We start from the raw sequence: 55397 nt of genomic DNA, 5'->3' as shown, positions 1-55397 counted from the left end.
GAACACAACACCACCTCTTCGCACCGGGCGTGGGAAGGGCTCTGGGGCGACGACCTCCTCATCCTCACCGGCGAGGAAGTCACCACCCGCAACGGCCACGTGGTGGCGATGGGCACCGATCCCGGCGTCTTCATCGACTGGCGCTACCGGGCCCGCGACGACGCCTTCCCCCGTTTCGCCCGCCGCATCCGCCGCGCGGGCGGCCTGGTCATCCCGGCCCATCCGCACGCCACCTGCATCGGCTGCAACTGGAAGTTCGCCTACGAGGAGGCCGACGCGGTCGAGGTCTGGAACGGCCCCTTCACCCTGGACGACGAGGTGGCCATCGCCGAATGGGACAACGCGCTGGTGGCGTACACGCAGGGCCGGGGCCGCTTCCTCCCGGCCGTGGGCCACAGCGACGCCCACCGCGACCCGGACGTCATCGGCCTCCCCCAGACCGTCGTCCTCGCCGACACCCTCTCCCGCGAAGCGATCCTCACGGGCATCCGCGCAGGCCGCACCTACCTGGCCGAATCCTCCGCCCTGACCCTCGCCCTCACCGCCACCGGCCCCAAGGCCGAACACGCCACGATCGGCGACCGCCTCCCCGTACACGACTCCGCCGAGGCCACCATCAACCTCACCGTCACCGGCGCCCCCTCCGGCTGCACAGCCCGCATCCTCACCGACCAAGGCCAACTCTTCGCCACCCCCCTCCCCACATCCGGCCCGGTCACCTGGCACACGACCCCGGCGAACGCCACGTACGTACGCGCGGAGGTCCGCCATCCGCCCACGACACCGGGCGTGCCGGGTCCGATGGCGGCCATGACCAATCCGATCTTTTTGGGGCACATCTGACACAAAACGGCCCGCCACGCGGCGTGCGCGGCGGGCCGTAGAAGCCACCTACCCAAGGCCACCGAACCGGCCCGTGGCCACGGCGGCAACGAACGCGGACAACGGCCCGCGACTGAACAACAACGCCGCTCCGTTCGGGTCCTTACTGTCCCGCACGGCCACCGTCCCGGTGTCGACTATGGCGCACTCGACGCACTGCGCTCCGCTGTCGCTGTACGTGGACTTCCACCACGTCACGGGAAGTGCGGAGGCGTCCTCAGCGTGGTTCATGTGTTCTTCCTTATCTCTGTGATCAAGTCCGCTGACGATCCGACCGGGAGCGCGGCAGAAGTAAGCCGTTGCCAGGCTTCTCGGTGAGCAGCGACCTTGTCGGGTTCCTCGACGTACAGGGCCGAGGTCAGCCCCTCGGCATGTACGACATCGAGATCAACGTGTGGGCCGAATCCCAGCACCGAAAAGCTGCCCATCTGTCCGACATGCAACATCGCGTCGGCGGGCAACACCTGAACGTTCACATTCGGCCGCTTACCCATAGCGAGCAGTCGGCCCAGTTGCTCGTACATCATGCCTTCGACCTCGGAGGTCGACCGCAGGGCTTGCTCGGAGATGATGGCCCAGAGAGCGAGCGGTTCTTCGCGAGTGAGCACCACCTGACGGGCGAGGCGTACCTCGACCAGAGCATCGACACGTGCCTCGACGGCCTCGGACATTGCCGTCGCGCGGATGATCTCGCGGGCGTACTCACCGGTCTGGAGCAAGCCAGGAATCACACCCAACTGCCACGACGACACCGTGTCGGCCTCGGCCTCAAGGCTGATCAAGTCTTCGTACACCGGCGTCAGAACACCCCGATACGAGTGCCACCAGCCACGCTGACCCCCCTCCTTCGTGAGCGTCAACAATGCGGCTCGAAGCTCCTCGCTCACTTCACGGCCAATCTCGGCGTACAGATCCAACAGCGCCTCGACATCTTTGGCCTTGGCCGCCGTCTTGGCCGTTTCGATCCGGGAGACCTTCGAGGAGACGAACCGGCCGTTGGACTTCTCGGCGAGTTGGTCGAGAGTGAGGTCACCCCTCAGGGCGCGTAGCTTCGCACCGAGGCGCCGACGGCGCACAGTGGGTGCGCTCACATCTTCCCCCTCCTGTCCGGTGTCTGCCCGACAGTCTGCCGTGCTCCGTCATCGGCTGTCACCAACGCACTTCGCACGGGACGCCCGCCTCCCACGTACGAGTGCAATTTTGCATCTACCTTCGCGCAGCCTTGCTGAGCGTAGCGAACCAGGAGCACTCTGTGTGGCGCAATGCGATCGCGTCATCAGCGCGCGGCCAACCAGCTTGGCCGCCATAGCGCTTTCCCGTAAGGGGACTTGCATGATCGAACGACGGTGGGCGATTCAACCCGCCAGCAAAACACCAGTCATTGGCCCTCCGCCCATTGTGGTGCTGGCCGCTGAGCCACAATCGGCCGCAGCTGCACGTCAGTTCGTACGTGCGTACGTCGGCTACCACGTAGCGGTCGCAACCGCGGACCACATTCACCGGGTCACCCTCGTGACGTCGGAGCTGGTCACCAATTCCATCCGCTACGGCACCGAGCCGGGTGACTCCCTGCGCCTCGTGCTCGACGCGGACGACGGCCGTACGCGCGTCGAGGTACACGATCCTGTGCGCCGACGCCCACGCATGAGGCCCGACTCCGAAGAACGCGGCCGGGGGCGGGGTCTGCTCGTCCTCGACGCCCTGTGCCCCGGCAGGTGGGGTGTAGACGACATCCCGCTCGGCAAATCCGTATGGGCGGAGGTGGACGCGTGATCAGGCCCGACACCACAACGCCACCCGGCCCCGGATTCGTCGCCGGCGTCCGCCTCGCGACCGGTCTGCACCACGCCCCGACGCACAGCGTCGCCCAACTGCTCGTCTCCCATGTGCCGCCCCGGCTCACGCACGAGAGCGACGAGCACATCCGATCCGGCATGGAATCGCTCGCCGTCTCGCTCCGGCTGGGGCCGGTCACCGAGCATCCGCCCATGATCGGCCACCGCGTCCGGGTACGGCGCGGTCTGCCGTGGCTCGACTACGGGGACGACTCGTACCGCCTGTGCGTGCCCGCCGCCCCGTCCTGGGTTCGCATGGTGGCCACTGGTACGCCCGTCCGCATCCTGGTCATGTTCGAGCCCTTGTCGGCCGGGGCAGACCAGAACGACATGGACGCGCACGTACGAAGCGGCTACCTCCGCGGGTCGATGCGTTGGGGCTCGACGTACCACGTCTGACCTGCACACACGCCGAGAAGCACCCCACAGCCAGGAGCCCTGTATGAGCACGCCCGGAGCCACCCCCGACCCCGCCCCAGGACGGCGGACCCTCCACCCCGCCTCCTACATCGCCCCCGCCGCCCCCGGCCACCCCTACCGCTGGCTCACCGAGGTGCCGCGGCCCGGGGAGCGGGCGCGCAGTCGGCTGCTGGAGGTGGGCGAAGTGGTGCCGCCCGTCAATGTGGCCGAAGGGTTGGGGCTGGCGGAAGACGGGATGGCGGTGCTGCGGCGACAGGTGCTGAGCATCGATGACGAGCCCGTGGAGCTCGTCGCGTCGTACTACCCAGTGGAGATCGCCCGTGGCACGGCGATCACGGAGTTCCGCAGGATCAGGGGTGGTACGCCCACGCTGCTCGCCGGGCTGGGCCACCCGCCCGTACGCAGCGTGGACCGGGTGTCCGCACGCGTTCCCACCCAGGAGGAGAACGCGGCGCTCCGGCTGCCGGGCGATCTGCCCGTGCTGCACACGCTGCGCGTGGTGTACGGCGAGGGAGACCGGCCCATCGAGGTCAGCGTCATGGCGAAGGCCGGGCACCTTTACGAGTTGCAGTATGAGTTCGGAGCCGGGCAACAGCCTTAGGCTTGCCATACCGGCAATGAAGCTTGCCGAAGCGTACAGCCCGGGCGCACTGTCGGCCTCCCATGAAGGAGGTAGTGCGCATGAGCGTGGAAGAGAAGCAGAGCGCCAAGAACGCCCGCTCCTACGACGTCGTCGTGATCGGCGGTGGTGCGGCAGGGCTGTCCGGGGCCTTGATGCTGGGGCGGGCGCGGCGGTCCGTGTTGGTGGTGGATGCCGGGCGGCCGCGTAATGCGCCGGCGGCTGCATCGCACAACTACCTGACGCGGGACGGGGTGTCGCCCGGCGAGCTGCTGGCCGAGGGGCGCGCCGAAGTGCAGCGGTACGGCGGCGAGGTCGTCGCGGACGAGGTGGTGGCGGCCGAGGCGGTGGGTGAGGGCCTGTTCCGTGTGACGCTCGGCAGTGGGGCGAGTGTGGAGGCGCGGCGGCTGCTCCTCGCGTCGGGGATGGTTGACGAGCTGCCCGACGTTCCCGGCCTCGCCGAGCGGTGGGGGCGGGACGTTCTGCACTGCCCGTACTGCCACGGCTACGAGGTCCGCGACCAGGCGATCGGCGTGCTGTCCACCGGGCCGGTGGCCATGCGGCAGGCGCTGCTGTGGCGGCAGTGGAGCGAGGACGTTCGGCTCTTCCTGCATACGGGGCCGGAGCCGTCCGATGAGGAGTATGAGCAGCTCACCGCGCGTGGCATTGCTGTGGTGGATGGCGAGGTGACCGGATTGGAGGTCGCCGGTCGGGCAGAGGGTGGCGACGACCGGATTTCGGGGGTCGAGCTGGCCGGTGGGGCGGTGGTGCCCTGCCGGGCCCTCGTCATCGCGCCGCGGTTCGACGTACGGGCCAAGGTGGTCGAGAGCCTGGGGCTGGAGGTGGCGGAGATGGTCGTGGGGGACGGGGCTGTGCTGGGGAGCTACGTGGCGGCCCGGCCCGGTGGCGCGACGAGCGTGCCCGGCGTGTGGGCGGCGGGCAACGCTGCCGACCCGATGGCCACGGTCAGCGCCGCAGCGGCCATGGGCGTACGAGCGGCTGGGGAGATCAACTTCGATCTGGTCGAGGAGGAGACCCGGCGGGCGGTGCGGGAGCGGCGGGCGGCTTGACGGGGCTGCCGGGCTCCCGGGCTGCCGGGCTTCAGCCCCGTATGACGGCGCCCGGCCCCAGCACCACCCCGCCCCGCCCGGGGAAGCGCTCAACGACTGAGGAGGAAGCAATGGTGGACGGCAACGAACCGCACGGCACCGTCTCCGACGGATTCCAGTCGGTACGGGACGAATTCGCCGCGGTAGCGGCCGCGGAAGGCGGCGGATTCGCCGCGCAGTTGGTCGCGTACCGGCACGGCGAACGGGTCGTGGACCTGTGGACCGGCCCGGAGATCACCGGCGATTCACTGCTCGGCGTGTACTCCGCGAGCAAAGGCGCCGCGCACCTGGTCGTCGCCCTGCTCGTCCAGGAGGGCGTGCTGGAGTTGGACCAGAAGGTCAGCCACTACTGGCCGGCGTTCGGCGTGGCGGGCAAGCGGGACGTCACCCTGCGGGAACTGCTGTCGCACCGCGCCGGACTGGTCGGTGCGGACGGCGGATTCACGCTCGACGAGCTGGCCGATGACCGGATCGTCGCCGAACGCCTCGCCGGGCAGCGCCCGTACTGGCGGCCGGGCAGCGCGTTCGGCTACCACGCGCTGGTCATCGCCGCACTGACTGGCGAGGTGGTACGCCGCGCCACCGGCCGTACCCTCCGGACGCACTTCGCCGAACGCATCCGTGACCCGTACGCCGTGGACTTCCACCTCGGGCTGCCGGACGGCCAGGAGCCCCGCTACCTGAGCGCGCAGCCGATGCTGCCGACCCCGGAGCGGCCGGCCGAGCCGGCCGCGCGCGCGACCGGCCCGAACTCCCTGCCCGGCATCGCGTTCAACCGCCACCACCCGGGCAACCCGGAGCTGTGGCAGCTGCCGAACTTCCGCACCGTCCGGGCCGCCGGGCCCGCCTCGTTCGGCGGCGTGGCATCGGCGCGCGGGATGGCCCGGATGTACGCGGTGGCGATCGGTTCGGCGGGCGGCGCCGCGCCGCTGCTGAAGCCGGACACCGCCGCCGAGTTCGCGCAGGTCCACTCCCTCGGCCATGACCTGGTCACCCGTGAGCACAAGGCGGTCGGGCTCGGCTTCCACGCCACGTCCGAGGTGTATCCCGTGCTGGGGCAGGGCGCGTTCGGGCACAGCGGCGCGGGCGGCCAGCAGGCGTTCGCCGACCCGCGCAACGGCCTGGCGTACGGCTACAGCCGACGCCGGTTCCCGTTCCCCAACGGCCCCGGCCCGGAGAACGACCGCCTGATCCGCGCGCTGTACGCGGCGGCCGACGCGCACCGATAGGCCGGGGCAGGTCAGGTCACGGGTCGCGCGTCCTTGAGGCCCCGCTCAGCGGGCGAGGACGCCGGTCAGTGATGGCTCTGCCACCACAGCACCAACGACGTCACGCCCGTGCTGCCCACCGCATAAGCGGCGCCTCGTGCGGCCTGGGACAGAAACGGGCGCAGCCCCCGGCACCACACAGGTAACCGGCCGCTTCGCGTTCCCGGTCCGGGCTTGCCCCGGCCCTCCACGGGCCCCGTAGACTCGCTCATGGGTGCGGCTTCCTTCCGTTGGACGGCACCTCTGAGAGAGCCCCACCAGGCCGACGGTTGCGAGCCACTGGGCCCGGTGCGGGCTCTCTTTCCTGTGCAAAAGCCTGGCACATGGCGCCGGGGGACCGTCATGAGCCGTATCTGTACAAAAGGCCTTGTCCAACCAGTACTTGCTGTACTTGGCCGCATGGTGTTCAGGGCGTGGGAACGGCTTCCGCGGAGCTTCCCACCTATCGGTCTGACGCACTGCAATGCAGTGGCCAATGCTCCCGGTGCGGTGCTGGCGGGCTCTCTCCGGCCTGCCGCGACGGTCGGCGGGAGTCGCCACGTACTCCTTGCAGACCAGGTTCATGACGGGGGCTGCGCGAGCCACCGTCGTGGAGCACCGTGCCGTTCCAGTCCCGGACGGCGTGCGTGCCGACGGCACACTCAGCGCAAGCGCCCCTGTTCCTCACTCCTCCACCACCAACACCGGCGTCCCCCTCCCCAGCACCTCCCCCCGGAAGAACGCCGGGCTCCGCCGCCGCATCACCAGCATCAGTACGAAGCCGAGCAGCAGCAGGCCGACGCCGATGACGAAGACCGAGCCGATGCCGAGGACGGAGCTGCCGGAGCCGTAGGCCGGGTTCCACATGTCGAGGAGGGTCTTGGTGAAGACGGCGGTGAGGAGCACGCCGCCGAGGAGCGGGAAGACGCCCTTGAAGAGCAGGTCGCGGGCGGAGCGGCGGAGTTCGCGGCGGAAGTACCAGGCGCAGGCGAAGGCCGTGATCGCGTAGTAGAAGCAGATCATGAGGCCGAGGGCGTAGATGGTGTCGACGAGGACGTTCTGCGAGAGGAACGACATGCCCGCGTAGAAGACGCCGGTGGCGATGCCCGCCGCGACGGTGGCGCGGGCCGGTGAGCGAAAGCGCGGGTGGACGCGGGCGAAGGACGGGGGCAGGGCCTCGTAGGCGCTCATCGCCAGGACCGTGCGGGCCACCGGGATGAAGGTGGTCTGGAGGCTGGCGGCGGCGGAGGCGAGGACCGCGACGAAGAGGAGTACGCCGAGGACCGGGCCCATCACCGGGTGGGCGAGGGCGGCGAAGACGTTGTCGGCGGTGTCGGGGTTGCCGAGTCCGGGGCCCTTCGTGCCGACGCCGGAGAACATCTGGGCGGCCACGGCGGTCAGCAGGTACGAGCCGATGAGGACGACCATGGCGAGGAGGGCCGCGCGGCCGGGGGTCCTGGCGCTGCCCGCGGTCTCCTCGTTGACGGTCAGGCAGGCGTCCCAGCCCCAGAACATGAAGATCGAGAGGGACAGGCCCGCGGTGAAGGCGGAGAAGGACTGGACGGCGAAGGGGTTCAGCCAGGTGAGGGAGAAGTGGAGGGAGCCGGGGAGGTCGCCGGAGCCCGCTTTGGTGAAGGCCAGGGCCACGAAGACGGCGAGTACGGCGAGTTGGAGACCGACCAGAGCGTACTGGACGCCCTTGGTGGCGGTCATGCCGCGGTAGCTGACGGCCGTGGCGAGGGCGATGAAGGCCAGGCACGTCAGGACGTGGACGGTCTTGTCGCCGTCCAGCGCGGCGATGGCGTCGCTGCCGGTGAGTTCGCCGAGCAGCAGCCAGAAGAAGGAGGTGGCGACGCCGGCGAGGTTGGAGAGGACGATGATCGTGGCGATCACCAGACCCCAGCCGCACATCCAGCCGATGCGGGGCCCGAACGCCTTCACCGACCAGGTGAAGGAGGTGCCGCAGTCGGGGACGGCCTTGTTCAGCTCGCGGTAGGCGAAGGCGACCAGCAGCATCGGCAGGAAGCCCGCGAGGAAGACGGCCGGCATCTGGAGGCCGACCTCGCCGACGGTGGGCCCGAGCGTCGAGGTCAGGCAGTAGACGGGCGCGACGGTCGAGACGCCGATGACGGCGCTGCCGAGCAGGCCGACGGAGTTGCCGCTCAGGCCCTTGCCGCGGGTCGCACCGGCGCCGTCACCGGCCGCGCCGCCGGCCCTCGTTACCGTGTCTCCGGCCGGGAGCCGGGGGTCTACCTGAACCATGAACAGGACGTTAAGGGCTGCTGTTTCCGCATCCTGGGGCCGAAGATCCACCCCTGAGCGGCACCGAATTCCTCGCTTCGGGAGGCGCGAAACGTTTACCTGTCGGGGTTTGCAAGGCGAGCGGCGCGTTACGAGCGGTAACTTGAAGGCCATACCGTCGAGTTCCGGACTGCGAGAACCGCAGCCCCGCCCGTTTCGTCCCGTTTCAAAATTTTCCCGCCCGTTCTCACCCGGGTCTCCGCTGCCTCACCCCGGCCACACCACCGCCTGTGTCTCGCTGTACGCGTGCAGCGCGTACGAGCCGACATCGCGCCCCACCCCGCTCCGCTTGAAGCCGCCGAACGGCGCCTCCATGTTGCGGCCGACCGTGTTGACGCCGACGCCCCCCGTGCGCAGCCGCCCCGCCACCCGGAACGCGCGCGCCACGTCGCCGGACCACACGTAATCCAGCAGGCCGTAATCGGTGTCGTTGGCGAGCGCGACGGCCCCCTCCTCGTCGTCGAAGGGGAGGACGACGACCACCGGGCCGAAGATCTCCTCCCGTACGACCCGCATGGCGGGGGTGCAGTCGGTGAAGAGGGCGGGGGCCACGTAGAAGCCGCGCGGGAGGGACGGGCGGTCGCCGCCGGTGATCAGGTGGGCACCTTCCTTGCGGCCCAGCTCGACGTATGACTCGACCCGGTCGCGGTGGGCGGCGGAGATCAGCGGGCCGACGACCGTGTCCCGCTCCCCCGGGTCGCCGATCTTCAGGCGCGCCGCGTACCCGGCCAGCCGCTCCACCAGCCGGTCGTGGATGCCGCGCTGGGCGAGGACGCGCGTCGGAGCCGTACAGATCTGTCCGCTGTAGAAGGAGTACGTGGTGCCGATGCCGGCCACCGCCGCGTCCAGGTCGGCGTCGTCGAAGACCAGCGCGGCGCCCTTGCCGCCCAGCTCCATGAGCTGGCGTTTCATGCCCCGGCCGCAGACCTCGGCGATGCGCTGTCCGACGGCCGTGGAACCGGTGAAGCTGACCATGTCCACGTCCGGGGCATCCACCGCGGCCTCGCCCACCGACGGGTCCCGGCCGGTGACGAGGTTGACGACGCCTGGTGGTGCCCCGGCCTCGTCCAGCGCCTCCTGGAGCGCCTCGGCCAGGCGGTGGACGGAGAGCGGGTCCTGTGGGGCGGGCTTGATCACGACCGTGTTGCCCATGGCCAGGGCGGGCGCGATCTTGCCCGCCGGGTTGGCCCACGGGTTGTTGTACGAGGTGATGCAGGTGACGACGCCCACGGGGCGGCGGGCCGCGAGCGCCCCCAGTACGGCGGCCTTTCCGAACGGGCCCGCTTCGTTGATCTGCGGCGGCAGCGGGGTCTCCACGGGCTCCAGCGCTCCGCGCGCGTACCGCTTGAGGCGGGCGATGGCGACGCCGACCTGCATCACGCGCGCTGTGCCGGCCGTCGCGCCGGTCTCCGCGCGCGCGAGCCGGGCGTACGGGTCCAGGTTGCGCGCCAGGATCGCGGCAGCGCGGTCCAAAACCCGCGCCCGGGTTTCGGGCGCCGTGCGCGACCACGGTCCGAACGCTTCGCGCGCCGCGCGGGCCGCCGCGTACACCTGCTCGCGGCTCGCCTCCGCCGCCAGTCCGACGACCTCTTCGGTCGCCGGGTCGATCACCTCGTAGTGCCCGCGGTCGGGGGCCGTCCACTCGCCACCGATCAACAGCCGCTCGGGGGACGCATCGGGGGACGCGCTCACCGCGTACGCACCGTCTCGGTGTCCCGCCCCGACCGCAGCACCTTCCCCGGCACCGCCCCGGTCACCGCTCCGTCCCGTACCGTCTCGACGCCGTTGACCCGTACGCTCACAACGCCGGCCGCCCGCGAGTCCAGCCGCGGGCTGTCCCCCGGCAGGTCGTGGACCAGCGTGGCCGGGCCCGCCTCGATCCGCTCCGGGTCGAAGAGCACCAGGTCGGCGTGGCAGCCGACGGCGATCCGGCCGCGGTCGCGCAGTCCGAACAGCCGGGCCGGGTCGTTGGTCAGCATCCGGACGGCCGTTTCCAGGTCCACCAGCTTGCGGCCGCGCAGGCAGTCGCCGAGAAAGCGGGTCGTATACGGGGCGCCGCACATGCGGTCCAGGTGGGCGCCCGCGTCGGAGCCGCCCAGCATGACGTCCTCGTGCTGCCAGGTGCGCTGCCGCAGCGCCCAGCTTTCCGGGTCGTTGTCGGTGGGCATCGGCCACAGGACGGTGCGCAGGTCGTCCGCGGCGCAGATCTCGACCAGGCAGGGGAAGGGGTCCTGGCCGCGCTCGGCGGCGATGTCGCCGACCACGCGGCCCGAGAGGCCCGCGTTCGCGGTGGAGTACGTGTCGCCGATGACGTACCGGGCGAAGTCCGTCAGCCGCCGGAAGACGCCCGCCTCCTCGCTCGCCGCGCGCCGCAGCATCTCCTCCCGTACGGCGGGCTCGCGGAGCCGGGCGATGCGCTCCGGTACGGGCAGGGCGAGGATGTCGCCCCAGCCGGGGATGAGGTTGAGGGCGCAGAAGGTGCGCAGGGACATGTTCATCGGGGTGAGGATCGGCATGGTGAGGGCGACGATCCGGCCGCCCGCCTTACGGGCCCGTTCGCTCGCCTCCAGCTGGCGGGGCACGCGGTCCGGTACGGCGCTGTCGATGGTCAGCACGTTCCAGTTGAGCGGGCGTCCGGCGGCGGCCGTCATCTCCACGAGGAGGTCGATCTCCTCGTCCGCGAACCGGTCGAGGCAGCCGGCGACGATCGCTTCGAGCTGGGTGCCCTCGTGGTCGGCGACCGCGCGGGACAGGGCGAGGAGTTCGGCGGGGCGGGCGTGCCGGGAGGCGACCGGTTGGCCGTCGCCGTCGGTGTGGGTGGACGACTGGGTGGTGGACAGGCCCCAGGCACCCGCGTCCATGGCGTCGTGGAAGAGCCGGAGCATGGCGTCCAACTGGGCGTCCGTGGGCTGCCCGCCGATCGCGTCGGGGCCCATGACGTGGCGGCGCAGCGCGCAGTGGCCGACCATGAAGCCCGCGTTGACGGCGGTCCGGCCCTCCAGGGCGTCCAGGTACTCGCCGAAGGTGGACCAGTTCCAGGGCGCGCCCTGTTCCAGCGCCGCCAGCGACATGCCCTCCACGCGGCTCATCATGCGGCGGGTGTAGTCGGCGTCGCCGGGGCGGTCGGGGTTGAGCGGGGCGAGGGTGAAGCCGCAGTTGCCGCCCGCGACGGTGGTGACGCCGTGGTGCATGGAGGGGGTCGCGCAGGGGTCCCAGAAGAGCTGGGCGTCGTAGTGGGTGTGCGGGTCGACGAAGCCGGGCGCGAGGACGAGGCCGTGGGCGTCCTCGGTGGTACGGGCGGGGTCGGTGATCCGGCCGAGGGCGGCGATGCGGCCCTGGTGTACGGCGAGGTCGGCCTCGTACGCGGGGGCGCCGGTGCCGTCGACGATGGTGGCGCCCTTGATCAGGTGGTCCAGCATCCGGGTCCCTTTCGCTCGGAACGGCCTGGCCGGGCGGCGGTCTGCGCAGGCTTCGGCCTGGTCAGGCGGCGGCCCGGTCAGGCGACGTCCTGGTCAGGCGGCGCCCTGCCGGAAGCGGGCGGTCCGGTGCACCGGGTCGGTGTCGATCTTCGGGATGACGTGCTCGCCGATCAGCCGGATGGTGGTGAGGGTGTCCTCGCGCGAAACGCCGATGGGCAGGCCGAAGGAGAGCTGGTCGGCGCCGGCCTGCTCCCAGCGCTTGCACTGCCGGAAGACCTCGTCGGGGTCGCCGCAGATCATCAGCTCCTCGGCGATCAGCAGCTCGATGATCTCCTCGGTGTACTCGGGCAGCAGCTCGGGCCACTCCGGGATGCCCTCGGGGCGCGGGAACGTGTCGTGGTAGCGGAACAGCAGCGACTGGAGGTAGTTGAGCCCGCCGCCGACGGCGATCTCGACGGCCTTCTGGTGCGTCTCGGCGCAGATCGCGGTGGAGGTCACCATGACGTTGTCGTTGACGTACGCGCCGACCGGCTCGGCCTCCTTCACGGCCGTCTTGTACGACTCGACGACCCACTCCATGTCGGCGACCTTCTGCACGCTGAAGCCCAGCACGCCCAGGCCCTTCTTGCCGGCCATGGCGTACGAGGACGGCGAGCCGGCCGCGTACCACATGGGCGGGTGGGCGGGCCCGTACGGCTTGGGCAGGACCTTGCGGGGCGGCAGCTGCCAGTGCTTGCCCTTAAAGCCCTGGTACTCGTCCTGGAGCCACATCTTGGGGAACTCGGCGATGGTCTCTTCCCACAGCTCCTTGGTGTGGTTCATGTCGGTGACGCCCGGCATGAACCCGAGGATCTCGTGGCTGCCCGCGCCCCGCCCGGTGCCGAACTCGAAGCGGCCGCCGGAGAGGTGGTCGAGCATGGCGGCCTTCTCGGCGACCTTGACCGGGTGGTTGACCGGGGCGAGCGGGTTGAAGATGCCGGAGCCGAGGTGGATGCGTTCGGTGGCGTGCGCGAGGTAGCCCAGGTACACGTCGTTGGCCGACAGGTGCGAGTACTCCTCCAGGAAGTGGTGTTCGGAGGCCCAGGCGTACTTGAACCCGGACCGGTCGGCCTGGATGACGTACTCGGTCTCCTCCAGCAGTGCGTGGTGCTCCGCCTCGGGGTCCACCTTCGCCCGCGCGGCAGGTACGTAGCCCTGTACGAACAGCCCGAATTCCACGGAGGTTCACCGTCCCTCGTCCGCCCTGACGCGACCAACTGACGACTCGTCAGTTACGGGCCGACTGTGGCACCGGGCGGGCGGAGCGTCAATACCTGACGGGTCGTCAGAGGCGCGCGGCGCGTCGGGTATCAGCTGTCGACGTGCGGTGCCACGTCCATGGCGAACGCCGTCATCTGGTCGGTGAGTTCGGTACGGCTCCGGCTGCGGAACCGCACCTGGATCTGCTGTACGCCCATGGCCTTGTACTCCCGCAGCGAGTCCGCCAGCCGCTCGGGCGCCCCGGTGAGCGTGCGCCGCCCCACGTCCCACGCGGGCGCGCCCACGTACAGCGGTTCGGTGATGGCACCGGCCTCGGCGGGTGTACGGATGCCGGCCGCCTCGCGCAGCCGCCGAAGCTTCGCCAGCTGCCCCGGCAACTGGTCCCGGCGGTCGCCCTGCGGCAGCCAGCCGTCGCCCCGGACCGCCGCCCTGCGCACGGCGGCGGGCGACGAGCCGCCCACCCAGACGGGCGGGCGCGGCGCCTGCGCGGGGCGCGGCGACTGGCCCAGCCCCGCGAAGGCGAATCGTTTCCCCTGAAAGGCCGGGAACTCCTCGGGGCCCAGGGCCGCCTTCAGCGCGTCGATCGCCTCGTCCAGCAGGGCGCCGCGCCGCGCGAAGTCCACCCCGAGGGCGTCGAACTCCTCCCGTACGTGCCCGGCGCCGACGCCCAGGATCAGCCGCCCGCCCGAGAGGTGGTCCAGCGTCGCGTACTGCTTCGCGGTGATCAGCGGGTGTCTGAGGCCGACCAGGGCGATGTGGCTGAGCAGGCGGACGCGGGTGGTGGCCGCCGCCAGGTACGCGAGGGTGGCGACCGGGTCGTACCAGACCGTGCTCATGGCCGCGGCCAGCCGGTGCGGCACGCCGATGTGCTCGCAGCAGGCGATGTAGGCGAAGCCGTGGCGGTCGGCGGCGCGGGCGATCTCCACGAGGTCGGCGGGCCCGGCCCCGGCCTCCCAGGGCTCCGCGTACAGGGTGCTCTGCGACTGCACCGGGAGCTGCATGCCGTACGACAGCCGCCCTTCGGGCAGCACCCGCACGCCGTCAGCGGCCCGGTCGTCCCGTGTGCCGTGCTCCGTATCCCTGTCCACGTCCACCCCCGCACGCCCGGCCGACAGCCCGTCCTCGACGGCTGGGGGCCATCGTGTGGGCTGATGGGACGTCGGGCAAGGGGGCGGGCGGGGATGCGGAGGTCAGGGCCTGAGGTGGGAGGGCAGCGAGCAGGCGGCGGTGCCGCCGGGCATCCGGTGCCGGTTGTCGGCCACCAGCCGGTAGACGACGTGCGCGAGCTGGCGGAACGGGGGCAGGGTGAGCAGCGCCCCGGGCACGGCCCAGACGCCCCGCGCGCTCATCAGCAGCTTGGCGACCGCCTGCGCCCCGCCGTACACCGTCCCGTGCGGGGTGATCCACAGGACCTCGTGCTCGGCCCGCTCCTGGGTGACGCCGAGCGCTTCGAGGTCGGTGAACTGCCAGGCGGTGACGGTGCAGCGGGGGCGGATACGGCGCTCGGCGAACCGCACGGAGGTGGTGCAGAAGCCGCAGTCCCCGTCGTAGACGAGTACGGGTCGGTTGCTCATGCCCCCATCATGCCGGGGCTTGATCGGAGGGGCCGAGCCGCTCCCCCTCGTCCGCGGCGGCCCGCAGCAGCAGGTCGGCCAGCTCGCCGGGGCAGGACAGCATGGGCCAGTGGCCGGTGTCGAGGTCGAAGAAGCCGTACCGGGGGTCGGCGAGCGCCGCGAAGCGCGGGTCGCCGGACGCCACCAGGTCACGGAGGGCCGCGGTGCTGGTGACGTTCTTCGTGCAGAAGATGCCGGTGACGGGCAGCGCGGCCGTGGCGCCGCTCAGCCGGACCGGCTGGGTGAGGGTGGGCAGCGGCTGCGGTGCGACGAAGCGGGCCAGCCGGTCCCGGCCCTCCTCCGAGATGCCGTCCAGGCTGCCCCAGATGTCGGTCTCCTCGAAGGACGGTGGCGGCAGGCGCCAGCCGTCGCCGTGCTCCTGGGCGCGGCGGTGCAGTCGTTCCCGTACGGCCGGGTCGGGCAGCGCGTCCAGGACGGACACGCCGTCGGCGGGCAGGCCCGCGTCCACGCATACGAGGCGGGCCAGCCGGTCCGGGGCGCGGTCCGCGGCGCCCAGCGCCGGGTAGGCGCCGTAGCAGTGGGCGACGAGCACCGTCTCCCCCGCCTCGTCCTCCTCACCCGCGCCGACGTGGTCCAGGACCTGCGCCACGTCCTCGATGTGGGTGTTCAGGTCGGTGCCGGGCCCGGAGAGATGACGTCGGTCCCCCATGCCGGTCAGCGTCACCGGTTCCGCCCGGTGCCCCATCGCCCGCAGGTGGTCCGCCACCTCCCGCCAGATCCACCCTCCGGTGTAGCCGCCCGACACCAGCACGAACGTCGTCATCCACGCCACCTCCAGGCCCGCAGGACGCGGACGGTGCCCCGCGGGCGCGGTCCGCGCGGGCGGCCCGGTCCCGGCCGCCCGTCCCATGGTGGCTCACGCCGCGTGCGCCCACAGCCCTTCCGGCGTCAGCCCCAGCAGCTCGATGGCGTTGCCGCGGACGATCCGCTCGACCACGTCGGGCGCCAGGTGGCCCATCTGGGCCTCGCCGACCTCCCGCGACCGCGGCCAGGTGGAGTCCGAGTGCGGGTAGTCGGTCTCGTACAGGACGTTGCCGACGCCGATCCCGTCCAGGTTGCGCAGCCCGAAGGCGTCGTCGAAGAAGCAGCCGTACACATGGCCGGCGAAGAGTTCGGACGGCGGGCGCAGCACCTTGTCCGCGACGCCGCCCCAGCCGCGGTTCTCCTCCCAGACCACGTCGGCGCGCTCCAGGATGTACGGAATCCACCCGATCTGCCCCTCCGCGTACATGACCTTCAGGCCGGGGAAGCGGTCGAAGGCGCCGCTCATCAGCCAGTCGACCATCGAGAAGCAGCAGTTGGCGAAGGTGATCGTGGAGCCGACGGCGGGCGGCGCGTCGGCGGAGGTGGACGGCATCCGGCTGGAGGAGCCGATGTGCATGGCGATGACCGTCCCGGTCTCGGCACAGGCCCGCAGGAAGGGGTCCCAGTGCCCGGTGTGAATGCTGGGCAGTCCCAGATGTGGCGGGATTTCGCTGAAACAGACCGCCCGTACGCCACGTTCCGCGTTCCGGCGCACCTCGCCGGCGGCCAGCTCCGGGTCCCACAACGGGACGAGCGTGAGCGGTACGAGGCGTCCGCGCGCGGCCGGGCCGCACCACTCCTCGACCATCCAGTCGTTGTACGCGCGCACCCCCAGCAGCGCCAGTTCGCGGTCCTTGGCCTCGGTGAAGGTCTGCCCGCAAAAGCGCGGGAACGTGGGGAAACACAGGGCGGACTGCACATGGTTGGCGTCCATGTCGGCCAGCCGCTCCGGCACGCTGAAGGAGCCGGGGCGCATCTGCTCGTAGGTGATGCCTTCCAGTTTGATGTCGTCCCTGGCGTATCCGACGGCCGTGTCGAGGCGGGTCAGCGGGCGGTGGAGGTCCTCGTAGACCCACCAGTCGGCGAGCGGGCCCGGATCGCCGGGGCGGCCCATTTTCGGCGCGAATCTTCCGCCGACGAAGGTCATCTCCGCCACCGGCGCGCGGACGATTCGGGGGCCGATGTCGTGATATTTCGAGGGCAGGCGGTCCCGCCAGACATCGGGGGGCTCCACCGTGTGGTCGTCCACCGAGATTATCTTCGGAAAACTCTCCATGTTTTTACCGTAGCGCCGAACTGACGGCCCGTCAGTAATGCTGTGACCGGAGGGAATGGATGCACAGGACACGGGACTGCGCCGGGCGCGTACGCCGGGCGGCCGTACAGGCGGTTGAGCAGCGACGCAATCCATCGCGCCCGCACACGGGCCGCGCACGGGCAGCTGCACGCGCATCCGCACGGGATTCCGCACCCGCCCACAGCCCGCCGTCCCACCCGCCGCACAGCCGAACACCAGCCCGAACACCGGGCGTGGAGAGAGCGTGCTGAGACTGGACCCCTACTGACGTAAGGGGCTACGACAAGGCAGACTGGCCGATGCGAACGAAGTGCACAGGGCAGGGGGACACCATGGACGACGGTCCGGGGCAGGGCCAGGAGCGGCTCCGCTTCACCGTGCTCGGTCCCGTACGGGCCTGGCGCGGCGCGACCCCACTGGCGGCCGGCTCCCCGCAGCAGCGCGCGCTCCTGGCCGCCCTGCTGCTACGGGGCGGACGCACCGCCACCGCATCCGAACTCGTCGACGCCCTGTGGGGCGACGAACCGCCGCACGCCGCCCTCGCGGCGCTGCGCACGTACGCCTCACGCATCCGCAAGGCGCTCGGCGCCGACGCGGACACCCTGGTCAGCGAGTCCGGCGGCTATGCCATCCGGCCGGTCGACCACCAGCCGCTCGACCTGGACATGGACCACGCCGAGCAGTATGCGGCCGACGCCGAGAAGGCCAGGGCGGCCGGCGACCGCTGCCGGGCCCGCGACCTCCTGGACTCCGCGCTGGCGCTGTGGGACGGCGAGCCGCTGGCCAACCTCGCCGGGCCGTACGCCGAGAACCAGCGCACCCGCCTGGTGGAGTGGCGCCTGTCCCTGATGGAGACGCGCCTGGAGCTGGATCTGGAGCTGGGCTGCCACGCCGAGGCCGTCTCGGAGCTGACCGCGCTGACCGCCTCGCACCCGCTGCGCGAGCGGCTGCGAGAACTCCTCATGCTGGCGCTGTACCGCAGCGGCCGCCAGGCCGAGGCACTCGCCGTATACGCCGACACGCGCCGTCTGCTCGCCGATGAGCTCGGAGTGGACCCCTGCGCGTCACTGTCCGACCTCCAGCAGCGCATCCTGCGCGCGGACACGGAGCTGGACGCGCCCATCATGCCGCCCGAGGCACGCGACCCGGCGGAGCCGGTGTTCGTGCGACCACAGCAACTTCCGGCCACCGTCGCCGACTTCACCGGACGCGCCGCCTTCGTCAGGGAGCTGAGCGAGCAGCTGGCCACCGCCGAGGGCAGCGTGATGGCCGTCTCGGCGCTCACCGGCATCGGCGGCGTCGGCAAGACCACCCTCGCCGTGCACGTCGCGCACGCCGCCCACACGCACTTCCCGGACGGCCAGCTGTACGTGGACCTCCAGGGCGCCGGGCACTCCCCGTCCGACCCGGAAGCGGTGCTGGGCGCGTTCCTGCGCGCGCTCGGGACACCGGACGCCTCCATTCCGAACGGCGTCGAGGAGCGGGCCGCCCTCTACCGCTCGGCCCTGGCCGGCCGCCGGGTGCTCGCCCTCCTGGACAACGCCCGCGACGCCGCCCAGGTCCGCCCCCTGCTGCCCGGTACGGACGGCTGCGCGGCGCTGATCACCAGCCGGGTCCGGATGATAGACCTGGCCGGCGCCCACCTGGTCGACCTGGACGTGATGAGCCCTGACGAAGCGTTCACTCTCTTCACGCTCATCGTGGGCGAGGAGCGGGTGAACGCCGAGCGCGAGGCGTCCATGGACGTGGTCGGCGCCTGCGGCTTCCTGCCGCTGGCCATCCGCATCGCCGCGTCCCGGCTGGCCGCCCGTCGTACGTGGACCGTCTCCGTACTGGCCCGCAAGCTCGCCGACGAACGCCGCAGGCTGGACGAGCTGCGCGCCGGCGACCTCGCCGTGAACTCCAGCTTCGAGCTGGGCTACAAACAGCTGGAGCCGCGCCAGGCGCGGGCCTTCCGGCTGCTCGGGCTGGCCGACGGACCGGACATCTCGCTCGCCGCCGCTGCCGCCCTGCTCGACATGGACACCGACTCCGCCGAGGCCCTCCTCGAATCGCTCGTGGACACCTCCCTCCTGGAGTCCGCGGCCCCCGGCCGCTACCGCTTCCACGACCTGGTGCGCCTGTACGCGCGCTCCTGCGCGGAGCGCGACGAGCAGCCTCCGGAGGAGCGCGAGGCGGCACTGTCCCGGCTGCTGGACTTCTACCTGGCCACCGCCACCCACATGTACGCGCTGGAGCGCCCCGGCGACCGGCTGGCCGACCACACCGAGACGCCGCGCTACCCCGGCCTGGTCTTCACCGACCGCCACGAGGCGCTGAGCTGGCTGTTCAGCGAGACCCGCTGCCTGATCGCCTGCGCGCTGCAGAACACCGGCCCGAAGGCGCTGCGGCGCGCCGTCGACCTGCTGCTCCTGACCCGGGACATGGCCGAGTCCGGCGCCAACAACCGGCAGTACGAGCAGGCCAACCTCACCCTGCTGGCCGCCGCGCGCCGGTCCGGCGACCAGCACGCGGAGGCCCGCGTCCACTGGGCCCTCACCCCCACCTACACCCAGTCCGGACGGCTCACCGAGGCCGATGAGCACGCGAAGCTGGCCACGCTGCTGGGGCTGGCGACCGGTGACTCCTTCACGTCCGCCAACGGCCCCAACGACCGCGGCATCATCGCCAGCATCCTGCACCGCTACGAGGAGGCGGAGGGCTACCTGAACCAGGCCCTGCTCGCCTTCCGCGAGAACAACAACAAGCAGTCCGAGGCCAGCGCGCTGAACAACCTCTCGCGCCTGCACTTGGACACCGGGCGCGTCGAGAGCGCCATCCGGCTCGCCGAGCAGGGCACCGCCTGCTACCGGGAGGCGGGTGCCTCCCGCCGGCTCGGCAACGGCATGTACGCGCTCGGTATGGCCCTGACGCGCGCCGGCAGACTGGACGAGGCCACCGCGCAGCTGACCGAGGCGCTCGCCATCTTCCGGGACAGCCGGCAGCGGTTCTGGGAGGGCATGACCTACCTGCGGCTCGCCGAGGTGGACCTCGCGGCCCGCCGTCCGGCCAGCGCGGCCAACTACGCCGAGCAGGCCCTGTCCGCCCTGCGGGGGATCGGCGGCGGGCGCTGGCGGGCCGACGCGCTCACCACCCTGGGGCACGCCCTGAACCAGATCGGCCACACCGGCCGGGCGAAGGTCTGCTGGCAGGAGGTCATGTCCATCCACGAACAGATGGGCCTGCCCGTGGACGGTGAGGTACACAATCTCATCGCCCCTGTCGCGGTGGCATAAAACCGCCCCGGACCTCGGGCTTCAGGCGTTTATCGATCGTTCATCGCGAGGGGCCACTCTCTAATTACCGATCCGCCGCCTCGGGGGGCAAGCGGCTCGGTGACCAGGCCCCACCGTAAGGTGCCGGCCCTGGTCCGCCCGTCCGGCGACCCACGGGGGAGTTGCCGGGCGGGTGGACCGATTGCGCCCACACAACGGAGTTGATCACCGTGAGCTCTCAGAATCAGGCCCGAAAGGACGACGACAAGGACATCGTCAAGCCGCTGGACAGCAATCGTCCCATCCAGCCGATGGACAGCAACCGTCCCATCCAGCCCATGGACAGCAACCGTCCCATCCAGCCCATGGACAGCAACCGGCCGATTCAGCCGATGGACAGCAACCGGCCGATCCAGCCCATGGACAGCAACCGTCCCATCGCGCCTCAGGACAGCAACCGTCCGATCACCGACGGCCAGCTGATCACCGAGGACACCGCCCGGCCCGCGCCGGGCAAGGACGGCAACGTGGTCGTGATGGGTGACAGCAACCGCCCCATCGCCGACCCGAAGTAATGAGCGGCCCGTAGGGCGGGCCACGGGGGAAGCACCGGCCCGCCCTATGGGACAACACAAGACCCACTGCGGGTCGGGCAGTCCGGGGGATCGGGGGATCCAGGGGGGACTGCCGGGCCCGGGGATCGGGGGATCCGGGGGGATCCGGGGGATCGCGGGGGCCGGTTTCGATGGCATTGAGGGGGGAGCCATCGAAGCCGGTCCCCGCGGCATACCCGAGGACAGACGAAATCTCCCCATTTCTATGGCTATTTTCCGCCGGGGGGATCGAACATACGCATCACCTGCCACTAGCGTCACATGTAAGCGATGTCCCCACGAAGGAGTCGGAATGAGCCGTACCCAGCGCACCGTCGTCACCCTCGCCTTCACCGCCGCCCTCGCCGGTGCAGCGGCGGCGCCCGCCCTGGCCGACCACCACGCCCCGAGCGGTGCCTCCGCCGTCGTCGCCGGGGACGGCAACCGCCCGGTGGCCGGCAACAACGCGGTGGCCATGGACGGCAACCGTCCGGTGCCCGGCGACCAGGTGGCACCCCTGGACGCCAACCGCCCGTAACGGCGTCGGCAGTTCACCTGCGCAGGGGGCCGGGCCGTACGACCCGGCCCCCTGCGGTGCCGTACGGCCGGTTACTCGCCCGGCCCCATGTCCGCCGACAGCCAGCGGCGCGGCCGCATCCGGATGGTCACCTCCGGCCCGAACGTCGGTGCCACGTCCCTGAGATACGCGGCCGCCGCCTCCGGCGCGAGATAGCGCCCGACCATCGCGTGCAGCTCCTCGTCCGTCGTCGGCCCGGTCGAGACCACCTCACCCTCCACCGACACATAGCGGACCCTCGGGGTGACCTGGTCCGCCATCAGCGAGAACCGCCCCGCCGCCGCGATCAGCCGCGCCTTGCGCGAGTCCCGCTCGGTGATGATCCACAGCTCCCCGCCCGGCTCGTACGCGTACCAGATGGGCACGGTCAGCGGGGCGCGGCCCGCCTCGCCCGAGTCCACCGACAGCGCTCCGATGTGCGGCCCGGCCAGGAACTTCTCGCGTTCTTCCGTGGTCAACGGCATGACGTCCGCTCGCTTTCCCGTAGGGATGTGTACACCCGTACCCAACTCCTCGGCCGGTACGAATGTTCCGTACCCTTACGCCACCTGACGGGCCGTCACCTCTTCTGCTAGCCTCGCGCCCCCGCATCCTTGGAGGCGCGACGTGTTCGAACCCGATCGTGTGCGCTCGCTCTGGGAACTGATGGAATACCGGGCCGAGGCGCCCCGGCGGGCGCCGATGTTCTTCGACGAGAGCACCCGGGGCTCCGGCCGGGCCCTGACCTTCGGCCGGGTACGCGACCGGGCCCTGCGGCTGGCGGCCGGATTCCGCGGGCTGGGGATCGGCGCCGGTACGCGCGTGATGTGGCAGTTGCCCACCTGGCCCCTGACCGTCGCGGTGTCGCTCGCGCTGGCCCGGCTCGGCGCCGTACAGATACCGGTGCTGCATCTGCACCGGGAGCGCGAAGTGGGTTTCGCGCTGCGGCAGTCGGCGGCGGAGTACGCGATCGTGCCGGGTCAGTGGCGCGGCCACGACTACGCAGGCACGGTGCGGAAGGTGGCGGACGGCGGCGTACGCGTACTCTCCGTCGCGGACGGGCTTCCGGAGGCCGAACCGGTCGGCGTGCTCCCGGAGTTCGTACGGCCGGACCGCGCCACCCCGACGTGGACCTACTTCACCTCGGGCACCACGGCCGAGCCCAAGGGCGTCGAGCACACCGACGCCTCGCTCATCGCGGGCGGTGTCGGACTGGCCAACGCGCTGGGCATGACGGAAACGGACATCGGCTCGATGGCGTTCCCGTACGCACACATCGCGGGGCCGGACTATGTGATCGCAATGCTGCTCGGCGGCTTCCCCGCGGTGGTGCTGGACACCTTCGACCCGGCGGCGGCGACCGAGGCGTACCGGCGGCACGGGGTGACGATGGCCGGCGGGAGCACGGCCTTCTACCAGGCGTTCCTCGACGAGGCACGGCGGCGCGACGGGCCCGGCGGGCCTGGGCCTGCGGGCCGGCTGATCCCCTCCCTGCGGCTGCTCTCCGGGGGCGGGGCGCCGCTGCCGCCCGACCTGTACCACGCGGCGGTGCGGGAGCTGGGGTGCGCGGTGGTGCACGGGTACGGGATGACGGAGTGCCCGATGATCGCGATGGGTACGCCGTACGACACCGGCGAACAGCTCGCCCACACCGTGGGGAAGCCGGTGACCGGTGCCCGGATACGGATCGCCCGCGCGGACGGCTCGGAGGCGGCGACCGGTGAGGCGGGCGAGGTCACCGTACGCGGCCCGATGGTCTGCCGCGGCTACACCGACCCGGCGCTGACGGCCGCGGCCTTCGACACGGACGGCTGGTTCCGTACCGGCGACCTGGGCCTGCTGCGCGCGGACGGGCATCTCGTGCTGACCGGACGGCTGAAGGACATCATCATCCGCAAGGGCGAGAACATCTCGGCGCCGGAGGTGGAGGAGCTGGTCCGCGCGCATCCGGCGGTGGCGGACGCCGCCGTGATCGGGCTGCCGGACCGCGAGCGCGGCGAGCGGGTCTGCGCGGTGGTGACCCTCGACGGGACGGCCGACGGAACGCTGACGCTCCCGGCGCTCACCGCTCATCTGCGCCGCTCCGGCCTGATGCCCCAGAAGCTGCCGGAGCAGCTGGAGATCCTGCCCGAACTCCCGCGGGGCGGCCCGCTGAACAAGGTGCTCAAGGCGGCGCTGCGGGAGCGGTACGGCGGCGGGGCCTGACCGGCGGGGATCACCGCGGCCCGGTGGTCAGGAGACCGGGCCGGGCTGCGGGCTGGGTTCGGGGGCCGCGTCCGGGTCCGACGGCCGGGGAATCGGGTCCGGGGCCATCGGGTCGCTGGGGCCGGGCGGCGGCGGACCCGGGTCGGGCCCCGGCGGATAGGGCGGGCCCGGTTCGGGCCCCGGTCGGGGCTCGGGACCGGGCGGGTCCGGCGGCTCGGGCACGGGTCCACCGGGCTCGGGACCGGCGGGATACGGACTGGTCATGCCACCCACACCTCCCACGACAGGGTGATTGCCAGGCAATCACGCGGGGCCTGGAGCCCACGAGGCGAGCGGGGCCATTCAGGTAGGCGCGGGCCGCCCGCCGGAGCCCCCTTGATCACGGGTGGTAGCGCTCCACGACCTGCGTGGCGATGCCCTTCTTGACCGTGACGCGGACCTTGACCGTGTTCATCTTGGCGGCCTTTTCGAGGTCGTCCGTGGTGCAGGTGGTGGTGCCGTAGCTGCTCTTGTCGATGGTGACCCGGCCGTCGGGGCCGCCGCAGATGGTGGTCGCCCCCAGGATCCTGGTGTCGGTGGCGACGAAGAACGCCTGCTCCATGCCGGACTCGGGGGCCACGGTGTACTTGCCCGGGGCGAGGTACTTGAGCGTGCCGTTCAGGGTGACGTTGGCGCCCTTGTGGCCCGTACCCGTACCACCGCCGGAGCCGGTGGAGCCGGTGGAGCCGCCGGAGCCGGTGGAGCCCGAGCCGCCCGACGTGCCGGAACCCCGGTGGCCCGAGCCGCTGCCTCCGGTGGACCCGCCCGAACCCTGCGAGCCCGAGGAGCCCGCGCCCGTGGACCCGGTGTCGCCTCCGGCGGAGCCCGCGGCGCCGCCGGAGGAGCCGGTCGAGCCGTCGGACGAGCCGTTCCCGGGGGCTTCGCTCGCGGCGCTCTTGGCCGGCTTCGGGTCGTCGCCGCCCGGGGCGTTGCACGCGGTGAGCGAGAACGCCGCGATGGCCACGACCGATGCGGCGGCGATCCGGCGGCCCCGGCGGAAGGCGGCGGTGGAGATGCTGGACATGCGGGTCCCCCAAGGGTGGTGCGGCGGTGTTCATTGGTACGTACACCAAGGTGCCGGGCGCCGCTAACGGGCGGCTAACACGTCGGTAACCAGCCGCTGTCACCCGCCCGAGCCGGGGTTTCCCCGTTACGACGCGGCCGGCGCGCCGCCCCGCAACGCGCCCTTGACGATCTTCCCGCTCGCGTTGCGCGGCAGCGCTGGGACGAACGCGACCTCCCTGGGCACCTTGTAGTTGGCCATCTCCCGCCGCGCCCACGCGATCAGTTCGTCCGCCGTCAGCGCGGACCGCGGACGGCGGACCGCGTACGCCTTGCCGACCTCGCCCAGCCGCGCGTCGGGGACGCCGACGACGGCGACCTCGGCCACGTCCGGGTGGCGGGCGAGCAGGTGCTCGATCTCGGCGGGGTAGGCGTTGAAGCCGCCGACGATGAACATGTCCTTGAGGCGGTCGGTGATGCGGAGGTTGCCGTCGCCGTCCAGGACGCCGACATCGCCCGTGCGCAGCCAGCCGTCCTCCGTGAGCACCTCCGCGGTGGCCCGCGGGTCCTCGAAGTAGCCGGTCATCACGTGGTAGCCGCGGACCAGCACCTCCCCCGCCGTGCCGGGCGGCACGATCCGCCCCTCGGTGTCCACGACCCGTATCTCCGTGTCCGGTACGGCCCGTCCCGAGGTGGCCGCGACGACCTCGGGCGGGTCGCCGCGGCGGCACATCGTGACGATGCCGGAGCTTTCCGAGAGGCCGTAGGCGGTCAGTACGGTCGCGATGCCCAGCTCGGACCGGAGCCGTTCGACCAGGGTGAGCGGGACGACGGCCGCGCCGGTGACGACCAGCCGCAGCGAGCCGAGGTCGTAGCGGGCGCGCCCGGGGTCGTCCAGGAGCTGCTGGTGGAGGGCGGGCGGGCCGGGGAGGACGGTGACGCGTTCGGCGGCGATGTTGGCCAGCGCCGTGGAGACGCCGAACACCGGCTGCGGGATCATCGTCGCCCCGCGCAGCAGGCAGGCGAGGATGCCGGCCTTGTAGCCGAAGGTGTGGAAGAACGGGTTGACGATCAGATAGCGGTCGCCGGGGGCCAGTCCGGCGAGGGCGCTCCAGACGCCGTAGGCGCGCAGGGTCTGGGCGTGGGTGATCACCGCGCCTTTGGGGCGTCCTGTGGTGCCCGAGGTGAAGACGATGTCCGAGGGGTCGTCGGGGCGTATCGCGTCGGCCCGGGACCGTACGGCCCCCCTGGGCACCGCCTCGCCCGCCGCGAGGAAGTCCTGCCACGCGAGGAAACCGGTGGGGGCGTCGCCGGAGAGGACGACGGCCCGTTCGAGGTGGGGCAGGCCGGGGAGCGGGCCGTCGCCGGTGCCGTCGCCGGCCGCGCGGCGCAGCGAGGCGACGTACGACGTGCCGAGGAACGTGCCGGTGACGAACAGCAGCCGGGCGCGGGTGCGGCGCAGGACGTGGGCCGTCTCGGCGCCCTTGAAGCGGGTGTTGACCGGGACCAGGACGGCGCCCGCGGTGACGGCGCCGAGCGCGGCGGTGATCCAGTCGCCGGTGTTGGGCGCCCACACGGCCACCCGGTCGCCAGGCTCGACACCTGCGGCGAGGCACGCCGCGGCGGCCCGCTCGACCCGCTCCCCCAGTTGCGCGTACGTCAGGCGGGTGCGCCCCTCGGCGACCGCCTCGGACGGGCCGTACCGCTCGGCGGCGGCGCGCACCAGGCGCGGGACGGTGCCGTACTCCAGGTCGGCGCGGGGGTCGGCATCGGGCTCGCGCGTACCGGCGCGCGGGCCGGGCTCGGACGGGTCGGCACGCCGCATCGCACAACCTCCCGCGGAAGCGCTGGCCGGAGCGAGTAGCTGACTACCCGTCAGGTTAGCGGTAGCCTCCTCGGCTGTCAGCACGGATGTCAGCGCCGGCCGCACGGGGCTCCGGACGGGCGGCCGACCACGGAGGTGACGATGGGGGCCACCCTGAAGGACGCGGCGGTGATAGCCGGGATCGGCCGGACGGCGTTCGCCAGAAGGCTGCCCGAGTCGGAACGCACGCTGGCCTGCCGGGCGATCACCGCCGCCCTGGACGACGCCGGGATCGCCCCGTCCGAGGTGGACGCCTTCGCCTCCTACACCATGGAGGAGACCGACGAGGTCGAGGTGGCCAAGGCCATCGGCGCCGGGGACGTCACGTTCTTCGCCAAGGCCGGTTACGGCGGCGGGGGTTCGTGCGCGACCGTGGCCCACCTGGCGGCGGCCATCGCCACCGGCCAGGCGAGCGTCGGTGTCGCCTGGCGCTCGCGCAAGCGCGGTTCCGGGCCCCGCCCGTGGCGGAACACCACTGTCCAACTGCCCACTCCCGCCCAATGGACCCGTCCTTTCGGCCTGCTGCGGCCCGTCGACGAGATCGGCATCCTCGCCCGGCGCTATATGCACGAATACGGCGCCACCCGCGACCACTTCTTCAACGTCGCCCTCGCCTGCCGCAACCGCGCCAACCAGAACCCCGCCGCGATCATGTACGAGCGCCCGCTGACCCGCGAGATGTACATGACCGCCCGCTGGATCAGCGAGCCGCTGTGCCTCTTCGACAACTGCCTGGAGACCGACGGCGCCCTGGCGTGCGTGGTCGTCGCCGCCGAGCGCGCCCGTGACCTGCGCCAGCGCCCCGTGTATGTGCACTCGGCCGCACAGGGTCTGCCCGCCCAGCACCACGGCATGGTCAACTACTGGACCGAGGATCCGCTCACCGGACCGGCCTGGACCGCAGCCCGGCAGCTGTGGAAACAGGCCGACTTCGGCCCCGGGGACGTCGATGTCGCGCAGATCTACGACGCGTTCACCCCGCTGATCCCGCTCTCCCTGGAGGGCTACGGCTTCTGCGGGCGCGGCGAGGGCGCGGCCTTCACCGAGGGCGGGGCCCTGGAGATCGGCGGCCGGCTGCCGCTGAACACCGCGGGCGGCGGGCTGAGCGAGGCGTACATCCACGGCTTCAACCTCATCACCGAAGGCGTGCGGCAACTGCGCGGCACCAGCACCGCCCAGGTCCCGGACGCCGCCACCTGCCTGGTCACGGCCGGGGAAGGGGTCCCCACTTCCGCCCTGCTGCTGAGGAGTTGAGCTTCCATGTCCACCAGCATGAAGGGGACCACTGACAACGCCCCTGAACCGCGTCCGACCCCCGACCCGCGCCCGGTGCCCGAACCACGTCCAGCCCCCGACCCGCAACCGTCCGGTGCCCCACAGCCACCCGACGAGGCCGCCCTGCTCCTCCCCGTCCCCGACGACGACGGCGCCCCCTTCTGGGAATACGCCGCCCGTGGCGAACTCCGCGTCCAGGGCTGCGCCGCCTGCGGCGAACTCCGCTTCCCGCCCCGCCCCTGCTGCCCGCACTGCCAGTCCTTCGACGACCGCTGGCAGCGGATGTCGGGACGCGGCCGCATCTGGTCGTACGTCCTGCCGCACCCGCCGCTGCTGCCCGCCTACGCCGCGCAGGCCCCGTACAACGTCGTCGTGGTGGAGCTGGCCGACGCCCCGCGCATCCGCCTGGTCGGCAACCTGGTCGCGGCCCCGGACGCGGCGCTGGACTCGGTGGACCCGGCCCGTATCCGCATCGGCGCCCCGGTCAAGGTGGCGTTCCACGAGCAGGCGCCGGGCGTGACCGTGCCGCGCTGGCTGCTGGAGCGGCCGTGACGGCGCCTTCCGTACGCGTGGCGACGGGGCCGGACGGCGTCGCGCTGGTCACGCTCGACCGGCCCGAGCGCCACAACGCCATCGACCTGGAGACGGCCGAACGGCTCGCGTCCATATGGCGCGGGTTCCGCTGCGACGACGAGGTGCGCGCCGTCGTCCTGACCGGCGCCGGGGGCAGGGCCTTCTGCACCGGTATCGACCGCGCCGTACAGGTCCCGCAGCCGTCCTCCCCGTACTCGCTCGACGACCCCCTGCTCACCATCGGCCCGAAGGCGAACGACCTGTGGAAGCCGGTCGTCGCGGCCGTCGAGGGGATGGCCTGCGGCGGGGCGTTCTATCTGCTGGGCGAGTGCGAGTTCCTGGTCGCCTCCGAGGAGGCCACGTTCTTCGACCCGCACACGTCCTACGGGATGGTCAGCGCGTACGAGTCGGTGTTCCTGGCCCAGCGCATGCCGTACGGCGAGGCCGCGCGGCTGGCCCTGATGGGCACGGCGGAACGGCTCGGCGCCCACCGCGCCTACGAAACGGGCCTGGTCTCGGAGCTGACGCCGCCGGGCGGCGCGGTGGCCGCGGCCCGGCGCGCCGCCGCGATACTGGCCGCGCATCCGACCGGCGCGGTGCAGGGCACCGTACGGGCCCTGTGGGCGTCGCGGGAGGCCGTGCGGGCGCAGGCGCTGGCCCACGCCCCGCAGTTGATCGCACTGGGCAACCTGCCGCCGGAGCGGCAGGCCGGCCTCTTCGCGTCCCGTTCCCGGGACTTCAGGGTCCGCTGAGGGGGTCCGCTGAGGGGGCCGCTGACCCCTCACAGCTCCGACTTGCGCGCCCTGCGGATCTCGCAGGTGTACCACATCTGCTGCGTCGAGGTGTTGGTGTAGTAGTAGGTGGCCGTGTACGTCTCGGTCTGCCCGGGACGGACGATGATGCTGCGCTGGTGCAGCCCGAGCGCCGTGCCGTCGGCGGGCCGGTCCCTCATCCAGTTGACCGCCATCTCGTACTTGAAGGTCTTGGTGAGCGACGGGTTGGTCACCGAGACCGAGTATTCGAGGCGGCGGGCCGACGTGTCGTAGCGGCAGTTGTTGCCGCGCGCGTCCGTGCGGCCGTCCGGGTCGTAGGTCTCCTCCGGCGTGGGCGAAGGGGAGTACGAGTACGACGGCGAGTACGAGTCGTACGGCGACGGCGAGGAGCTGTAACCGCTGGGCATCGGCGGCGGGGGCAGCCTGCGGTGGCCGCCGGGCAGCAGCGCCCCGCAGCCGGCCACCCCGAGCCCGGTGGCGGCCACCATCCCGGCCGCGATGGCGGCCCGGCCGATGCGTCGTCCCTGGGCCGTCATCAGGAGAGCGGGGTGCGCTGGACGTCGGTGACCGAGCAGCGGTACGTGCCGCTGACGGCGGCGTCGCGGGGCACGTACTGGATCACGTCGGTCGAGTCGGTGCGGCCCGGCATGACGTACGGGATGCTCGGGTGGCGGGTGCCGAGGTCCTTGCCGCCGGGCGCGGTGAACTTCACCGTCAGCATGTAGGTGTACTTGGTGGTGGACGAGCTGTTGGTGGCGCTGACCGTGGTCTTCAGGCTGCCGGCGCCGTTGTACTGGCACCCGTTGATCTTGATGTCGCCCATGGCGCTGCGGCTGCTGCCGCCACCGGAGGTGTAGCCCGAGGTGCTGCCGCTGGACGTGCTGCCGCTCGTGGTGCTGCCGCTGGTGCTCGTACCGCCGTCGTAGCCGCCACTGGTGCTGCCGCTGCTGGTGCTGCTGCCCGTGCCGGCCTCGTAACCGCCGCTGGTGCTGCCGCTCGTGCTGCTGCCGCCGCTGGAGCTGCTGTGGCTGCTGCCGCAGCCGCCTCCGTGCGAGTGCCGGGCGCCGGTCAGCGCGACGACGACCACCCCGGCCGCGGCGACCATGCGGACATGACGGAACTTCATGATGTTGTGCCCCCGTTGACCCCGTTGGAAATACCGCGCCGCACGCGCGGCGCACCCTCGTCCTTATGTGTTCTTGACGAGTGCACGGCAGACTAGCAACCTCCTTGCATTACCCAAAATCTCTCCCTGACCAGGTAAAACGCGCACCCCTGGCGCGCGCGTGCAGTCGGGCGTAGCGTCGTTTACAGAGGGAAACGGGACGAATCAGCGACCGGAGAGGCGACGCCTGTGGTGCGCAACGTACTCGGATCCGTGCTGGCCCTCATCGGAGCGGCGGCCGCCGTCTGGAGCCCCTTCCGTGCCTGGTACGACGGCCGTCACGGACGTGAGATCCGTATCGAGGACCTGTTCCAGGGCATCAGCGCCGAGAAGGCCGAACTGTTCGGCTCGGTCCTGCTGCCGATGCTCTTCGCCGCCGTGGTGACCCTGTTCGGCATCCTGCTGCGCTCCCGCGCGCTCGTCTTCGTGGCGGGCGCGGTGGTACTCGGCTTCACGATCCTGTGGATGGTCCGCCAGGGCCAGGCCGCGGGCAGGCTGACGGTCGGCGAGAGCGAGAACCAGGGCCTGGGCCTCGGCGTGGCGAGCGCCCTCGGCGGCGGCGCGCTGCTGTGGCTGGCGGCGCTGGTGATGAGCGGGCGCCGGGGCGTGCGCGCCCGGCGCCGCGAGGCGGGGTTCGACGACCGCTACGGCGATCCGCAGCCGTATCCGGTCCCCGGGCCCGAGTGGGAGCCCGGCCCCATCCGGGCGGGCGACACCCCTCCGCAGGGCGTGCCCGCGTACGGTGCGCCGCCGCCCTCGACGCCCCATCACCAGCCGCCCGTACGGTGGCCCGGCGCGGGCCACCCGCCGCCGGAGGCCGGTCAGCAGGCCGCGGACGAGCAGCCCACCCGGGCGGTCCGGATGCCGCCCGCCTCGGACGATCCGGGGCAGCCGCCGCCCCGGCCCGAGGCGCCGCCCCGGTCCCACGAGACGCGCCCCGACGACGAGACGCGCCCCGTCAAGCCCGTCGACCGGGACGACATCTGAGAGCGGCGGACCGTCAGGACCGCCGCGCCAGGCCCGTCCCCTTCGCCGCGTCCAGCGCGTACACGCAGCGGTCCTTGCTGCACGCGTAGACCACGCCCCCGGAGGCCACCGGCGTGCCGGTGATCTCGCCGCCCGTGGCGAGCTTCCAGCGCAGCTGGCCGCCCATCGCGTCGAGGGTGTACAGGCAGTGGTCGGCGGAGCCGAAGTGCACCCGGCCGTCCGCCACGACGGGCGCGCCGATCACCTCGCCGCCCGCCTGGAAGCGCCAGCGCGGCGTGCCCGTGACGGCGTCGAGCGTGTAGAGCGCCTTGCCGCTGCCGAGGTGCACGGCGCCGTCCGCGACCAGCACCGGTTCGGTGGACTGCCGCGCCTCGGTGGCGATGCGCCAGCGGTCCCGGCCGTCGGCCGCGTCCAGGGCGTAGACCGTGCCGAGGTAGTCGGCCAGGTAGATGCCGCCGCCGGTGACCGCGGGGCCCGGCGCGTAAGCGGGCGGGCTGAGGAAAGCGGCGGGCGCCTCGAAGTGCCAGCGCACCTCGCCGCGCGCGATGTCGATGGCCAGGACGCGGGTGCCCGCGGTGACGTACACCGCGCCGTCCGGGGCGGGCAGCAGCCGTACGGGGACGCCGCCGCAGGAGACCGCGTCGCCCACCGGGTACGACCAGCGCTCGGCGCCGGTACGGGCCTCCAGAGCCTTCAGCCGCCCGTCGGCCCAGACGAAGACCGTGCCCTCGTGCGCGACCGGCCCCAGGTCGGCGGTCTCGAAGTCGGTCTGTACGCCGCCGGTCTCCCACAGCCGCTCGCCGGTGGCCGCCTCCCACGCCTGCACACCGCCGCCGCGGGTGCCGGTGACGACCGTCCCCCGGTCGGCGGTGAGCGCGTAGATCCAGCCCTCGCTGCCCAGCCGCCAGCGCTCGGTGCCGTCGGCCGCGTCGAGCGCGTAGAGGCTGGGGCCGTCCGAGGCGTGGATACGGCCGTCCGCGACGGACATGGTCCAGGCGACGTCGCGGGTCTTGAACTGCCGCCGCCCGCTGGCCACGTCGAGGGCGTGCACCTCGAAGGAGGTCACGTACAGCAGGTCGCCCGCGACCGTCGGGGTGCCCCACACGTCGTTGGACATGCGAAAACGCCAGGGCCGCCAGCGGGCCGGTGCCGCGCCGCCGGAAGCCGCCGGGGCCTGTCCGGGGACGTGCGCCGCCGCGGCGCCCTGCTGCGGGAGGGCGGCGGCCGGGTCGGCCTCGTGTCCGCCGGCGGCGGGGGCCGGGGCGCCGGCGGGCGGCCGGACCCAGTCGGTGGCGGGCGCCTGGGCGTGCGGCTGCGGCTCCCGGCTGTCCCCCGCGCGGGGGCCGGGGCCTATCGGCGCCGAGGTGCCGGCGAGGCGTACGGAGCCGTCCGGCACGTCGGCGTCCGGCAGCCGCGACGGTACGGGCGGGGCGGCGGAGACCTGCGGGGCCGGGGAGACGGGCGGTGCGGCGGCCACCGGCCCGGCGGGCGCGGACTGCGGCAGCTGCGCGGCGCCGCGCGGATCGGCGCCCCGGCGCGCGCCGGGACCGACGCCCGCGCCACCGGCCCAGCCCTGCTCGGCCGCGGCCATCGCGCCGCCCGCCTGCGCAGCGGCGGCGGCCGGGGCGTTGCGCGGGCGCGGCGGAGGCGGCTGGGCGGGCGGGGGCGACTGCGGTACGGGCTGGCGCGCGACGCGGCCCTGCCCGGAGCCGCCGCGGCCCGCGGACGCGGATGCGGCCTGCCGCCCGCCGCGCCGCCCCTCGATGAGCGCGACCGCGCCGGCCGGCAACCAGGCGGACGCCGTACCGCTGTCGTCGCTGCCGGAGCCGAACAGATGCGGCGCGAGCTGGGACTGCAGGTCGGCGGGGGTGGGACGCCCGGCCGCCTCCATCTGCATGCAGGACTCGATCAGCGGCCGCAGCTCGTCCGGCAGCCCGGCCAGGTCCGGGCCCTCGCGCAGCAGCATGAAGACCGTCTCGACCGGGTTGGCGCCGTGGAAGGGGGCGTGACCGGTGGCGGCGAAGACCAGGGTGGAGCCGAGCGAGAAGACGTCGCTGGCGCCGGTGACGCTGCGGGAGTCGCGGGCCTGCTCGGGCGACATGTACGCCGGGGTGCCGACGGCCACGTTCGTCATGGTCAGGCGGGTGTTGGAGACGCCGCTGGCGATACCGAAGTCGATGACGCGCGGGCCGTCCTCGACGACCAGCACATTGGACGGCTTCAGGTCCCGGTGGACCAGGCCCGCGCCGTGGATGGACTGCAGCGCCTCGGCGATGCCGGCCGCGAGCCAGCGCACCGCCTGGGCCGGCAGCGGCCCGCACTCATTGACTATTTCCTCCAGGGAGGGCGCGGGCACATACGCGGTCGCCAGCCACGGCACCGCGGCGCGCGGGTCCGCGTCCACCACCGCCGCGGTGTAGAAGCCGCTGACCGCGCGGGCCGCCTCGACCTCGCGTGTGAAACGGACCCGGAACAGCTGGTCCTCGGCGAGTTCCGTCCGCACCGTCTTGATCGCGACGCGCCGCCCGGACGCCGAGCGCGCGAGGTAGACCAGCCCCATGCCGCCGGCCCCGAGACGGCCGAGCACCTCGAACGGGCCGATCCGCCGGGGATCGTGCTGCGTCAGCTGTGTCAGCTGCTCCACCACTTGCCTGCCACCTCCCCGTGGGGCGTAAAAGAGACTCTCAAAAGCCAGTGGCCGCCGAGAGCCACTGCCCCGTGCAGCGTCTCACCGCCTGGCCGATTCGGCCGTACGCGTGCTGATTCTTCCTGGCCGGGCCCACGGTTGCGAACCCGGGGCCGCTCCCGTCGTGTCCTGGCGGGCTCCCGCGCTGCGCGGCGCCGTCGTCACATGTCGTGACGAGGTATCCCGTACCGGCGCCCCCGCGCACCGGCGCCGGCGCCCGCGAAGCCCTCGGACACGGACCGATCGGGCACCGGCGCGGCGCGTCGCGGCGCCGCTGTCACACCGGCCGCGCGCCGGCGGATATGTCCGGCGACGCCGTCCGGCGTCCCGAAGGGAGCCGTCCGCCGAGCCCGCTGTCCGTGTCCCTGCCGGTCATGCCGTCCCGTCCCCGTGTGCGTCCCGCGCGGCGCCCGCACGGGTCCAGCGCTCCCGCACGTGCCCGCTGCCGGGCCGCGCCGTCCGCGGCCCGACAGCGGGAGCCGGTACCGGCCCGGAGATGCTGTGCGGGGTGCCCGTGCAGCACGGGCCGGTTGTCTATTTAGGGGACAGGACGCCGAACGCGGCTCCTTGGTTGTCCGTGAGCACCGCGAAGGGCCCGCCTGGAGTAGTGATCGGTTCTGCGGTGACCCTGCCGCCCAGGCGGGTGGCGGTCCGTACGGCGTCGTCCATCGCGGCGACGAGGAAGCAGACGGTGAAGTGGGGCGGCATCTCGGCCGGGACGCGGTCGCCCATGAGGGCCCGGCCGCCGATCTCCTCCTTCTGCCCGGCCAGCCGCCAGGGGCGGAAGCGCTCGTCCGACGCCGGGCTGTCGGCCACGCTCTCGAAGCCGAAGACGGCGCCGTAGAAGGCGTCGGCGCCCTGCGGGTCGCGGGTGCTCAGGCCCGTCCGTACGTACGCGCCGGGCTCGCCCGTCACCTCGAAGCCCGGGTGGGTGCCCGCCTGCCAGACGCTGAAGACCGCGCCCGTGGGGTCGGTGGCGACGAGCATGGTGCCCAAGTCGCCGACGGGCACGGCCTCCGAGACGATCCGGCCGCCCGCCTCCAGGATCTTCGCGCTGGTCCTGGCGGCGTCCGGGGTCGCGAAGTAGATGGTCCACGCGGTGGGCAGCCGGCCGTCCGGCTTGGGCATCAGTCCCGCGGCGGCCCTGCCGTCCCGGTACGCCTGGGTGTAGCCGCCGTGCTCGGCGGAGCCCGCGGAGAACGTCCAGCCGAACAGTTCGCCGTAGAATCGCTTGCCCGCTTCCAGGTCGGGCAGCATGACGTCCGCCCAGCAGGGCGCGCCCGCCGCGAATGCAGTCATGGGAACAAAGTAGCCCTGGATCAAGCAGCCCGCCCGGACAGTAATCGAACATTTTGTCAATTCTCTGCGATCACGCTCATTACCGGACAATTCTCGGCGTCCGACAATGGACCGTCCCGCGATCGCCGTACGGCATCCGGAACCCCGTCCACCGGCGCGCACACGTTGTCCACAGCCTGTTGATAAGACAATTCACTTGTTCGGGCCAAGCCGCCCCCGACCCCGCCACGGACCTCCGGTGATGCCGTACGCCCGGGATCGGGCGGCACCGATACGGCCGAACTCCCGCATCCCCATTTGCAGGCAGCCAAATCGCGCTCCGATCACCCCTCGGTAAGCTGACGGCATGACAGGACAAGTACGAACCGTCGACGGCAGAGTCGCCGGGCGCCGCGGACAGGCGACCCGGCAGAAGCTGCTCGACTGCCTCAGCGACATGCTCAGTTCGTCCCCGTACAGAGACGTCAAGGTCATCGATGTGGCCCGCAAAGCGGGCACTTCGCCCGCGACGTTCTACCAGTACTTCCCCGATGTCGAGGGCGCGGTGCTGGAAATCGCCGAGGAGATGGCCAAGGAGGGCGCGAGCCTGACCGATCTGGTGGCCGGACGCTCCTGGGTGGGCAAATCCGGCCGTCAGGCGGCCGAGGAACTCGTCGAGGGATTCCTCTCCTTCTGGCGGCAGAACGACGCGATCCTGCGCGTCGTCGACCTCGGTGCCGCCGAGGGCGACAAGCGGTTCTACAAGATCCGCATGAAGATCCTCAATGCCGTGACCAACTCCCTTACGGATTCCATCAAGGAACTCCAGTCCAAGGGCAAGGTCGACAAGGACGTCAGCGCGGCCGCGATGGCCGGTTCGATCGTCGCCATGCTGGCCGCGGTCGCCGCCCATCAGAAGGGTTTCACGAGCTGGGGCGTCAAACAGCAGGAACTGAAGCCGAACCTGGCCCTGCTGGTCCATCTCGGTGTCACCGGGAAGAAGCCCACGAAATAGCCCGGCCGGTCCGGACCCGTCCGATCCGGCCCGGGCGACATTCCGGGAATTCGCACAATCCCGGGGAGTCCCGGATATCTCGGGAATCCCGGTCGACTCGGGGAATTCACGGAATCCGGCTCACGGAACACTTCGCTACGTTCGCGCTCGTCCTGCCATGGCTGTCCGGTACAGCGGGTGTTGACCGCCCTCCCGGGGCGGCCGGCACCCGCTGTACGCGTTCACGGCCGCGCCTCCAGCCGGAAGATCCGGATCTCCCGCGTGACGCGCGCCTGGTACGCGGCGTACGGCGGCCACAACTCCAGCACCGCCGCCCACGCCCGCGCCCGCTCCTCCCCGCTCAGCAGCCGCGCCCGTACGGGAATGTCCCGGCCCCGCCAACTGATCTTGGCCGCCGGGTTCTTCAGCAGATTGGCCGTCCAGGCAGGGTGTCCCGTGCGCCCGAAGTTGCTGCCGATCAGCAGCCAGGTGCCGGACTCCTCCGGAAAGCAGGCCAGTGGCGTACGCCGCGGCAGCCCCGTCCGGGCGCCGGTCACCGTCAGGACCGCCCCCGGCAGCATCCGCGCGCTCGGCAGCACCTTGCCGCCGGTGAGGCGGTGCACCGTGCGGTCGAGTGCGGGCACGACGTATGGTGCCGCCCGCGCGAACGTCCGCGTCGCCGACATCTTCTGCACCAGCCGCCTGCCGAGTCCCCGCACCCTGTCGGCTCCTCTCGCCTCTACGGACACCGTTCCCCGCCCGATCGCCCTCACGCCGGAACCGCCGCCCGTGCCCCGGCTCCGAAGAGGCCCGCGGTCTCGGCGGCGTGCGCCCGCAGCCGGTGCACGGGCCCCAGCAGCAGTTCGTCGCAGGCCGCGCGTTTGAAGGCGAGGTGGGCGTCGTGTTCCCAGGTGAAGCCGATGCCGCCGTGCAGCTGGATGGCCTCTCCGGCGACCGCGCGCAGCGTCTCCAGGGCGTGCGCGAGCGCGAGGCCGGGGGCGCCGGGCTCGGCGTCCTGCGCCGGTGCGCCCACCGCCCACGCCGCGTAGTAGGCGGCGGACCGGGCCGCCTGCACCCGTACGTACAGATCCGCCAGTCGGTGCTGCACGGCCTGGAACGACGCGATGGGCCGCCCGAACTGCTCCCGGGCCTTGACGTACTCGACGGTCCGCCCGAGCGCCGCGTCCGCCGCCCCGACCGCTTCGGCCGCCAGCGCGGCCGCCGCACCGGCCCCGACCCGCGCCAGCGCGGTCACGACGGCCCCCGCCCCCTCTTCCTCCCCCAGCAACCCTCCGCTCACATCGCGCAGTTGGACACGCGCCAACGGCCGGGTCTCGTCCATCGCCGTCTGCCGGATCCGTACGAGGCCGGGCGCGTCACCGGGCACGACGAAAAGCAGCGTGCGACTGCGCGCGTAACCACCCGTGTGCGCGGCCACCAGGAGCACGTCCGCGCTGTGCCCGCCCACCACCTGCACGGCCTCCCCGTACAGCCGCCACTCCCCCGCCGCGCCACCCGGCTCCGGCGCGCACCTCCGCGCCTGGATGCCGCCGGCCCGGCCGCCGCCCGCCCAGTCACCGTCGTTACGGCCGGACAGCGCGAGCGCGGTGGCCAGCCGGCCGCCCGGCACGGCGAGCGCGCCGGTCAGCTCGCCCGCCGCGAGAGCGGGCAGCAGCTTCGCGCGCTGCCGCTCCGTACCCAGCGCCAGTGCGAGCGGCGCGACGAGGACGGTGGTGGGCAGCAGCGGCGAGGGCAGCAGCACCCGCCCGGTCTCTTCGCAGGCCAGGGCCAGTTCGGTGGGCCCGCAGCCGACTCCGCCGTACGCGGTGGGCAGGGCCAGCCCCGGCAGTCCGAGCTGCTGAGCGAGCTGCCGCCACAGGGCCGGGTCGTAGCCCTCGGCGGTACGGGCGGCGGCCTTGACCTCGTCGGGGCCGCAGCGCTTCTGCAGCAGTTCCCGCAGCGTACGGCGGATCTCGTGCTGCTCCTCGGTGAACGCGGCATCCATCGGCGGGCTCCTCCCGGCCGTCACCACCCTCAACTGACGAGCCGTCATGTTAGGTACGCCCAGCGCAAATGCCCAGCCCCACACGCCTGCCACTGCCACCAAAGCTGATGTACCGTCAGCTCCATGCCGTCAGGGACACCAGTCGCCATAGCCGGTATCGCCCTCTCCGACTGCGGGCGCGTGGACGACGCCACCCCGTACGCCCTGCACGCCCAGGCCGCCCGTCGCGCGCTGGCCGACGCCGGACTGGACCGCTCACTGGTCGACGGCTTCGCCTCGGCCGGACTCGGCACGCTCGCGCCCGTGGAAGTGGCCGAATATCTGGGGCTGCGCCCCACCTGGGTGGACTCCACCTCGGTGGGCGGCGCCACCTGGGAGGTGATGGCCGCACACGCCGCCGACGCGATCGCGGCCGGGCAGGCGCGCGCGGTGCTCCTGGTGTACGGGTCCACGGCGCGCGCGGACCTCAAGGCCCGCCGCCGTACCGCCAACCTCTCCTTCGGGGCCCGGGGCCCGCTCCAGTACGAAGTGCCGTACGGCCACACACTCGTTTCCAAATACGCGATGGCCGCGCGCCGCCACATGCACCAGTACGGCACCACCCTGGAACAGCTGGCAGAGATCGCCGTCCAGGCGCGGATGAACGCGGCCGCCAACCCCGACGCCATGTACCGCACGCCCATCACGGTCGACGAGGTCCTGTCCGGCCCGGTGATCGCCGACCCCTTCACCAAGCTGCACTGCTGCATCCGCTCCGACGGCGGCTGCGCGGTCCTGCTCGTCGCCGGGGAGTACGTACGCGACCTGCCCAGACCCCCGGTCTGGGTGCTGGGCACGGGCACCGCCGTCTCGCACGCCGCGATGTCCGAGTGGGACGACTTCACCGTCTCCCCCGCCGCCGTCTCCGGCCGCCTCGCCTTCGGGCGGGCCGGGGTGCGCCCCGCGGAGATCGACGTGGCCGAGATCTACGACGCCTTCACCTACATGACCCTGGTCACCCTGGAAGACCTCGGTTTCTGCGCGAAGGGCGAGGGCGGCCCGTTCGTCACGAAGGGACGGCTGCTGCGGGACGGCGGCCTGCCCGTCAACACGGACGGCGGCGGCCTCGCCGCCTGCCACCCCGGCATGCGCGGCCTGTTCCTCCTGGTCGAGGCGGTACGCCAGCTACGCGGCGAAGCGGGCCCGGACCGCCAGGTACGCCGCGCGCACGGCCGCCTGCCGGAACTGGCCGTGGCGTCGGGGACCGGGGGGTGGTTCTGCTCGTCGGGGACGGTGGTGTTGGGGCGGGGGTAGGGGGTGCCCCGCAACCGTAGGAGGTGCCCCTCAGCGGACTCAGCGGCCGGCGGACTCGGAACCGCGTGGCCAAGGCCGACTACTTCTGCACCGGCGGGCAGTAGCCGGTCTTCTCGCCGATGGAGTTGATCACAGCGTTGGAGCGCGGGTCGCCCGCGTAGTTGATCTGGTTCGTGCAGCTCTTGCCGGCTTCCTTGGGGGTGCCGGACGGCGCGGTCCGGTCCTTCGAGCCCGGCTTCTGCTTCTGCGGGGCCGGGCAGTGGCCGGTGTCCGCGCCGATGGAGTTGATCTCGGCGTTGGACCGCGGGTCGCCCGCGTAGTCGATCTGGTTCGTGCACCGTTCGCCGGACTTCTTCGGGGCGCCCGACGTGCCCGAGGTGCCCGGCTTGCCCACCGAGGTGCCCTGCCCCGCCCCCTGCGGCTTCTTGACCGTGGCGTCGGAGGACTGCTGACCGCCCGCGACGGCCGAGGTGGACGGCGCGGACTTCACGCCGGTGCCGTCCTGGCAGGCGGTGAGGCCGAACGCGGCGGCGGCGATCACCAGGGCGGCGGCGGCCTTGCGGGCGTGGCGGAGGGTGGTGCGCTGCGTCATGGTCTTCCCCGTTCTCCGAGTGGTGTTTCCACGGTTCCGGGCCGGGTTTCCGGCTCGTGGGAACGAGATTGCCGCCCACCGCTGACGCTCCGCCGCCGTGCGGCTAACGCCTCACTAACATCCGGCATTTCCGATGCCGGCCGCGCCGGAGGGCTCAGGCGCGTGGCCGTAGGCTCGGCACATGGACTCCGGGTATGTGGATCAAGGCAGCGATATACACCCTTCCTCGGCCGGGGCGGCGCCGCAACGCGCCGTGCACGGCTCGTTCTCCCTGTCGCGGGACTTCTCGGTGCCGCCCGCCCGGGTCTTCGCGGCCTTCGCCGAACCCGCGCTGCGGACACGGTGGTTCCGCATGCCGGCCAGGCGCGAGGACGTGCACCACGAGCTGGACTTCCGTATCGGCGGCAGCGAGCTGGCGCGCGCCACGACCCGGGTCTCGGGTGTCGAGGAGCACCTGGAGTACCGGTCCCGCTTCCTCGACATCGTCCCCGGCACGCGCATCGTGTCCGTCTACGAGACGTACGTGGACCACGTCCGCCGCTGGGTCTCCCTGACCACGGTCGAGCTCGCCGAGCGGCCCGACGGGTGCCGTCTGGAGTGGACCGAGCAGTACGCCTTCCTCGTCGCGACCGCGGGCGGCGGACAGGACGTCGCCCACCTCCGCGGCAGCGCGCAACTGCTCCTCAACGGCCTGTCCACCGTCGTCGAACCGCACCTTTACGGGCACCTGGGTACGCAGGGCCGCACCGCGCCGTAAGGGAAGCCGGAAGAGTCCGGTCCCGGCCCGTCTAAGCGAGCGGAAGCGTGTACTCCACCGCGCGTTCGGTCGTCGGGGTGAAGCCCAGCCTCTGGAGCGCGGCGTGCAGCTCTTCGTCGTCGGGCGACGCGTTGACCTCGGCGGAGCGCAGGCCGGGGTGGTCCGTGTCGAGGGCGTGCAGCGTGCCCGCGGTGATGGCCGTGAGCGCGTCGGCGGTGCTGTCGGCCTCGCGGTTGTGGACGAGGCGGGCGCGGGTGCCGGCCAGTTCGACGTTGTACCAGGCTTCGTCCGTGCCGATACGGAACGCCGCGTCCTCGCGCCCCTCCTCGGCAGGAAGCCGCCGTACCGCCGCGTCCCCCACGGGAACACCGGCCGGCAGGTCGCGCCGCCACCAGCGGTAGACCTCGCCGCTCTCCATGGCGCCCAGCTCCACCGCGGCCTTGCCGGGACTCGTCTCCTCCTCCGTGATCCACCGCAGTGCCGTGCCGCCCGCCTGGCGGACCGCGTCCGCCGCCTCCCGCAGCAGCGGCACCAGCAGCTCGTCCTCCGCGCAGTCGAGTACGGCGACGAAGCGCAGTGCGGCGTCCGAGGCCCCCAGGTCCAGCAACGCGACGGAGCCTTCGACGTCCCCCTGCGGGCGTGCGGCGAAGACGGCGACGGTGCCTTCGCCGCACCACAGCTCACCGGCGCGGGACGGGTCGGTTATACATTCAACGAAGTTTGCCATTTCTTTACCCTATGGAGATATGCCCGCGCTTGTCCACTATGGGGCCATACGAAGGGCCCCTCCGGTCCGCCGGTTACGGGGTCACGGGATTACGGAAGGGCGCCGAGGAATTCCCGTACCGCCGCGGCCAGCCCGTCCGGGTCCTCGGTGAGGATGAAGTGTCCGGCGTCCAGTTCCACCCGGCGGGTATGCGGCCGGCGTTCGGTCATTTCCCGTGCCAGCTCCGGGGAGACCAGGAAACTCCTGCGTCCGTGGACGAGCAGGGCCGGGCAGTCGCTCCCCAGCCAGGCCGCCCAGTGATCACCCCGTACGGCGAGGTCGGACGCGACGACGTCCTCCGGAACGAACGGCAACCGCCAGCTCCCGTCCGGCTGTTGCCGCAGCCAGTTCCCGGCGATCGGGGCCGCCTCGCCGAGCCCGTCGAGCAGCGCCTCCCTGGTCGGCGCCTGCCGCGGCCAGTCGAGGCAGAAGGAGATGCCGCTCGGGCCCGTGTCCGTGATGACGACCGGGTCGTCCACGTTGATCAGGGCCCGCACCCGGCCGGGGTGCCGGGCGGCCAGGTGGTACGCGTTCTTGCCGCCCATGGAGTGGCCGAGCACGACGGCGGACGGCAGGCCGAGGTGGTCGAGCAGGGCCACGGCGTCGGCGACATAGCCCTCGCGGGAGTATTCCGGAGCGCGGTCGGACTCGCCGTGGCCGCGCTGGTCGGGCGCGATCACCCGCCATTCCGGGCCGAGTTCGGCGGCGAGCGCGGCGAATCCGCGGCCTTCGGAGAAATGCCCGTGCAGGGCGAGAAGGGGTTTTCCAGTGGCGGGCCCGAAGTCGAGACAGGAGAGGCGGCGGCCGTTCAGGCGCAGTTCGGCACGTGCGTATCGCTGACTTTCCATGCCCCCGACAGTACGGGCCGGATCACCCCACCGTACGCTTAAGGGCGTTTTTAGACATTCATGGAAAATCGAGTGTGAACGCATGAAGAAGCAGGCCCGTTTCACGGCTCTCCTCGCGGCAGCCGCCGTCGCCCCGGCCGTCCTTTTCTCGTCCCCCGCGGTCGCCGCCGAGGCGCCGTCCACGGCCAGGTCGGCACCGGACCAGGGCGCCGGGACGACGCCGGACGAGGCCGCGAAGCAGAAGGCCCGGTCCGAGCTGGAGGACCGGATCAAGGTCTCGCAAATCGCCGCCGACAAGAATTCCGGCCGCCAGGTCCGCCGGGAGGCCAACAAGGCGCTGGACGGCACGGCGGAGGACGTACGCCGGTTCCTGGAGACGGGGCTGGACAAGGCGCGCGACACCGACAATCGCGTGGCGGTCATCCGGACCCTGTCGGGCAAGTACGTCGGCCGGAACGTCCGCGAGGCCGTGGACAAGGCGATGGACGGCACTCCGCAGGACCGCGTGTACTACCTCGAAGAGGGGTACCACCTGGCGCAGCGCGCGGACAACCGGGTGCACACGCTGCAGATCATCAGCGTCGGTGGCCCCGCGGTGCGGGAAGCGGGCAAGGAGGCGCTCCGCAGCAAGGACGACGCCGCCATCCTGCACTTCCTCGACGTAGGCCAGTACGAAGCCCGCGCCAAGGACGAGGCGGCCCGGAAGAAGGCCGAAGAGGAGAAGGCGGCCAAGGAGAAGGCCGAGAAGGACAAGGCGTCCAAGGACAAGGCCGCCGAGGAGAAGGCGGCAGAGGACAAGGCCGCCAAGGACAAGGCCGCCAAGGACGGCGGAAAGGGCGGTGCGGGCACGGACGGCAAGACCGGCACTCCCGCCACCGACGTCCGTTCCGGCGGCGAGCCCTCCTCGGTCGCCGTCTCCGGCAACGCCGTGACGCCCACCTCCGGCGGCACCTCCCTGGCCGCCACCGGCGTCAGCCCGGCCACCCCGTGGGCCCTCGGCGGCGCCGCCGTAGCGGTCACCGCGGGCGCCGGCCTGGTGATCGCCGGCCGTCGCCGTACCGCCGCCACCGAGCGCGGCTGATCCCTTACGGATACGGCGGGACGACCGGCCGCCCGGTCGTCCCGCCCCGCCTCACTTCCCCAGCGGCGCGATCCGCCGCTGCGCCACCGCCACCGCCGCCCGGAACCGCGGGTCGGGCCGCAGCGCGTACTCCCGGCGGCACGCCTCGGTGAACTTCAGGACGTGTTCGTCCCCGTGCTCCACGGCCCGCGCGCCCAGCTCGTCCAACGAGGGTAGTTCCGCGCGCAGTTCAGGAGCCGGCTCGGCCCGCCAGGCCCCCGTTCCCTCCCCGCGCCGGCTCGTCGTGAAGGCGAGCAGCAGTGCCGTGTGCACCTGCCACAGCGCGGCCAGCGTCGGTTCGTACTGGTCGGCGGGCAGGTGCGGCAGGACGAGCCGGGCGGCGGCGGGCGCGGTGACGCCGTGGATCAGCGGCACCGGGAAAACCTCGTCGTGGCTCAGGTACACGTCGGAGAACTGGGCCGTCATCTCGCTCAACAGGTACGGCGCGTGCTCGACGGCCAGCGCGTCCAGCGCCTCGGCGTAGCCCGGCAGGTCGGCGAGGCGCGCCAGCCTGCCGCGTGCGACACCCGGATGCATCGGCCCGCCGTCCCCCGGTACGCGCGGCAGCGCCGCGATCGCCCCCGCCAGGTCGTACGAGCCGCGCAGCCGCGCCTGCCCGGGGAGGGCGGTGTAGCGGGCGGCCCAGTACGCCAACCCGCGCGCCAGCTCGGCCAGTTGGAATTGTGTCGGCTTGCCGTCGGCCGACCCGTACAGGGCCCGTACCGCGTGTGCCGTACGGATCAGCCCGTGCGTCAGCCCCGCGAAGAGCCCCGGCAGCAGCCGCGGCCACCAGCGGGCGAGCACGTCGCGCCACGGGGCGCCGGCCAGTTCCCGTGCGAACAGCCGCTCCCAGTCGCCGGCCCGGTCGAATGCGCCGAGCGCCGGCCGCCAGGAGCTCTCGTCGTCGGGGTCGAGCGGGAAACGGGCGGCGGGCGGCTCGTGGTGGGGCATCGCGACGCGGTAGCGCTCCACCCATCCGGCCACCTCCCCCTCGTACCCGAGCACTGCCAGCGCCTCGGCGCCCATCGGCCCGTGGTTGGCCAGGTCCACCCCGGCGCCTCGTTCGTACCCCAGGTCGTCCATGCGCTCCAGGGCTTCGTTGACCGCGTCGTGATAGCTGATCGACGGCATGCGCCTGCTCCTTCCGGAGGTCGCGGTCCCCGTGATCCGGAGACCAACAGTTTGGAAATCCAAACCATCTAGACTCGCAGTATGCCGCACGCCCCTCAGACCGAAAGCGCCGGGCGCCCCGTCCACGTACCGGCCCCCGCGGACGTCGAGGTCATCGGCCTGATCCCGCTGCTCGCCCCGTACTTCCGCAAGGGGCTCGTCGAGGGCGCCATGCCCGAGCCGCTGCTCGGCACCATGAAGGCGCACCACCTCACCCCGCGCCACGGAGCGGTGCTGCCGCAGCTCCTCGCGGGCGAGCTGACCGTCGGCGAGCTGGCCCGGCGCCTGCGGGTCTCCCTGCCGACCGCTTCCGAGCTGGTCGGTGCCCTGAACCGGGCCGGCATCGTGGAACGCGACGAGGACCCGGCCAACCGCCGCCGGGTCCTCGTCTCCCTGTCCCCCGACTACCGCCCCGCGATCGAGCGGTTCATCGCGACCCGCTCCGAGCCGCTGCTGCGCGCCCTCGACACCCTCTCGCCGCGCGACCGCGCGGGCTTCGTCGCGGGCCTGGCGGCGTGGACGCGCGAGATACTGGCGTAGGGGGAGCGCGCCGGGGAGTGCGTTACGGGCTCACGCCTTCGGCCGCGCCCCGATCATGAACCCGGTGCCGAACGGGTCGGCGATCCGCGCCTGCCGTACGTACACGGTGTCCTCCGGCTCCCCCGCCGTACCGCCGGCCGCGACCGCCCGCGCCACCGCCGCGTCCGTGTCCGCGACCTCGAAGATCGTCCCCCAGCCCGCCGCCCCGGCGGACGGATCGCCCAGGATCCCGCCGATCTCGTGCCCGTCCGGACGGCGCAGGAACGTGAAGTCGACGTCCGGCATGTCGGGGTTGGAGTCCAGCGTGTAGCCGAAGACGGCCGCGTAGAAGTCGCGGGCCGGGGCGGGATCCGGGGCGATCAGGTCGTTGCGTACGAGGGCGTTGGGCTCGTTGACGACCTCGCAGCCGAGGCGGCCGCGGCCCTGCCACAGCCCGAACTGCGCGCCCACGGGGTCCTCGGCGATCGCCGCCCGTCCGTAGTCCCGTATCTCCACCGGCCCCCACAGCACCCGGCCGCCCGCGTCCGCGATCCGCTTGGCCGTGCCGTCGCAGTCGTCGGTCGCCATGAACATGGTCCACGCGCCGCCCGCCGCGCCGGGCCGCTCCATGAGCCCCGCCGCACGCCGCCCGTCGACCAGCCCGACGGCGTACCGGCCGTGCGTCGCCGCCTCCGCGGTCTCCCCCACGGTCCCCGTCTCGTACGTCCAGCCGAACAGCGCGCCGTAGAAGTCCATGGCCCGGTCCAGGTCGGGCACGGTCAGCTCGATCCACGTGGGCGTTCCGTCGGGCTGGTTTCCGGTGACACGGCTCATGATGTGCTCCTCACGGTATGGGGCTGCCGACCGGCCGCGCCGGCCCGGTACCTCCGACGCTAGGCGCCATGCAGGACGGAAGGCGTCCTATATGGGCCAGGGTTCACGGGAACTCCCGTAACACCACTGCACGCCCGTCTACGGCCCCCCGTTACGTCCCCGCCGAAGCGCTGCAACAAAGGGCAGCCACCATCAAGCGCACACGGCCGCCCCGCCCGCCGGCCCCGCCAGTTCCTATCGGAAGCGACGACCCGATGCTCCGCCATTTGCCGCCTCCCGTACGGCGCGCCCTGACCGCCGTACCGGCGCTCGCGCTCTCCGTGGCCGCCGTCTGCACGCTGCTGAGCGGCTGCGACGGTACCGGGAAGCCGAGGAGCGCCGGGCACGCGGTGGCTGCCGCGGCACCCGAACGGCTGTGGCCCGGCAGGCAGCTCCCGCCGCCGCTGGGGAAGCCGGACGACCCTCCGAAGCCGATGCCGCTGCGGTCGGCGCCGCGCGTGCCGTCCGGCGACATACGCCGGGTCACCGCCCTCGCCGTGGCCCGGGCCGCCGTCGAGGACACCGGCAGCACGGTCGGCTGGGACGCCACGACCAAGGGCATCAAGGAGTGCCGGGTCATCGGCCGCACACCGTGCCCCATTCTGGCCCCGCACTACCGGGACCTGAACGGTGACGGCAAGGACGAATTGCTGCTCGGCGTCGAGGCGGAGCAGCGTTTTCTGCTTCTGTGGGCCTTCACCGTGCGGGACGGAGTGATCACCAAAGTTCTGGACGACTGGGTGCGCCCGCTGTCGGTCGAGGTCTCCGGCCATGACGTCACCGTGCGGGAAGCTGCCGAGAAGGGCGGCTACGACCTGCGCAAGGTCTACTCCTGGGACCGGCGCCTCCAGGCGATGAAGGAGCGGATCACCGAGTACGTGGAATCCGGCCGCGGGAAATGACCCGGAGAATACATGTCGTTACCGCATTCCCCCGCCGAATTGCCGCGATAACGCACAGCCAACATCATGTGCCGTGTGGCCCCTGCCCTGCCCCGCCCTGCCGGGCCCGACGGAAATGACGTACCGACCCGAGATGACGTACCGATGCGCCGGTCCCTGACGCTCGCCCTCGTATGCGCGTCCGCGCTGCTGAGCGGCTGCGCCGTGACCGGCGATCCGAAGAGCGCCGGGCGGACCCCCGCGGCCAGCGCTCCCGAACAGGTGTGGGCCGCCCGCAAGTCCCCCGAGCCCCTGGGGCCGCCCAACTCCGCCGGCAAGCCGACCCCGCTGCGGACCTTGCCGCGCGTGCCGTCCGGCGACATCCACCAGGTCGCGCCGCTCACCATCGCCCGCGCCGCGGCCGGGCCGATGGACTCCTCGGACGACACGGTGAAGAAGATCAAGGAGTGTCGCTCCATCGGACAGCGGCCGTGCGCCGTACAAGCCCCCCGCTACCGGGACCTCAACGGCGACGGCAAGGACGACCTCCTCCTGGCCATCGAGACGGGCAACGCCTGGGTGTCCCTGTGGGCCTTCACCGTCAAGGACGGAGTGATCACCCAGATCCTGGGCGTCTCGGACAGCGCCCGCTCGGTCGAACTCTCGGGGCGCGACGTGATCGCGTGGGACCCGGTGGAGGCGGGCGGCTACGACATGCGCCGCGTCTTCTCGTGGGACGAACGCCTCCAGGCCATGAACGAACGCGTCACCGAGTACGTCGAGTCCAGCCCCAGGAAATGACGTACCGATGCGCCGCTCACTGACGACCTGCCTGGTGTGTGCCTCCGTGCTGCTGAGCGGCTGCGCGGCGACCGGCGAGCCGAAGAGTGCCGGGCGTACGGCGGCCGTGTCGGCGCCGTCCCGGCTGTGGCCCGGCCGTACGGCTCCGCCGCAGCCCACGGAGCCGCCGGAGGCGGCGGACACCCCGAAGCCGTTGCGGGCGTTGCCGCGCGTGTGGTCCGGTGACATGCGCCGGGTCTCGGCGCTCGATGTGGCGCGGGCCGTGGACGAGGGGTGCCGGGCCGCCGGGCGGGCGCCGTGCGCCATGGAGACGCCGCAGTACCGGGATCTGACGGGTGACGGCAAGGACGAGTTGCTGCTCGGCGTCGCATCCGGAAAGACGTCTCTGTCCCTGCGGGCCTTCACGGTCAGGGACGGGGTGGTCACCCAGATCATGGACGCCGGGGTGACCCCCTCGTCGGTCGAACTCTCGGGCCGCGACGTACTCGTCCGGGAACCCGCCGACTACGCCGGATACGACCTCCGTCGCGTCTACACGTGGGATGCGCACCTGCAGGTCATGAACGAACGCGTCACGGAGTACGTCAGACGATGAGGCGGAGGAACTCCGCCCAGGCGGTGGGGGGTACGGCGAGCGCCGGGCCGGATGTGTTCTTGGAGTCGCGTATGTGGATGGTGGTGGGGGTTGGGGCGACTTCGACGCAGGTTTCGCCATCGGGGTTGCTGTGACTGCTTTTGAACCAGGTCAGTTCGGAATCCACACTCACCCTGCCAGCTTCTCGACGAATTCCAGCGACCTCTGCGGGTCCATGGCCTGGGCCCTGAGGGCGGCGATCCTCTGGGCGTACTGATTGGCCTCAACCGGCCTCGTCAGCAACCTACCCTTGCCCTGCCCCTCCATGAAGATGCTGAAGCGCCCGTCCGGGGAGAACAGCACGTCCAGCGGCCCACCGAGCCCCGCGTGCTTGGTCACGTTCGTGGGCATTACCTGCAACATGACGTGCTCCAGCTCGCGAAGCGTCTCCACGATGTGAAGCAGGCACCTCTTGAATGCCGTGGCACCGCCGATCGGTCGCTCGAAGACCGACTGCTCAACCACGAAGCTCACCGTCGGGGCCGGATCCCGGACGAGCGCGGATTTCCGTTCCAGTCGCTCTTCCACCAGCCGCTCGAGTTCGCTCTTGCTGTACGCCGGCAGCCGGGTCCGGAACAGGGCCCAGACGTAGTCAGGTGCCTGCAACAACCCGGGCAGCACCAGGCACTGGTACCCCTCGACACTCAGAGCCTCGGCCTCCAACGCCTTCCACTCCAGGAACTGGTCACGCCCTGACTCCTGCTCCATCAGGCTGATACACGACTCCAGCTCGCCTTCGGCGGCGGTGAGCCGGTCGGCCTCGGTCAGGAACCCCGCGCTCGGAATACGCCCTCCGCGCTCGTACGCCCCCTCCAGCGATACCGACACATGGGTCTCACGAGCCAGTTCCTTCTGCGTCATTCCCGCACGCTGACGCCAGGAGCCGATAAGCCTCCCGACATGTACGCGCGCGGCCGATGGTTCCGGGCTGTAAGCCGCCATGATCAACCACCCCACACTTTCCCTTGTACGACGCTTACGTCTGGTGACGCTACGCACACCCGCCGACCCTTGATGACATGACGACGAAAGACCACCCCGACGAGCCCCGCCTCCTCCCCTGGGCCAATCAGGACGGCAAGCCCTGTTACGTGATCGGGGAGGGCCGCGGCCTCGTGTCCGACTTCGCGGACGAGCTCGAAGAGTTGCAACTGTGCACCGCGATCGAGGTGTTGGACCACTCGCGCGCGAGCCTCAACCGCGCCGAACCGCTCGCCCCCACCGAGCTGCTGTTCATCACCAACCGGCTCACCGAGTCACTGACCGACGCCGTACGCGTGGCCGACAGCCGGGGCCGACGACTCGGCCAGGCCCTTCACACACCGTAAGCGCGTACGTGGACGACGGCGGGCGGCGCGTAACCACGCTGCCCGCCGCCAAGCCGTACACGTACGCCACACCCGCTCCCCCGGAACCCACCGCGCCACGCGCGGCTAGGCTGCCGGGCATGGTGGATCACCCGGCTGAAAGCCAACCCTCGGACCCCGCCGCCGACGACCGCTTCCGCGCGCTTCTGCGCACGCTTCGCGTCTGGGACTGCGAGCTGCCCGCCATCGACCCGGACCCCGCGCAGGCCCCGCCCCACCCGCTGCCCCTCTTCCGGCAGTGGCTACGGGAGGCGGCCGACGCGGGCGTGCCCGAGCCGCACACCATGACGCTCGCGACGGCGGACGCGTCCGGCGACCCCAACGTACGGACCGTGATGCTGCACGATGCCGACGCGCGCGGCTGGCACTTCGCCACCCACCGCGACAGCCGCAAGGGCCGCGAACTCGCCGCCCGCCCGCGCGCCGCCCTCGGCTTCTACTGGCCGGCGCTCGGCCGCCAGGTCCGCGTACGGGGCCACGTCACCGAGGCGGGCCCGGAGGAGAGCGCGGCCGACCTCCACCGCCGCTCGACGGGCGCCCTGGCCGCCGCCCTCGTGGGCCATCAGAGCGAAACGCTCACCTCGTACGCGGAACTGGAACGCGCCTCGGAAGCGGCGTGGGAGCGCGCGCAGCAGGAGCCGGACGCCTCGGTACCGAGCTGGACGCTCTACGTACTGGACCCCGACGAGGTCGAATTCTTCCAGGGGGACGCGCGACGGCGGCACGTACGGATCAACTACCGCAAGGATGGCGGGGGCTGGACACGCGAGTTGCTCTGGCCGTAGCCCTGGCCTATCCATGGCCTGTCCCCGGCCCACCCCCGGCCTACCCCTGGCTCTCCGGCCGGACGGCCGCTCGGCCCAGGCCGCGGCGGATCGCGATCTCCACGGGGGAGTACGCGCCGTCGGCCCGCTCCAGTTCGTACGGCGCGGCCGGCATCAGCGGCGGCTGGGCCATGAACCGCGGCCGCGACCCGTGGTGCGGCTGGGCCGCGTGCACCAGGAACGGGTGGCACAAGAAGACGTCGCCCGGGGACCCGGTGGCGAGGGCGAGTGGCCGGTGGTCGGACGCCGCCACCAGGTCAGGTGCGAGGGTCAGCCCGCTCGCCCCGTCCTCCCCGTGCGGCTCCAGCACCTTCGGCACGTCGAGGTGTGAGCCGACCCGGATGCGGGTCGGGGCGTCCTCCTCGCCGACCTCACTGAACAGGAACAGCATCAGCAGCGCCCGGCCCCGGGAGCGCAGATTGGTGAAGGCCCAGCTCTCGCCCTCCGGCAGGTAGCTCCCCTCGATGTGCCAGCCCGCGTCGTCCGGTTCCTCCGCGTGCGGAAAGCGCAGCGGGAACGTGCCGAGCGAGTAGCGCGGCTCCCAGCGTCCCGCGCCGACGAGCAGGTCGTACGCGTGGTGCAGCTCCGGGGAGTTGGGCGCGGCGGCGAACGGGCCCTGGCCCATGCCCGGCACCCAGTGCACGGGCTGCGTCCACGTCGCCGGATCGTCCGGGTCGCAGCCCGTCTCCCGCCACAGCAGCCGCGCGCAGTCCGCGGCCACGCGCGGCGGGACGGCGCCCTCCAGCTTCACGAAGCCGTCGCGGAGGAAGCGGGATACCAAAGTCGAGTCGTCCATGTCCTCATCGTGCGGCGGCGCCGGTCCCGGCTGCCCGACACTTTCCGCACCGCTTTTGTCGGGTTCAAAGACGCCGGTACATGATGTGCAGCCCGACGTAGCCCTTTGCGAGGTGCAGAAAGCCTTCGGGGAGCGTCGTCATGATCTCGAAGCCGAGGGACTGCCAGAGGGCGACGGCGCGCGTGTTGGTCTCGACGACCGCGTTGAACTGCATGGCGCGGAAGCCGGTCGTACGGGCCCAGTCCACGGCGTACTCGCCCAGCGCGCGGCCCACACCGCGGCCACCGTGGGCCGGGTCGACCATGAAGGAGGCGCCGGCGATGTGGGCGGCGGCGCCCATGTGGTTGGCGTTCATCTTGGCCGAGCCCAGGACCGTACCGGCGCCGTCCACGGCCACGACCGTGCGGGACGGCGGGGCGAGCATCCACATCTCCCGGCTCGTCGGCTCGTCCATGTCGCGGGGATAGGTGTACGTGTCGCCCGCCGCCACGATGGCGCGGAAGAACGGCCAGATGGCGGGCCAGTCGGCCGCGGTCGCTTCTCGGATCAGCACGCCGGTCAGCATGGCGCGGGGCGGGCGGGGCGGGCCAGCGAATTCTCCCCGAGCTGCCGGCACATCCGGCGACCGTTGACGAAGCGGAACGCCGTTCCGTATCGTGCCCAGTGAACCGGAACAGCGTTCCGCTTTGCGTTCGGTCACTGACTCGGCCACTGAAGGGAACCGCGCACCATGAGCGAACCGATCCCCGCCTCCGCCCCCGCTTCCACTCCCGCCCCCGCCCCCGTCCTCTCGGTCAGCCCGGTGGTGCTGCCCGCTCCCGGCCGTCCCGTTGACCTCCAGGTACGGGTCTCCGCGCCCGTGACCGGGGACAACCTGCCGGTCCTCCTCCTCTCGCACGGGCAGGGCCACTCGAACCACCTCTCCTCGCTGAACGGCTACGCCCCCCTCGCCAACTTCTGGGCGGCACACGGCTTCGTCGTCATCCAGCCCACCCACCTGAGTTCGCGCACGCTGACGCTGCCCGCCGATACGCCGGGGGCGCCGATGTACTGGCGGTCGCGGGCCGAGGACATGACACACGTCCTCGACCAGCTCGACGCGGTCGAGACCGCCGTACCGCAGCTGGCCGGACGCCTGGACCGGGGCAGGGTCGCCGTGGCCGGGCACTCGATGGGCGGGCACACCGCGAGCCTGCTGCTGGGCGCGCGGCTCACCGACCCGGACGACGGTACGGAGGTGGACCTGACCGAGCCCCGGATCAAGGCGGGCGTCCTGCTCGCCGGGCCCGGCCGCGGCGGCGACGCCCTGACCCCCTTCGTTGCCGAGAACTGGCCCTTCTTCACGACCACGGACTTCTCCAAGATGGCCACGCCCACCCTCGTGGTCGCGGGCGACGAGGACGACTCCGCCCACCTCACGGTCAACGGCCCGGACTGGCACGCCGACCCCTACACCCTCGCCCCCGGCCCGAAGTCCCTGCTCACCCTCTTCGGCGCGGGCCACGGCCTCGGCGGGATCTCCGGCTACGACGTCGCCGAAACCACCGACGAGAACCCCGGGCGGGTGGCCGCGGTCCAGCGGCTGACCTGGGCGTATCTGCGCACCCAGCTCTACCCGGGAGACTCGGCCTGGCAGACGGCATGCGAGGCGCTGGCGGCCGAGGCCGAGCCGCTGGGGCGGGTCGAGTCCAAGTAGGGCGGCCCGGGACGGAAGACGGGGACGGCGAGGGCCGGTGCATCCCCCACGGCTCCTCCCTCCGTACGGAAGCACACCCGCAACTCCATCCCGACGCGCAGGTCGCCCTCCGGGCAGCCGACGATCTCCGTCATCATCCGGGGGCCCTCGGCCAGGTCCACGACCGCGGCCACGTACGGGACGCGCTCGCCGAACGGTGGCAGGTCGTTCCGGTGCACGACCGACCATGTGTAGAGGGTGGCCCGGCCGCTCGCCTCTTCCCACGTCACGTCTTCGCTCCAGCAACGGGGGCAGAACTCGCGCGGGTAGTGGTGCGCCGCCCCACAGCCGTCGGCGCGGCACCGGCGCAGCAGCAGGCGTCCCTCGGCCGCCGCCTCCCAGTAGGCGCGGCTGAAGGCGTCGGGCTCGGGCAGGTCGAATCTGGGGGTGGGATTCGGTTGCACGGCGGGCACCCGTTTCCGTTTCGGCGGCTTGGAACTGACTGGCCGTCAGTTCAGCGGATGTTGGCCGGGATGCGCAAGGGGGCGGGTCCGGGCCCGGCCGCGTACGGAGACACGCGGGCGCCCCGCCGTTACCCTCACCGGCATGCCGGACGCCGCAGCGCACGCCAGCTCTTCCGCATCCCGCCCCGCCGCATCCAGCACGCCGCCGGCCGCCGTTCCGCCCGTGTACGTGGTCGGGGGCGGGCCGGGCGGGCTCGCCACCGCCGCCGCGCTGGGCGCCCACGGCATCCGCGCCGTCGTCCTCGAAAAGGCGGACGCGGTGGGCGCCTCCTGGCGCGGGCACTACGACCGTCTGCGACTGCACACCACGCGCCGCCTCTCCGGCCTGCCGGGCCTGCCGATTCCGCGCCGGTTCGGGCGGTGGGTCGCGCGGGACGACGTGGTGCGCTATCTGGAGCAGTACGCGGAACACCACCACCTGGAGATCGCCACGGGCGTCGAGGTGCGGCGCGTGGACCGTGCGGCGGGCGGCGGCTGGGTCCTGCACGCGAACGGCGGGCGCGAACTGGCCGCCGGTACGGTCGTGATCGCCACCGGCTACAACCACACCCCGCACCTCCCCGACTGGCCGGGCCGCGACGACTACCCGGGCGAACTGCTGCACGCGGGCGACTACCGCAACGCGCGCCCGTACGCGGGCAAGGACGTGCTGGTCATCGGCACCGGCAACACCGGGGCCGAGATCGCGGTCGACCTGGCGGAGGGCGGCGCGGCGCGGGTGCGGCTGGCGGTACGCACCGCGCCGCACATCGTGCGCCGTTCGACGGCGGGGTGGCCCGCCCAGGCGACGGGCATCCTCGTACGCCGCCTGCCGCCGCGCGCGGTGGACCGGGCGGCCCATGTGATGCGCCGCCTGTCCGTACCGGACCTGTCGGCCCACGGCCTGCCGATGCCGGACACCGGGCTCTACAGCCGGGTGCTGGAGGGGGCGATCCCCGTACAGGACGTGGGGCTGATCGATGCCGTACGGGACGGGGCGGTACGGCCGGTGGCGGCGGTGACGTCCTTCGACGGCGGCACCGTACGCCTCGCGGACGGCGACGCGATCGAACCCGAGGTCGTCATCGCGGCCACGGGTTACCGGCGCGGCCTGGACAACCTGGTCGGCCACCTCGACCTCCTCGACCCCCACGGCCGCCCCCGCACCCACGGCGCCCACACCCTGCCCTCCGCCCCCGGCCTCCACTTCACGGGCTACACGAACCCCATCAGCGGCATGCTCCGCGAACTGGCCCTGGACGCGCGGCGCATCGCGCGGGCGGTCGCCGCGGCGGGCGCCCACCGGGGCGAGGACGGTACGGCCTATTCCTGACGAGCCGTCAGTTGACCTAACCTGACTAGGCGTCAGTTGGATCGGCACTCGTCACACGGGAGCGGGCGTCAGCGATGCTTGGATCGACTTACGGCAGTCTCACCACTCACTCCAGCCCGGCCCGCGTGGTGGCGTGCGGGGCGACACCGCCGCATACCGTGCACGGTACGGCCGTGCCGCCCGCCGACGGCGCGCACGGCGGCAGCGCGGGGCCCGACCTGGACGTCAGCGGGCGTCCGCTGTACGCCCCCGTCCCCGACCTGGACCGGTTCTTCCGGCCCGGGGCGGTGGCGGTCGTCGGGGCCTCCGACAGCGAGGGGCGCCCCAACGCCGGGATCACCCGGCAGCTGATCGCGTGGGCCGAGCGGGTCGGCGCCCGCCTCCACCCGGTCAACCCGGGCCGCGACCGCGTCTTCGGCCTGCCCTGTCACACCTCCGTCTCCGACCTGCCCGAACAGGTCGATCTCGCCGTACTGCTGGTCGCGGACCCGGTGCCGGTCATCGGGGAACTGGCCGACGCCAAGGTCAGGTTCGCGGTGGCCTTCGCCTCCGGCTTCGCCGAGACCGGG

General features: G+C 72.3%; 55 protein-coding genes and 1 pseudogene (2 of these 56 only partly in view). 27 read left to right on the top strand and 29 right to left on the bottom strand.

Going from position 1 to position 55397, the window contains the following annotated elements:
• Positions 1 to 843, top strand: partial view of a CehA/McbA family metallohydrolase gene (locus CP984_RS22930; RefSeq protein ID WP_003981639.1) — the 3' portion only. 729 nt of this gene lie to the left of the window's left edge; only the last 843 of its 1572 coding nucleotides appear in the window; its start codon lies off the left edge, out of view; the stop codon is at positions 841 to 843.
• A 48-nt stretch (positions 844 to 891) separates the two neighbouring features.
• Here CP984_RS22930 and CP984_RS22925 read toward each other — a convergent pair whose 3' ends face one another.
• Both CP984_RS22925 and CP984_RS22920 read right to left on the bottom strand, forming a co-directional pair.
• Positions 892 to 1113: a DUF397 domain-containing protein gene (locus CP984_RS22925; RefSeq protein ID WP_003981640.1), complete on the bottom strand. Its 222-nt coding sequence runs from the start codon at positions 1111 to 1113 to the stop codon at positions 892 to 894.
• Entirely contained in the window at positions 1110 to 1973 is an 864-nt protein-coding gene (locus CP984_RS22920; protein ID WP_030182606.1) for a helix-turn-helix domain-containing protein, read from the bottom strand. The genes CP984_RS22925 and CP984_RS22920 overlap by 4 nt, the downstream gene beginning before the upstream one ends.
• A gap of 241 nt (positions 1974 to 2214) precedes the next feature.
• Between CP984_RS22920 and CP984_RS22915 the strand changes: the two genes are divergently transcribed.
• From CP984_RS22915 to CP984_RS22895, 5 genes and pseudogenes are all read left to right on the top strand, one after another.
• Positions 2215 to 2655 (top strand): ATP-binding protein, encoded by a 441-nt coding sequence (locus CP984_RS22915; RefSeq protein ID WP_030182608.1) that lies wholly within the window; start codon positions 2215 to 2217, stop codon positions 2653 to 2655.
• Positions 2652 to 3116 carry a hypothetical protein gene (locus CP984_RS22910; protein WP_003981643.1) on the top strand — a complete coding sequence of 155 codons (465 nt, stop codon included), beginning with the start codon at positions 2652 to 2654 and terminating at the stop codon, positions 3114 to 3116. Before CP984_RS22915 ends, CP984_RS22910 begins: the two co-directional genes overlap by 4 nt.
• Positions 3117 to 3198: 82 nt before the next feature.
• Positions 3199 to 3738: pseudogene (locus tag CP984_RS22905) on the top strand (GntR family transcriptional regulator); the annotation flags it as partial.
• An 80-nt stretch (positions 3739 to 3818) separates the two neighbouring features.
• The gene (locus CP984_RS22900) at positions 3819 to 4826 is read left to right on the top strand and encodes an NAD(P)/FAD-dependent oxidoreductase (protein ID WP_003981645.1); all 1008 of its coding nucleotides are present in this window, start codon (positions 3819 to 3821) and stop codon (positions 4824 to 4826) included.
• 110 nt (positions 4827 to 4936) lie between these two features.
• Entirely contained in the window at positions 4937 to 6094 is a 1158-nt protein-coding gene (locus CP984_RS22895) for a serine hydrolase domain-containing protein (RefSeq protein ID WP_003981646.1), read from the top strand.
• Positions 6095 to 6796: 702 nt separating this feature from the next.
• Here CP984_RS22895 and CP984_RS22890 read toward each other — a convergent pair.
• The 8 genes from CP984_RS22890 to CP984_RS22855 all read right to left on the bottom strand — a co-directional run bounded on the left by CP984_RS22890 (position 6797) and on the right by CP984_RS22855 (position 16806).
• On the bottom strand, positions 6797 to 8374 hold the full coding sequence (locus CP984_RS22890; protein WP_003981647.1) for an APC family permease: 1578 nt from the start codon (positions 8372 to 8374) through the stop codon (positions 6797 to 6799).
• A gap of 246 nt (positions 8375 to 8620) precedes the next feature.
• Positions 8621 to 10105: an aldehyde dehydrogenase family protein gene (locus CP984_RS22885; RefSeq protein WP_003981648.1), complete on the bottom strand. Its 1485-nt coding sequence runs from the start codon at positions 10103 to 10105 to the stop codon at positions 8621 to 8623.
• Positions 10102 to 11832: an N-acyl-D-amino-acid deacylase family protein gene (locus tag CP984_RS22880; protein WP_003981649.1), complete on the bottom strand. Its 1731-nt coding sequence runs from the start codon at positions 11830 to 11832 to the stop codon at positions 10102 to 10104. Before CP984_RS22880 ends, CP984_RS22885 begins: the two co-directional genes overlap by 4 nt.
• Before the next feature lie 93 nt (positions 11833 to 11925).
• Entirely contained in the window at positions 11926 to 13050 is a 1125-nt protein-coding gene (locus CP984_RS22875) for an LLM class flavin-dependent oxidoreductase (RefSeq protein WP_003981650.1), read from the bottom strand.
• 131 nt (positions 13051 to 13181) lie between these two features.
• Complete coding sequence (locus tag CP984_RS22870) at positions 13182 to 14093, bottom strand: TIGR03619 family F420-dependent LLM class oxidoreductase (RefSeq protein WP_043979138.1); 912 nt, start codon at positions 14091 to 14093, stop codon at positions 13182 to 13184.
• A gap of 189 nt (positions 14094 to 14282) precedes the next feature.
• A complete protein-coding gene (locus CP984_RS22865; RefSeq protein WP_003981652.1) occupies positions 14283 to 14666 on the bottom strand; it encodes a thiol-disulfide oxidoreductase DCC family protein in 384 nt (127 codons plus the stop codon).
• Between the two features lie 7 nt (positions 14667 to 14673).
• Positions 14674 to 15489: an alpha/beta fold hydrolase gene (locus tag CP984_RS22860; RefSeq protein ID WP_003981653.1), complete on the bottom strand. Its 816-nt coding sequence runs from the start codon at positions 15487 to 15489 to the stop codon at positions 14674 to 14676.
• 93 nt (positions 15490 to 15582) lie between these two features.
• Positions 15583 to 16806, bottom strand: coding sequence for an amidohydrolase family protein (locus tag CP984_RS22855; RefSeq protein WP_030182619.1), 1224 nt, complete (start codon positions 16804 to 16806; stop codon positions 15583 to 15585).
• Positions 16807 to 17159: 353 nt separating this feature from the next.
• On the opposite strand from CP984_RS22855, the gene CP984_RS22850 reads away from it, so the two are divergent.
• The 3 genes from CP984_RS22850 to CP984_RS22840 all read left to right on the top strand — a co-directional run bounded on the left by CP984_RS22850 (position 17160) and on the right by CP984_RS22840 (position 21212).
• Positions 17160 to 20102 carry an AfsR/SARP family transcriptional regulator gene (locus CP984_RS22850; protein WP_003981655.1) on the top strand — a complete coding sequence of 981 codons (2943 nt, stop codon included), beginning with the start codon at positions 17160 to 17162 and terminating at the stop codon, positions 20100 to 20102.
• 209 nt (positions 20103 to 20311) lie between these two features.
• Positions 20312 to 20656, top strand: a complete 345-nt coding sequence (locus CP984_RS22845; RefSeq protein WP_003981656.1) for a hypothetical protein — start codon at positions 20312 to 20314, stop codon at positions 20654 to 20656.
• Positions 20657 to 20987: 331 nt separating this feature from the next.
• Positions 20988 to 21212: a hypothetical protein gene (locus CP984_RS22840; RefSeq protein ID WP_003981657.1), complete on the top strand. Its 225-nt coding sequence runs from the start codon at positions 20988 to 20990 to the stop codon at positions 21210 to 21212.
• Between the two features lie 71 nt (positions 21213 to 21283).
• Here the strand turns inward: CP984_RS22840 and CP984_RS22835 are convergent, their stop codons facing one another.
• Positions 21284 to 21715 (bottom strand): pyridoxamine 5'-phosphate oxidase family protein, encoded by a 432-nt coding sequence (locus CP984_RS22835; protein WP_003981658.1) that lies wholly within the window; start codon positions 21713 to 21715, stop codon positions 21284 to 21286.
• 142 nt (positions 21716 to 21857) lie between these two features.
• On the opposite strand from CP984_RS22835, the gene CP984_RS22830 reads away from it, so the two are divergent.
• Positions 21858 to 23435 carry a class I adenylate-forming enzyme family protein gene (locus CP984_RS22830; protein ID WP_003981659.1) on the top strand — a complete coding sequence of 526 codons (1578 nt, stop codon included), beginning with the start codon at positions 21858 to 21860 and terminating at the stop codon, positions 23433 to 23435.
• 379 nt (positions 23436 to 23814) lie between these two features.
• Here the strand turns inward: CP984_RS22830 and CP984_RS22825 are convergent, their stop codons facing one another.
• Entirely contained in the window at positions 23815 to 24498 is a 684-nt protein-coding gene (locus CP984_RS22825) for a hypothetical protein (RefSeq protein WP_003981660.1), read from the bottom strand.
• Between the two features lie 126 nt (positions 24499 to 24624).
• A complete protein-coding gene (locus CP984_RS22820; protein WP_003981661.1) occupies positions 24625 to 26301 on the bottom strand; it encodes a FadD3 family acyl-CoA ligase in 1677 nt (558 codons plus the stop codon).
• Positions 26302 to 26442: 141 nt separating this feature from the next.
• On the opposite strand from CP984_RS22820, the gene CP984_RS22815 reads away from it, so the two are divergent.
• From CP984_RS22815 to CP984_RS22805, 3 genes are read left to right on the top strand one after another with little or no spacing between them, the layout of a single operon-like run.
• Positions 26443 to 27594 carry a lipid-transfer protein gene (locus tag CP984_RS22815; protein WP_003981662.1) on the top strand — a complete coding sequence of 384 codons (1152 nt, stop codon included), beginning with the start codon at positions 26443 to 26445 and terminating at the stop codon, positions 27592 to 27594.
• A 6-nt stretch (positions 27595 to 27600) separates the two neighbouring features.
• Entirely contained in the window at positions 27601 to 28167 is a 567-nt protein-coding gene (locus CP984_RS22810) for a Zn-ribbon domain-containing OB-fold protein (RefSeq protein ID WP_003981663.1), read from the top strand.
• Positions 28164 to 28940, top strand: a complete 777-nt coding sequence (locus CP984_RS22805) for an enoyl-CoA hydratase/isomerase family protein (protein ID WP_003981664.1) — start codon at positions 28164 to 28166, stop codon at positions 28938 to 28940. Before CP984_RS22810 ends, CP984_RS22805 begins: the two co-directional genes overlap by 4 nt.
• A 29-nt stretch (positions 28941 to 28969) precedes the next feature.
• On the opposite strand, the gene CP984_RS22800 is transcribed toward CP984_RS22805, so the two are convergent.
• Together CP984_RS22800 and CP984_RS41370 are read right to left on the bottom strand one after the other, a co-directional pair.
• Entirely contained in the window at positions 28970 to 29497 is a 528-nt protein-coding gene (locus tag CP984_RS22800; protein WP_003981665.1) for a hypothetical protein, read from the bottom strand.
• Positions 29497 to 30087 (bottom strand): hypothetical protein, encoded by a 591-nt coding sequence (locus tag CP984_RS41370; protein WP_003981666.1) that lies wholly within the window; start codon positions 30085 to 30087, stop codon positions 29497 to 29499. Before CP984_RS41370 ends, CP984_RS22800 begins: the two co-directional genes overlap by 1 nt.
• A 228-nt stretch (positions 30088 to 30315) precedes the next feature.
• On the opposite strand from CP984_RS41370, the gene CP984_RS42135 reads away from it, so the two are divergent.
• Entirely contained in the window at positions 30316 to 31113 is a 798-nt protein-coding gene (locus tag CP984_RS42135; RefSeq protein WP_003981667.1) for a hypothetical protein, read from the top strand.
• 13 nt (positions 31114 to 31126) lie between these two features.
• Here the strand turns inward: CP984_RS42135 and CP984_RS22785 are convergent, their stop codons facing one another.
• Both CP984_RS22785 and CP984_RS22780 read right to left on the bottom strand, forming a co-directional pair.
• On the bottom strand, positions 31127 to 33748 hold the full coding sequence (locus CP984_RS22785; RefSeq protein ID WP_030182639.1) for an outer membrane protein assembly factor BamB family protein: 2622 nt from the start codon (positions 33746 to 33748) through the stop codon (positions 31127 to 31129).
• Positions 33749 to 34333: 585 nt separating this feature from the next.
• On the bottom strand, positions 34334 to 35098 hold the full coding sequence (locus tag CP984_RS22780; RefSeq protein WP_030182642.1) for a VOC family protein: 765 nt from the start codon (positions 35096 to 35098) through the stop codon (positions 34334 to 34336).
• Positions 35099 to 35444: 346 nt separating this feature from the next.
• Between CP984_RS22780 and CP984_RS22775 the strand changes: the two genes are divergently transcribed.
• Positions 35445 to 36092, top strand: coding sequence for a TetR family transcriptional regulator (locus tag CP984_RS22775; RefSeq protein WP_003983182.1), 648 nt, complete (start codon positions 35445 to 35447; stop codon positions 36090 to 36092).
• Between the two features lie 221 nt (positions 36093 to 36313).
• Here CP984_RS22775 and CP984_RS22770 read toward each other — a convergent pair whose 3' ends face one another.
• Positions 36314 to 36757, bottom strand: coding sequence for a nitroreductase family deazaflavin-dependent oxidoreductase (locus CP984_RS22770; protein WP_032921162.1), 444 nt, complete (start codon positions 36755 to 36757; stop codon positions 36314 to 36316).
• Between the two features lie 83 nt (positions 36758 to 36840).
• Positions 36841 to 38076, bottom strand: a complete 1236-nt coding sequence (locus tag CP984_RS22765; protein ID WP_003983179.1) for an acyl-CoA dehydrogenase family protein — start codon at positions 38074 to 38076, stop codon at positions 36841 to 36843.
• 123 nt (positions 38077 to 38199) lie between these two features.
• On the opposite strand from CP984_RS22765, the gene CP984_RS22760 reads away from it, so the two are divergent.
• Entirely contained in the window at positions 38200 to 39369 is a 1170-nt protein-coding gene (locus CP984_RS22760) for a thiolase C-terminal domain-containing protein (protein WP_043979086.1), read from the top strand.
• Between the two features lie 79 nt (positions 39370 to 39448).
• On the opposite strand, the gene CP984_RS22755 is transcribed toward CP984_RS22760, so the two are convergent.
• Positions 39449 to 39961: a hypothetical protein gene (locus CP984_RS22755; RefSeq protein WP_003983177.1), complete on the bottom strand. Its 513-nt coding sequence runs from the start codon at positions 39959 to 39961 to the stop codon at positions 39449 to 39451.
• Positions 39962 to 40142: 181 nt separating this feature from the next.
• Between CP984_RS22755 and CP984_RS22750 the strand changes: the two genes are divergently transcribed.
• A complete protein-coding gene (locus CP984_RS22750) occupies positions 40143 to 40718 on the top strand; it encodes an SRPBCC domain-containing protein (RefSeq protein ID WP_100246611.1) in 576 nt (191 codons plus the stop codon).
• 31 nt (positions 40719 to 40749) lie between these two features.
• Here CP984_RS22750 and CP984_RS22745 read toward each other — a convergent pair whose 3' ends face one another.
• On the bottom strand, positions 40750 to 41445 hold the full coding sequence (locus CP984_RS22745; RefSeq protein ID WP_003983175.1) for a hypothetical protein: 696 nt from the start codon (positions 41443 to 41445) through the stop codon (positions 40750 to 40752).
• An 89-nt stretch (positions 41446 to 41534) separates the two neighbouring features.
• Positions 41535 to 42332: an alpha/beta fold hydrolase gene (locus CP984_RS22740; RefSeq protein ID WP_003983174.1), complete on the bottom strand. Its 798-nt coding sequence runs from the start codon at positions 42330 to 42332 to the stop codon at positions 41535 to 41537.
• Positions 42333 to 42414: 82 nt separating this feature from the next.
• Between CP984_RS22740 and CP984_RS22735 the strand changes: the two genes are divergently transcribed.
• Positions 42415 to 43413: an ALF repeat-containing protein gene (locus CP984_RS22735; protein ID WP_003983173.1), complete on the top strand. Its 999-nt coding sequence runs from the start codon at positions 42415 to 42417 to the stop codon at positions 43411 to 43413.
• 51 nt (positions 43414 to 43464) lie between these two features.
• On the opposite strand, the gene CP984_RS22730 is transcribed toward CP984_RS22735, so the two are convergent.
• Complete coding sequence (locus tag CP984_RS22730) at positions 43465 to 44583, bottom strand: questin oxidase family protein (protein WP_003983172.1); 1119 nt, start codon at positions 44581 to 44583, stop codon at positions 43465 to 43467.
• Positions 44584 to 44664: 81 nt separating this feature from the next.
• Between CP984_RS22730 and CP984_RS22725 the strand changes: the two genes are divergently transcribed.
• The gene (locus CP984_RS22725; RefSeq protein WP_003983171.1) at positions 44665 to 45162 is read left to right on the top strand and encodes a MarR family winged helix-turn-helix transcriptional regulator; all 498 of its coding nucleotides are present in this window, start codon (positions 44665 to 44667) and stop codon (positions 45160 to 45162) included.
• A gap of 30 nt (positions 45163 to 45192) precedes the next feature.
• Here the strand turns inward: CP984_RS22725 and CP984_RS22720 are convergent, their stop codons facing one another.
• Positions 45193 to 45975 carry a VOC family protein gene (locus CP984_RS22720; protein ID WP_003983170.1) on the bottom strand — a complete coding sequence of 261 codons (783 nt, stop codon included), beginning with the start codon at positions 45973 to 45975 and terminating at the stop codon, positions 45193 to 45195.
• Positions 45976 to 46229: 254 nt separating this feature from the next.
• Between CP984_RS22720 and CP984_RS22715 the strand changes: the two genes are divergently transcribed.
• The 3 genes from CP984_RS22715 to CP984_RS22705 all read left to right on the top strand — a co-directional run bounded on the left by CP984_RS22715 (position 46230) and on the right by CP984_RS22705 (position 48291).
• Positions 46230 to 46916 (top strand): hypothetical protein, encoded by a 687-nt coding sequence (locus CP984_RS22715; protein WP_003983169.1) that lies wholly within the window; start codon positions 46230 to 46232, stop codon positions 46914 to 46916.
• A 144-nt stretch (positions 46917 to 47060) separates the two neighbouring features.
• The gene (locus tag CP984_RS22710) at positions 47061 to 47696 is read left to right on the top strand and encodes a hypothetical protein (RefSeq protein WP_003983168.1); all 636 of its coding nucleotides are present in this window, start codon (positions 47061 to 47063) and stop codon (positions 47694 to 47696) included.
• 7 nt (positions 47697 to 47703) lie between these two features.
• Positions 47704 to 48291, top strand: a complete 588-nt coding sequence (locus CP984_RS22705) for a hypothetical protein (RefSeq protein WP_003983167.1) — start codon at positions 47704 to 47706, stop codon at positions 48289 to 48291.
• Here the strand turns inward: CP984_RS22705 and CP984_RS22700 are convergent.
• Together CP984_RS22700 and CP984_RS22695 are read right to left on the bottom strand one after the other, a co-directional pair.
• Complete coding sequence (locus CP984_RS22700) at positions 48281 to 48463, bottom strand: DUF397 domain-containing protein (protein ID WP_003983166.1); 183 nt, start codon at positions 48461 to 48463, stop codon at positions 48281 to 48283. The two genes, CP984_RS22705 and CP984_RS22700, sit on opposite strands and share 11 nt — an antisense overlap.
• A complete protein-coding gene (locus CP984_RS22695) occupies positions 48460 to 49272 on the bottom strand; it encodes a helix-turn-helix domain-containing protein (RefSeq protein ID WP_043980044.1) in 813 nt (270 codons plus the stop codon). The genes CP984_RS22700 and CP984_RS22695 overlap by 4 nt, the downstream gene beginning before the upstream one ends.
• A gap of 77 nt (positions 49273 to 49349) precedes the next feature.
• Between CP984_RS22695 and CP984_RS22690 the strand changes: the two genes are divergently transcribed.
• Positions 49350 to 49658 carry a hypothetical protein gene (locus tag CP984_RS22690; protein WP_003983164.1) on the top strand — a complete coding sequence of 103 codons (309 nt, stop codon included), beginning with the start codon at positions 49350 to 49352 and terminating at the stop codon, positions 49656 to 49658.
• Between the two features lie 119 nt (positions 49659 to 49777).
• Complete coding sequence (locus CP984_RS22685) at positions 49778 to 50482, top strand: pyridoxine/pyridoxamine 5'-phosphate oxidase (RefSeq protein WP_003983163.1); 705 nt, start codon at positions 49778 to 49780, stop codon at positions 50480 to 50482.
• Between the two features lie 40 nt (positions 50483 to 50522).
• On the opposite strand, the gene CP984_RS22680 is transcribed toward CP984_RS22685, so the two are convergent.
• Together CP984_RS22680 and CP984_RS22675 are read right to left on the bottom strand one after the other, a co-directional pair.
• A complete protein-coding gene (locus tag CP984_RS22680; protein WP_003983162.1) occupies positions 50523 to 51317 on the bottom strand; it encodes a phytanoyl-CoA dioxygenase family protein in 795 nt (264 codons plus the stop codon).
• Positions 51318 to 51381: 64 nt separating this feature from the next.
• The gene (locus tag CP984_RS22675) at positions 51382 to 51882 is read right to left on the bottom strand and encodes a GNAT family N-acetyltransferase (RefSeq protein ID WP_003983161.1); all 501 of its coding nucleotides are present in this window, start codon (positions 51880 to 51882) and stop codon (positions 51382 to 51384) included.
• Positions 51883 to 52047: 165 nt separating this feature from the next.
• Here CP984_RS22675 and CP984_RS22670 point away from each other — a divergent pair, with 165 nt between their 5' ends.
• Complete coding sequence (locus tag CP984_RS22670; protein ID WP_003983160.1) at positions 52048 to 53013, top strand: alpha/beta hydrolase family protein; 966 nt, start codon at positions 52048 to 52050, stop codon at positions 53011 to 53013.
• Here the strand turns inward: CP984_RS22670 and CP984_RS22665 are convergent.
• Entirely contained in the window at positions 52929 to 53465 is a 537-nt protein-coding gene (locus CP984_RS22665; protein ID WP_030417469.1) for a Zn-ribbon domain-containing OB-fold protein, read from the bottom strand. The genes CP984_RS22670 and CP984_RS22665 overlap by 85 nt on opposite strands.
• 133 nt (positions 53466 to 53598) lie before the next feature.
• On the opposite strand from CP984_RS22665, the gene CP984_RS22660 reads away from it, so the two are divergent.
• A complete protein-coding gene (locus CP984_RS22660) occupies positions 53599 to 54828 on the top strand; it encodes a flavin-containing monooxygenase (RefSeq protein WP_030182655.1) in 1230 nt (409 codons plus the stop codon).
• 74 nt (positions 54829 to 54902) lie between these two features.
• Positions 54903 to 55397 carry the start of an acetate--CoA ligase family protein gene (locus tag CP984_RS22655; protein WP_030182656.1) on the top strand. The gene runs 1761 nt beyond the window's last position, so the window shows 495 of its 2256 coding nt (coding positions 1–495); its start codon is at positions 54903 to 54905; the stop codon falls past the right edge of the window.

This window comes from Streptomyces rimosus, assembly GCF_008704655.1.
Lineage (GTDB): Bacteria > Actinomycetota > Actinomycetes > Streptomycetales > Streptomycetaceae > Streptomyces > Streptomyces rimosus.
The sequence above is the reverse complement of the archived record's forward strand: the minus strand, read 5'-3'. Positions and strand labels throughout refer to the sequence as shown.

Coding starts and splice junctions, on each gene's coding strand:
- CP984_RS22820 (WP_003981661.1), bottom strand. CDS start 26,301: ATGCGGCGTGCCGACCCGTCCGAGCCCGGCCCGCGCGCCGGTACGCGC.
- CP984_RS22850 (WP_003981655.1), top strand. CDS start 17,160: ATGGACGACGGTCCGGGGCAGGGCCAGGAGCGGCTCCGCTTCACCGTG.
- CP984_RS22895 (WP_003981646.1), top strand. CDS start 4,937: ATGGTGGACGGCAACGAACCGCACGGCACCGTCTCCGACGGATTCCAG.
- CP984_RS22715 (WP_003983169.1), top strand. CDS start 46,230: ATGCTCCGCCATTTGCCGCCTCCCGTACGGCGCGCCCTGACCGCCGTA.
- CP984_RS22730 (WP_003983172.1), bottom strand. CDS start 44,583: ATGCCGTCGATCAGCTATCACGACGCGGTCAACGAAGCCCTGGAGCGC.
- CP984_RS22760 (WP_043979086.1), top strand. CDS start 38,200: ATGCCGTCAGGGACACCAGTCGCCATAGCCGGTATCGCCCTCTCCGAC.
- CP984_RS22775 (WP_003983182.1), top strand. CDS start 35,445: ATGACAGGACAAGTACGAACCGTCGACGGCAGAGTCGCCGGGCGCCGC.
- CP984_RS22710 (WP_003983168.1), top strand. CDS start 47,061: ATGCGCCGGTCCCTGACGCTCGCCCTCGTATGCGCGTCCGCGCTGCTG.
- CP984_RS22745 (WP_003983175.1), bottom strand. CDS start 41,445: ATGGCAAACTTCGTTGAATGTATAACCGACCCGTCCCGCGCCGGTGAG.
- CP984_RS22720 (WP_003983170.1), bottom strand. CDS start 45,975: ATGAGCCGTGTCACCGGAAACCAGCCCGACGGAACGCCCACGTGGATC.
- CP984_RS22705 (WP_003983167.1), top strand. CDS start 47,704: ATGCGCCGCTCACTGACGACCTGCCTGGTGTGTGCCTCCGTGCTGCTG.
- CP984_RS22860 (WP_003981653.1), bottom strand. CDS start 15,489: ATGACGACGTTCGTGCTGGTGTCGGGCGGCTACACCGGAGGGTGGATC.
- CP984_RS22840 (WP_003981657.1), top strand. CDS start 20,988: ATGAGCCGTACCCAGCGCACCGTCGTCACCCTCGCCTTCACCGCCGCC.
- CP984_RS22660 (WP_030182655.1), top strand. CDS start 53,599: ATGCCGGACGCCGCAGCGCACGCCAGCTCTTCCGCATCCCGCCCCGCC.
- CP984_RS22675 (WP_003983161.1), bottom strand. CDS start 51,882: ATGCTGACCGGCGTGCTGATCCGAGAAGCGACCGCGGCCGACTGGCCC.
- CP984_RS22855 (WP_030182619.1), bottom strand. CDS start 16,806: ATGGAGAGTTTTCCGAAGATAATCTCGGTGGACGACCACACGGTGGAG.
- CP984_RS22685 (WP_003983163.1), top strand. CDS start 49,778: ATGGTGGATCACCCGGCTGAAAGCCAACCCTCGGACCCCGCCGCCGAC.
- CP984_RS22670 (WP_003983160.1), top strand. CDS start 52,048: ATGAGCGAACCGATCCCCGCCTCCGCCCCCGCTTCCACTCCCGCCCCC.
- CP984_RS41370 (WP_003981666.1), bottom strand. CDS start 30,087: ATGAAGTTCCGTCATGTCCGCATGGTCGCCGCGGCCGGGGTGGTCGTC.
- CP984_RS22750 (WP_100246611.1), top strand. CDS start 40,143: ATGGACTCCGGGTATGTGGATCAAGGCAGCGATATACACCCTTCCTCG.
- CP984_RS22815 (WP_003981662.1), top strand. CDS start 26,443: ATGGGGGCCACCCTGAAGGACGCGGCGGTGATAGCCGGGATCGGCCGG.
- CP984_RS22725 (WP_003983171.1), top strand. CDS start 44,665: ATGCCGCACGCCCCTCAGACCGAAAGCGCCGGGCGCCCCGTCCACGTA.
- CP984_RS22755 (WP_003983177.1), bottom strand. CDS start 39,961: ATGACGCAGCGCACCACCCTCCGCCACGCCCGCAAGGCCGCCGCCGCC.
- CP984_RS22810 (WP_003981663.1), top strand. CDS start 27,601: ATGTCCACCAGCATGAAGGGGACCACTGACAACGCCCCTGAACCGCGT.
- CP984_RS22690 (WP_003983164.1), top strand. CDS start 49,350: ATGACGACGAAAGACCACCCCGACGAGCCCCGCCTCCTCCCCTGGGCC.
- CP984_RS22680 (WP_003983162.1), bottom strand. CDS start 51,317: ATGGACGACTCGACTTTGGTATCCCGCTTCCTCCGCGACGGCTTCGTG.
- CP984_RS22765 (WP_003983179.1), bottom strand. CDS start 38,076: ATGGATGCCGCGTTCACCGAGGAGCAGCACGAGATCCGCCGTACGCTG.
- CP984_RS22800 (WP_003981665.1), bottom strand. CDS start 29,497: ATGACGGCCCAGGGACGACGCATCGGCCGGGCCGCCATCGCGGCCGGG.
- CP984_RS22880 (WP_003981649.1), bottom strand. CDS start 11,832: ATGCTGGACCACCTGATCAAGGGCGCCACCATCGTCGACGGCACCGGC.
- CP984_RS22740 (WP_003983174.1), bottom strand. CDS start 42,332: ATGGAAAGTCAGCGATACGCACGTGCCGAACTGCGCCTGAACGGCCGC.
- CP984_RS22900 (WP_003981645.1), top strand. CDS start 3,819: ATGAGCGTGGAAGAGAAGCAGAGCGCCAAGAACGCCCGCTCCTACGAC.
- CP984_RS22735 (WP_003983173.1), top strand. CDS start 42,415: ATGAAGAAGCAGGCCCGTTTCACGGCTCTCCTCGCGGCAGCCGCCGTC.
- CP984_RS22780 (WP_030182642.1), bottom strand. CDS start 35,098: ATGACTGCATTCGCGGCGGGCGCGCCCTGCTGGGCGGACGTCATGCTG.
- CP984_RS22865 (WP_003981652.1), bottom strand. CDS start 14,666: ATGAGCAACCGACCCGTACTCGTCTACGACGGGGACTGCGGCTTCTGC.
- CP984_RS22770 (WP_032921162.1), bottom strand. CDS start 36,757: ATGTCGGCGACGCGGACGTTCGCGCGGGCGGCACCATACGTCGTGCCC.
- CP984_RS22925 (WP_003981640.1), bottom strand. CDS start 1,113: ATGAACCACGCTGAGGACGCCTCCGCACTTCCCGTGACGTGGTGGAAG.
- CP984_RS22870 (WP_043979138.1), bottom strand. CDS start 14,093: ATGCAGCTCCCGGTGCAGTCGCAGAGCACCCTGTACGCGGAGCCCTGG.
- CP984_RS22835 (WP_003981658.1), bottom strand. CDS start 21,715: ATGCCGTTGACCACGGAAGAACGCGAGAAGTTCCTGGCCGGGCCGCAC.
- CP984_RS22695 (WP_043980044.1), bottom strand. CDS start 49,272: ATGGCGGCTTACAGCCCGGAACCATCGGCCGCGCGCGTACATGTCGGG.
- CP984_RS22890 (WP_003981647.1), bottom strand. CDS start 8,374: ATGGTTCAGGTAGACCCCCGGCTCCCGGCCGGAGACACGGTAACGAGG.
- CP984_RS22825 (WP_003981660.1), bottom strand. CDS start 24,498: ATGTCCAGCATCTCCACCGCCGCCTTCCGCCGGGGCCGCCGGATCGCC.
- CP984_RS22915 (WP_030182608.1), top strand. CDS start 2,215: ATGATCGAACGACGGTGGGCGATTCAACCCGCCAGCAAAACACCAGTC.